Source organism: Variovorax sp. VRV01 (genome assembly GCF_014852545.1).
GTDB lineage: Bacteria > Pseudomonadota > Gammaproteobacteria > Burkholderiales > Burkholderiaceae_C > Variovorax > Variovorax beijingensis_A.
Genome location: NZ_JACVBS010000016.1, coordinates 55,457 through 109,252, shown reverse-complemented (window position 1 = coordinate 109,252; position 53,796 = coordinate 55,457). Strand labels below are relative to the sequence as shown.

Annotated in this window: 54 protein-coding genes (2 of these 54 only partly in view); 22 read left to right on the top strand and 32 right to left on the bottom strand. The window is 66.4% G+C overall.

The features are described 5' to 3' along the window. The 4 genes in view from IB278_RS24965 to IB278_RS24950 are tightly spaced (at most 19 nt apart) and all read right to left on the bottom strand, a layout consistent with a single transcriptional unit that may run on beyond the window. Positions 1-820, bottom strand: the 5' portion of a protein-coding gene (locus IB278_RS24965) for a DUF1932 domain-containing protein (protein ID WP_192326206.1). It extends 86 nt beyond the left edge of the window; only the first 820 of its 906 coding nucleotides appear in the window; it begins with the start codon at positions 818-820; its stop codon lies beyond the left edge, outside the window. A 19-nt stretch (positions 821-839) separates the two neighbouring features. Next, positions 840-1,859, bottom strand: coding sequence for a Bug family tripartite tricarboxylate transporter substrate binding protein (locus tag IB278_RS24960; protein ID WP_192326204.1), 1,020 nt, complete (start codon positions 1,857-1,859; stop codon positions 840-842). 13 nt (positions 1,860-1,872) lie between these two features. Further along, positions 1,873-2,580, bottom strand: coding sequence for a 4-carboxy-4-hydroxy-2-oxoadipate aldolase/oxaloacetate decarboxylase (gene ligK, locus IB278_RS24955; protein ID WP_192326202.1), 708 nt, complete (start codon positions 2,578-2,580; stop codon positions 1,873-1,875). Positions 2,581-2,584: 4 nt separating this feature from the next. Continuing rightward, entirely contained in the window at positions 2,585-3,613 is a 1,029-nt protein-coding gene (locus tag IB278_RS24950; protein WP_192326200.1) for an amidohydrolase family protein, read from the bottom strand. A gap of 164 nt (positions 3,614-3,777) precedes the next feature. Between IB278_RS24950 and IB278_RS24945 the strand changes: the two genes are divergently transcribed. After that, the gene (locus tag IB278_RS24945) at positions 3,778-5,082 is read left to right on the top strand and encodes a LysR family transcriptional regulator (protein ID WP_192326198.1); all 1,305 of its coding nucleotides are present in this window, start codon (positions 3,778-3,780) and stop codon (positions 5,080-5,082) included. A 21-nt stretch (positions 5,083-5,103) separates the two neighbouring features. Here IB278_RS24945 and IB278_RS24940 read toward each other — a convergent pair whose 3' ends face one another. The 5 genes from IB278_RS24940 to IB278_RS24920 all read right to left on the bottom strand — a co-directional run bounded on the left by IB278_RS24940 (position 5,104) and on the right by IB278_RS24920 (position 9,765). Further along, positions 5,104-5,976 (bottom strand): NAD(P)-dependent oxidoreductase, encoded by an 873-nt coding sequence (locus tag IB278_RS24940; protein WP_369651380.1) that lies wholly within the window; start codon positions 5,974-5,976, stop codon positions 5,104-5,106. Between the two features lie 246 nt (positions 5,977-6,222). Beyond that, complete coding sequence (locus IB278_RS24935; RefSeq protein WP_192326196.1) at positions 6,223-6,618, bottom strand: nuclear transport factor 2 family protein; 396 nt, start codon at positions 6,616-6,618, stop codon at positions 6,223-6,225. A 133-nt stretch (positions 6,619-6,751) separates the two neighbouring features. After that, positions 6,752-7,729, bottom strand: a complete 978-nt coding sequence (locus tag IB278_RS24930) for a Bug family tripartite tricarboxylate transporter substrate binding protein (RefSeq protein WP_192326194.1) — start codon at positions 7,727-7,729, stop codon at positions 6,752-6,754. A gap of 56 nt (positions 7,730-7,785) precedes the next feature. Continuing rightward, entirely contained in the window at positions 7,786-8,769 is a 984-nt protein-coding gene (locus IB278_RS24925) for a Bug family tripartite tricarboxylate transporter substrate binding protein (RefSeq protein ID WP_145746334.1), read from the bottom strand. Between the two features lie 42 nt (positions 8,770-8,811). Continuing rightward, positions 8,812-9,765 carry a 2-hydroxyacid dehydrogenase gene (locus tag IB278_RS24920; protein WP_192326192.1) on the bottom strand — a complete coding sequence of 318 codons (954 nt, stop codon included), beginning with the start codon at positions 9,763-9,765 and terminating at the stop codon, positions 8,812-8,814. Between the two features lie 112 nt (positions 9,766-9,877). On the opposite strand from IB278_RS24920, the gene IB278_RS24915 reads away from it, so the two are divergent. Then, the gene (locus IB278_RS24915; protein WP_192326190.1) at positions 9,878-11,026 is read left to right on the top strand and encodes a citrate/2-methylcitrate synthase; all 1,149 of its coding nucleotides are present in this window, start codon (positions 9,878-9,880) and stop codon (positions 11,024-11,026) included. 51 nt (positions 11,027-11,077) lie between these two features. Here IB278_RS24915 and map read toward each other — a convergent pair whose 3' ends face one another. Next, positions 11,078-11,869, bottom strand: a complete 792-nt coding sequence (gene map, locus IB278_RS24910) for a type I methionyl aminopeptidase (protein ID WP_192326188.1) — start codon at positions 11,867-11,869, stop codon at positions 11,078-11,080. Continuing rightward, positions 11,869-12,123, bottom strand: coding sequence for a ParD-like family protein (locus IB278_RS24905; protein ID WP_125965980.1), 255 nt, complete (start codon positions 12,121-12,123; stop codon positions 11,869-11,871). Before IB278_RS24905 ends, map begins: the two co-directional genes overlap by 1 nt. Before the next feature lie 70 nt (positions 12,124-12,193). On the opposite strand from IB278_RS24905, the gene IB278_RS34120 reads away from it, so the two are divergent. Beyond that, positions 12,194-12,319, top strand: a complete 126-nt coding sequence (locus IB278_RS34120) for a hypothetical protein (protein WP_263864266.1) — start codon at positions 12,194-12,196, stop codon at positions 12,317-12,319. Between the two features lie 65 nt (positions 12,320-12,384). Here the strand turns inward: IB278_RS34120 and IB278_RS24900 are convergent, their stop codons facing one another. Next, positions 12,385-13,854: an HD domain-containing phosphohydrolase gene (locus IB278_RS24900; protein WP_145746339.1), complete on the bottom strand. Its 1,470-nt coding sequence runs from the start codon at positions 13,852-13,854 to the stop codon at positions 12,385-12,387. A gap of 159 nt (positions 13,855-14,013) precedes the next feature. Between IB278_RS24900 and IB278_RS24895 the strand changes: the two genes are divergently transcribed. After that, the gene (locus tag IB278_RS24895; protein ID WP_192326185.1) at positions 14,014-14,592 is read left to right on the top strand and encodes a DUF308 domain-containing protein; all 579 of its coding nucleotides are present in this window, start codon (positions 14,014-14,016) and stop codon (positions 14,590-14,592) included. A gap of 50 nt (positions 14,593-14,642) precedes the next feature. Here the strand turns inward: IB278_RS24895 and IB278_RS24890 are convergent, their stop codons facing one another. Next, positions 14,643-15,062: a hypothetical protein gene (locus tag IB278_RS24890; RefSeq protein ID WP_192326183.1), complete on the bottom strand. Its 420-nt coding sequence runs from the start codon at positions 15,060-15,062 to the stop codon at positions 14,643-14,645. Positions 15,063-15,195: 133 nt separating this feature from the next. Here IB278_RS24890 and IB278_RS24885 point away from each other — a divergent pair, with 133 nt between their 5' ends. Then, positions 15,196-16,320: a class I SAM-dependent methyltransferase gene (locus IB278_RS24885; RefSeq protein WP_225613153.1), complete on the top strand. Its 1,125-nt coding sequence runs from the start codon at positions 15,196-15,198 to the stop codon at positions 16,318-16,320. Positions 16,321-16,457: 137 nt separating this feature from the next. Here IB278_RS24885 and IB278_RS24880 read toward each other — a convergent pair whose 3' ends face one another. Together IB278_RS24880 and IB278_RS24875 are read right to left on the bottom strand one after the other, a co-directional pair. After that, on the bottom strand, positions 16,458-17,270 hold the full coding sequence (locus IB278_RS24880; protein WP_192326182.1) for a class I SAM-dependent methyltransferase: 813 nt from the start codon (positions 17,268-17,270) through the stop codon (positions 16,458-16,460). Positions 17,271-17,410: 140 nt separating this feature from the next. Continuing rightward, positions 17,411-18,496: an alpha/beta fold hydrolase gene (locus IB278_RS24875; protein ID WP_192326313.1), complete on the bottom strand. Its 1,086-nt coding sequence runs from the start codon at positions 18,494-18,496 to the stop codon at positions 17,411-17,413. A gap of 79 nt (positions 18,497-18,575) precedes the next feature. On the opposite strand from IB278_RS24875, the gene IB278_RS24870 reads away from it, so the two are divergent. Together IB278_RS24870 and IB278_RS24865 are read left to right on the top strand one after the other, a co-directional pair. Then, positions 18,576-19,223 (top strand): glutathione S-transferase family protein, encoded by a 648-nt coding sequence (locus IB278_RS24870; RefSeq protein WP_192326181.1) that lies wholly within the window; start codon positions 18,576-18,578, stop codon positions 19,221-19,223. Positions 19,224-19,447: 224 nt separating this feature from the next. Continuing rightward, positions 19,448-19,978 (top strand): cytochrome c, encoded by a 531-nt coding sequence (locus IB278_RS24865; protein ID WP_225613152.1) that lies wholly within the window; start codon positions 19,448-19,450, stop codon positions 19,976-19,978. 42 nt (positions 19,979-20,020) lie between these two features. Here the strand turns inward: IB278_RS24865 and IB278_RS24860 are convergent, their stop codons facing one another. After that, a complete protein-coding gene (locus IB278_RS24860) occupies positions 20,021-20,911 on the bottom strand; it encodes an NmrA family NAD(P)-binding protein (RefSeq protein ID WP_192326179.1) in 891 nt (296 codons plus the stop codon). 110 nt (positions 20,912-21,021) lie between these two features. On the opposite strand from IB278_RS24860, the gene IB278_RS24855 reads away from it, so the two are divergent. Continuing rightward, positions 21,022-21,927 carry a LysR family transcriptional regulator gene (locus tag IB278_RS24855; RefSeq protein WP_192326177.1) on the top strand — a complete coding sequence of 302 codons (906 nt, stop codon included), beginning with the start codon at positions 21,022-21,024 and terminating at the stop codon, positions 21,925-21,927. A gap of 88 nt (positions 21,928-22,015) precedes the next feature. Here IB278_RS24855 and IB278_RS24850 read toward each other — a convergent pair whose 3' ends face one another. Beyond that, positions 22,016-22,762, bottom strand: a complete 747-nt coding sequence (locus IB278_RS24850; RefSeq protein WP_192326175.1) for an SDR family oxidoreductase — start codon at positions 22,760-22,762, stop codon at positions 22,016-22,018. 157 nt (positions 22,763-22,919) lie between these two features. Next, complete coding sequence (locus tag IB278_RS24845) at positions 22,920-23,825, bottom strand: helix-turn-helix domain-containing protein (protein WP_192326173.1); 906 nt, start codon at positions 23,823-23,825, stop codon at positions 22,920-22,922. A gap of 151 nt (positions 23,826-23,976) precedes the next feature. Between IB278_RS24845 and IB278_RS24840 the strand changes: the two genes are divergently transcribed. Next, positions 23,977-24,813, top strand: coding sequence for an oxidoreductase (locus IB278_RS24840; protein WP_192326171.1), 837 nt, complete (start codon positions 23,977-23,979; stop codon positions 24,811-24,813). 36 nt (positions 24,814-24,849) lie between these two features. On the opposite strand, the gene IB278_RS24835 is transcribed toward IB278_RS24840, so the two are convergent. Both IB278_RS24835 and IB278_RS24830 read right to left on the bottom strand, forming a co-directional pair. Continuing rightward, positions 24,850-25,815 carry an AraC family transcriptional regulator gene (locus tag IB278_RS24835; protein WP_145746361.1) on the bottom strand — a complete coding sequence of 322 codons (966 nt, stop codon included), beginning with the start codon at positions 25,813-25,815 and terminating at the stop codon, positions 24,850-24,852. A 75-nt stretch (positions 25,816-25,890) separates the two neighbouring features. Beyond that, positions 25,891-26,334 carry a DoxX family protein gene (locus IB278_RS24830; RefSeq protein WP_145746362.1) on the bottom strand — a complete coding sequence of 148 codons (444 nt, stop codon included), beginning with the start codon at positions 26,332-26,334 and terminating at the stop codon, positions 25,891-25,893. A 308-nt stretch (positions 26,335-26,642) separates the two neighbouring features. On the opposite strand from IB278_RS24830, the gene IB278_RS24825 reads away from it, so the two are divergent. The 4 genes from IB278_RS24825 to IB278_RS24810 are packed head-to-tail and all read left to right on the top strand — an operon-like array spanning position 26,643 to position 29,655. Next, a complete protein-coding gene (locus IB278_RS24825; protein ID WP_192326169.1) occupies positions 26,643-27,419 on the top strand; it encodes an SDR family NAD(P)-dependent oxidoreductase in 777 nt (258 codons plus the stop codon). Positions 27,420-27,440: 21 nt separating this feature from the next. Continuing rightward, the gene (locus tag IB278_RS24820; protein ID WP_192326166.1) at positions 27,441-27,875 is read left to right on the top strand and encodes an ester cyclase; all 435 of its coding nucleotides are present in this window, start codon (positions 27,441-27,443) and stop codon (positions 27,873-27,875) included. Between the two features lie 10 nt (positions 27,876-27,885). Then, positions 27,886-28,659: an SDR family oxidoreductase gene (locus IB278_RS24815; protein ID WP_192326164.1), complete on the top strand. Its 774-nt coding sequence runs from the start codon at positions 27,886-27,888 to the stop codon at positions 28,657-28,659. 39 nt (positions 28,660-28,698) lie between these two features. Further along, positions 28,699-29,655, top strand: a complete 957-nt coding sequence (locus IB278_RS24810; RefSeq protein WP_192326163.1) for a zinc-binding dehydrogenase — start codon at positions 28,699-28,701, stop codon at positions 29,653-29,655. A 51-nt stretch (positions 29,656-29,706) separates the two neighbouring features. Here the strand turns inward: IB278_RS24810 and IB278_RS24805 are convergent, their stop codons facing one another. Continuing rightward, on the bottom strand, positions 29,707-30,261 hold the full coding sequence (locus IB278_RS24805; protein WP_192326160.1) for a pirin family protein: 555 nt from the start codon (positions 30,259-30,261) through the stop codon (positions 29,707-29,709). Positions 30,262-30,362: 101 nt separating this feature from the next. Here IB278_RS24805 and IB278_RS24800 point away from each other — a divergent pair, with 101 nt between their 5' ends. Then, the gene (locus IB278_RS24800) at positions 30,363-31,274 is read left to right on the top strand and encodes a LysR family transcriptional regulator (RefSeq protein WP_145746368.1); all 912 of its coding nucleotides are present in this window, start codon (positions 30,363-30,365) and stop codon (positions 31,272-31,274) included. 33 nt (positions 31,275-31,307) lie between these two features. Here IB278_RS24800 and wrbA read toward each other — a convergent pair whose 3' ends face one another. Together wrbA and IB278_RS24790 are read right to left on the bottom strand one after the other, a co-directional pair. After that, positions 31,308-31,907 carry an NAD(P)H:quinone oxidoreductase gene (wrbA, locus tag IB278_RS24795; protein ID WP_192326158.1) on the bottom strand — a complete coding sequence of 200 codons (600 nt, stop codon included), beginning with the start codon at positions 31,905-31,907 and terminating at the stop codon, positions 31,308-31,310. Between the two features lie 160 nt (positions 31,908-32,067). Continuing rightward, on the bottom strand, positions 32,068-32,208 hold the full coding sequence (locus IB278_RS24790; protein ID WP_186454244.1) for a hypothetical protein: 141 nt from the start codon (positions 32,206-32,208) through the stop codon (positions 32,068-32,070). Between the two features lie 35 nt (positions 32,209-32,243). Here IB278_RS24790 and IB278_RS24785 point away from each other — a divergent pair, with 35 nt between their 5' ends. After that, complete coding sequence (locus tag IB278_RS24785) at positions 32,244-32,993, top strand: DUF4303 domain-containing protein (protein WP_225613151.1); 750 nt, start codon at positions 32,244-32,246, stop codon at positions 32,991-32,993. A gap of 140 nt (positions 32,994-33,133) precedes the next feature. On the opposite strand, the gene IB278_RS24780 is transcribed toward IB278_RS24785, so the two are convergent. Both IB278_RS24780 and IB278_RS24775 read right to left on the bottom strand, forming a co-directional pair. After that, positions 33,134-33,682 (bottom strand): DUF1003 domain-containing protein, encoded by a 549-nt coding sequence (locus IB278_RS24780; protein WP_145746370.1) that lies wholly within the window; start codon positions 33,680-33,682, stop codon positions 33,134-33,136. 345 nt (positions 33,683-34,027) lie between these two features. After that, positions 34,028-34,921: a LysR family transcriptional regulator gene (locus IB278_RS24775; RefSeq protein ID WP_192326156.1), complete on the bottom strand. Its 894-nt coding sequence runs from the start codon at positions 34,919-34,921 to the stop codon at positions 34,028-34,030. A gap of 100 nt (positions 34,922-35,021) precedes the next feature. Here IB278_RS24775 and IB278_RS24770 point away from each other — a divergent pair, with 100 nt between their 5' ends. From IB278_RS24770 to IB278_RS24760, 3 genes are read left to right on the top strand one after another with little or no spacing between them, the layout of a single operon-like run. After that, positions 35,022-36,176, top strand: a complete 1,155-nt coding sequence (locus tag IB278_RS24770; RefSeq protein WP_145746372.1) for a CaiB/BaiF CoA transferase family protein — start codon at positions 35,022-35,024, stop codon at positions 36,174-36,176. A 31-nt stretch (positions 36,177-36,207) separates the two neighbouring features. Continuing rightward, the gene (locus IB278_RS24765; RefSeq protein ID WP_145746373.1) at positions 36,208-37,182 is read left to right on the top strand and encodes a Bug family tripartite tricarboxylate transporter substrate binding protein; all 975 of its coding nucleotides are present in this window, start codon (positions 36,208-36,210) and stop codon (positions 37,180-37,182) included. A gap of 34 nt (positions 37,183-37,216) precedes the next feature. Beyond that, positions 37,217-39,031 carry an acyclic terpene utilization AtuA family protein gene (locus tag IB278_RS24760; RefSeq protein ID WP_145746507.1) on the top strand — a complete coding sequence of 605 codons (1,815 nt, stop codon included), beginning with the start codon at positions 37,217-37,219 and terminating at the stop codon, positions 39,029-39,031. Between the two features lie 188 nt (positions 39,032-39,219). Here IB278_RS24760 and IB278_RS34320 read toward each other — a convergent pair whose 3' ends face one another. Continuing rightward, positions 39,220-39,501, bottom strand: coding sequence for a winged helix-turn-helix transcriptional regulator (locus IB278_RS34320; RefSeq protein WP_374710878.1), 282 nt, complete (start codon positions 39,499-39,501; stop codon positions 39,220-39,222). Positions 39,502-39,559: 58 nt separating this feature from the next. Beyond that, positions 39,560-40,465 (bottom strand): LysR substrate-binding domain-containing protein, encoded by a 906-nt coding sequence (locus tag IB278_RS24750; RefSeq protein WP_145746375.1) that lies wholly within the window; start codon positions 40,463-40,465, stop codon positions 39,560-39,562. A gap of 107 nt (positions 40,466-40,572) precedes the next feature. Here IB278_RS24750 and IB278_RS24745 point away from each other — a divergent pair, with 107 nt between their 5' ends. Beyond that, positions 40,573-41,931 carry an FAD-binding oxidoreductase gene (locus IB278_RS24745; protein WP_225613149.1) on the top strand — a complete coding sequence of 453 codons (1,359 nt, stop codon included), beginning with the start codon at positions 40,573-40,575 and terminating at the stop codon, positions 41,929-41,931. Between the two features lie 24 nt (positions 41,932-41,955). Beyond that, a complete protein-coding gene (locus tag IB278_RS24740; RefSeq protein ID WP_145746377.1) occupies positions 41,956-43,164 on the top strand; it encodes a CynX/NimT family MFS transporter in 1,209 nt (402 codons plus the stop codon). A 109-nt stretch (positions 43,165-43,273) separates the two neighbouring features. Here IB278_RS24740 and IB278_RS24735 read toward each other — a convergent pair whose 3' ends face one another. Beyond that, entirely contained in the window at positions 43,274-44,254 is a 981-nt protein-coding gene (locus IB278_RS24735) for a tripartite tricarboxylate transporter substrate-binding protein (protein WP_145746378.1), read from the bottom strand. Positions 44,255-44,462: 208 nt separating this feature from the next. Here IB278_RS24735 and IB278_RS24730 point away from each other — a divergent pair, with 208 nt between their 5' ends. Both IB278_RS24730 and yccS read left to right on the top strand, forming a co-directional pair. Continuing rightward, a complete protein-coding gene (locus IB278_RS24730; protein WP_225613148.1) occupies positions 44,463-45,005 on the top strand; it encodes a MarR family winged helix-turn-helix transcriptional regulator in 543 nt (180 codons plus the stop codon). Between the two features lie 62 nt (positions 45,006-45,067). Further along, positions 45,068-47,281 (top strand): YccS family putative transporter, encoded by a 2,214-nt coding sequence (gene yccS, locus IB278_RS24725; RefSeq protein WP_225613147.1) that lies wholly within the window; start codon positions 45,068-45,070, stop codon positions 47,279-47,281. A gap of 13 nt (positions 47,282-47,294) precedes the next feature. Here the strand turns inward: yccS and IB278_RS24720 are convergent, their stop codons facing one another. From IB278_RS24720 to IB278_RS24705, 4 genes are all read right to left on the bottom strand, one after another. Beyond that, positions 47,295-48,197, bottom strand: coding sequence for an amidohydrolase family protein (locus tag IB278_RS24720; protein WP_145746380.1), 903 nt, complete (start codon positions 48,195-48,197; stop codon positions 47,295-47,297). Between the two features lie 678 nt (positions 48,198-48,875). After that, positions 48,876-49,712, bottom strand: a complete 837-nt coding sequence (locus tag IB278_RS24715; RefSeq protein WP_192326154.1) for a prolyl oligopeptidase family serine peptidase — start codon at positions 49,710-49,712, stop codon at positions 48,876-48,878. A gap of 98 nt (positions 49,713-49,810) precedes the next feature. After that, positions 49,811-52,978, bottom strand: a complete 3,168-nt coding sequence (locus IB278_RS24710; protein ID WP_192326152.1) for a CapA family protein — start codon at positions 52,976-52,978, stop codon at positions 49,811-49,813. Positions 52,979-53,160: 182 nt separating this feature from the next. Next, positions 53,161-53,796: the 3' portion of a GlxA family transcriptional regulator gene (locus IB278_RS24705; protein WP_145746383.1), read on the bottom strand. It continues 318 nt past the right edge of the window; only the last 636 of its 954 coding nucleotides appear in the window; its start codon lies beyond the right edge, outside the window; the stop codon is at positions 53,161-53,163.

Sequence of the window (53,796 nt, the reverse complement as noted above, 5' to 3'; positions counted from 1 at the left end):
CGGTGCGCGCCTGCTGCGCGACCCAGTCCTGCTTGGCTGCAATGGCGGCCGCCATCAAGGGCTCGAAGCCGGTTTCGCGAACGGTCTGCGCCGCTTCGCGCATTTCTTCGGCACGCCGCTTGCCATGCTGCACGACGCGGCTGAAGAAGTAGGCGCCCTGCCGCTCCCAGTCGATTTGCGGAAAGGTTTCCGCGAGCGTGGGCAGCACATGCGCCTCGACGCCGTAGCGCCGTGCCGTGGTGTAGCTTTCGATGACCAGCGCCTCCAGGCCCTTGATCATGATGCTGCGGCTCATCTTGATGGCCGAGGCTACGCCGAGCCGCTCGCTCACGGCGCGTGCGTCCATGCCCCATGCGCACAGCATGGCAGCCAGCGCCTCGGCCTGGGCGCCGCCCAGCAGCATCGGCACGCGGATGCCGTAGGGCGGCACCGAGGTCATCACGCCGGCTTCCACATAGCCGACGCCGGCGGCCTCGAGCACGGCGCCGGCCCGCTGCTTGGTGCCGGGCGAGGCCGAATTGAGATCGAGAAAGCGGCTGCCCGCGCGCGCATGGCGCGCGGCTTCCTCGGCCACCGCGAAGGTGCTGGACGCGGTGACGGCCGAGATCAGCAGATCGGCCGCGGCGCACAGCGCCTGCATGCCCGAGGCGACGCGCAGGCCGTCGGCTTCGGCGGCGGCCCGTGCCGCAGCGCCGCTGCCGGGGTCGGCGAATTTCAGGTCCCAGACCCAGACCGCCTTGACGCCCTCCTTGTGCAGCAGGCCGCGGCCGAAGATGCCGCCCACTTCGCCGCAGCCGACGATGCCCAGTGTGATGTCCATGTGCGTGTCTCCTTGCTGTTCAATCGACGGTGATGCGGGCCGACTTGATCACGCGCTCCCAGCGCACGATCTCGCTCGCGATCAGCTGGCCGAAGGCCTGCGGCGTCGCGGGCGTGGCCTCGGCGCCCTCGGCCGCCAGGCGCGCCTTGACTTCCGCTGCGTCGAGCGAGCGGTTGATCTGCTGGTTGATCATCGCAATGATCGGCGCGGGCGTTGCGGCCGGTGCGACCACGCCGTACCACTGGTCGGCTTCGAAATCCTGGGTGCCGGGCGCGCCGCTCTCGGCCACCGTGGGCACCTCGGGCAGCAGCGCGATGCGGCGCGGGCTCGAGACCGCGAGCGCACGCAGCTTGCCGGCCTTGATGTGCGGCAGCAGCGCGGGCGTGCCGGTGAAGAGTGCCTGCAGCTGGCCCGCCAGCAGGTCGTTCACGGCCGGCGCGGTGCCGCGGTAGGGAATGTGCAGCAGCGGGGCGCCGGTCTGCAGCTTGAGGTATTCCATCGCGATGTGCGCCGCGCTGCCGTTGCCGCCGGAGCCGTAGGCCAGCTGGCCGGTCCTGGCCTTGGCCAGCGCGATCAGCTCGGCCAGCGTGCGCGCCGGCACCGACGCATGGACCACGAGCACGTTCGGCACCCGCGCGACCCACGCCACGGGCGCAAAGCTGCGCAGCGGGTGGTAGCCGAGCTTCGGGTAAAGCGAGGGGTTGATGGCCAGGGTGCCGATGTGCCCCATCAGCAGCGTGTAGCCGTCCGCGGGCGCTTTCGCGACCTTCTCCGCGCCGACGGAACCGCCCGCGCCCGGCACGTTGTCGACCACCACGGCCTGGTTCCACGCGCGGCCGAGCGCCTGCCCGATGCCGCGCGCCAGCACGTCCGTGGAGCCGCCGGGCGTGAACGGAACGACGAGGTGCGGCGGGTGGTCCGGATAGCCCTCGGCGGCCGCGCCGCTGCGGCTCGCGAGCCAGAGCGCGCCGCCTGCGGACCAGACGCAGGCTTGGCGGCGGGTGATGCCGGCGGTCGCGGCGCCGAGGATGCGAGCCATGTCCATCCTGCCCTCAGTCGATGTAGCGCAGGCCGGCCTTGGCCAGCGGCTCGCGCATGGCGTACATGTCGAGCCCGAGCTCGCCGGCCGCGAAGCGCGCGCGCTTGGCCGTTTCGTTGGCCTCGCGCGCTTCGGCGGCGTCGGCCACCTGCTGTGCGCGCGCGGCCGGCACCACCACCACGCCGTCGATGTCGGCCACCACCACGTCGCCCGGATGCACCAGCGCGCCGGCGCACACCACGGGCACGTTGACCGAGCCGAGCGTGGCCTTGATCGTGCCCTTCGAATGGATGGCGCGGCTGAACACGGGAAAGCCCATCGCGTTGAGGTCGCGCACGTCGCGCACGCCGCCGTCGATCACCAGGCCGTTGCACCCGCGCGCCTTGAAGGAGGTGGCGAGCAGGTCGCCGAAGAAGCCGTCGGTGCTGTCGCTGGTGCAGGCAGCCACCACCACGTCGCCAGGCTGGATCTGCTCGGCCGCCACGTGGAGCATCCAGTTGTCGCCGGGCTGCAGCAGCACCGTGACGGCCGGGCCGCAGAAGTGCGCATCGGGATGGATCGGACGGATGCGCGGCTGCATCAGCCCAAGCCGGCCGAGCGCCTCGTGCACGGTGGACACGCCGAAGCGCGAGAGCTTCTCGACCGCGGCGGCGTCCGCGCGCGCCACCTTGCGATGGACTACGCCGATCTGCTGGAGAGTATTGGAGGAAGAAAAAGTCATGAGATCAGAGCCCCTTGGCGATGAGTGCGCGGTCCAGGCGCGGGTACACGCGGCGTGCATTGGCTTCGAACACCTTGTGGCGCGCCTCGGCGTCGAGCATGGGCGTGGCGTCGATGTAGCGGCGCGTGTCGTCGTAGAAGAAGCCGGTCTCGGGGTCGATGCCGCGCACCGCGCCGATCATTTCGCTCGCGAACAGGATGTTGTCGACCGGGATCACGCGCGTCAGCAGGTCGATGCCCGGCTGGTGGTACACGCAGGTGTCGAAGAAGATGTTGTTGAGCAGGTGGTCCTTGAGCAGCGGCTTCTTCATCTCCTGCGCGAGGCCGCGGAAGCGCCCCCAGTGGTAGGGCACTGCGCCGCCGCCATGCGGGATCACGAAGCGCAAACTCGGAAAGTCGGTGAACAGGTCTGACGTGAGGCACTGCATGAAAGCCGTGGTGTCGGCATTCAGGTAATGCGCGCCGGTGGTGTGGAAGCAGGCGTTGCAGCTCGTGCTCACATGCACCATGGCCGGAATGTCGTGCTCGACCATCTTCTCGTAGAGCGGGTACCAATGGCGGTCCGACAGGGGCGGCGAGGTCCAGTGCCCACCCGAGGGATCGGGATTGAGGTTGATGGCGACGAAGCCATACTCCCGCACGCAGCGTTCCAGCTCCGGAATGCAGCTGCGCGGGTCCACGCCCGGCGACTGCGGCAGCATGGCCGCGCCGATGAAATGGTGGGGGAACAGCTCGCTCACGCGAAAGCACAGCTCGTTGCAGATGGCGGCCCATGTCGACGAGGTCTCGAAGTCGCCGATGTGGTGGGCCATGAAGCTCGCGCGCGGGCTGAAGATCGTCAGGTCGCTGCCGCGCTCCTTCATGAGGCGCAGCTGGTTGCCCTCGATCGACTCGCGCAGCTCGTCGTCGCTGATCTTCAGGTCGGCGGCGCGGGGCTTCAGCGCGGGGTCCTTCAGGCCCGCGATCTGCTGGCTGCGCCAGTTCTCCAGCGCCTTGGGTGCCGTGGTGTAGTGGCCGTGGCAGTCGATGATCATAGGGCGGTTCCGTTGGTGGCTGGTGGTGACTTGCCGGCCTGCATGGCGAGTGCGCCGGCCCTTGCGTCAAGTGTGGTTCCGGAGGCCGCCGCGTGGCGTGAGTTCGGCTTGCCCTACCATCAGACTTTCTTATCGGCCAGGGCTCGCGCCCCGGCACCTCTGGAATGACGGGCCGACGCCAGCTGCAAGACAAAGTGATCGACCGCACGCACACGCATGCGCTGGGCCTCAACCTGCGGCACCTGCGCGCGTTCACGGCCGTGGCGGCGGCCGGCAGCATCGCCAGGGCCGCGGACGAGCAGTTGTTCCGCGTCGCCTCGGGCGTGACGCGCTCCATTTCCGAGCTCGAAGGCGCGCTCGGGCGTCCGCTGTTCGACCGCGGCCCGCGCGGCATGGCGCTGAACTCCTACGGCGACCTGGTGCTGCTGCGCGCTCGCCGCATCGAGCGCGAGTTCGAGGATGCGCGCGCCCAGCTCGTCGCGCGCGGCGGCATCGGCACCTCGGCCGACGTGCATTCGCCGTTCGCGTCGATCCTCAACGGCCGCCGCCTGGCGGTGATCGCGAGCCTTGTGGAGAAGCGCAACATGCCGGCGGTCGCGCGCGAGTTCGGCATCACGCAGCCGGCGATCAGCAGCGCGCTGAAGGACCTCGAAGGCGGGCTCGGCGTCGCGCTGCTCGAGCGCAGGACGCGCGGTCTCGTGCCCACGCCGGCCGGCGAGATCGTGGCCTTCCATTTCAAGCGCGTGCTCGCGGAGCTGCGCCACATCGGCCCCGACATCGCGGCCAGCGAAGGCATGCTGCAGGGCAGCGTGAACGTGGGAGCGCTGCCGCTCGGCCGCACGCAGATACTGCCGCAAGCGATCGCCTCGCTGCTGGCGCGCCATCCGGGGCTGCACGTCGCCACGGTCGAAAGCCCTTACGACGCACTGGCGGCATCGCTGCGCAGCGGCGACATCGACTTCATCCTCGGCGCGCTGCGCAGCGGCGCCGAGGCGCGCGACCTGCAGCAGGAAGCGCTGTTCGAAGACCGCATCTCGGTGATCGCGCGCGCCGGCCATCCGCTGGCGCGCGCCGCGCGCGTCGACTTCGATGCGCTGCGGCAGGCGACCTGGGCGCTCTCGCGGCAGGGCACGCCGTCGCGCGAGCTGCTCGAGCGCTTTTTCTCGGCCGCGCGCGAGGCGCCGCCGGTTCCCGCCGTGGAGACCGGCGACCTCGCCGTGCTGCGCGGCCTGCTGCTCGAAAGCGACATGCTGACCGCGATCTCGGCCCACCAGCTGCGCCACGAGATCCGCAACGCCAGCCTGGTGGTGCTCGACTTTCCGCTCGACGAGACGCGGCGCGAGATCGGCCTCACCCAGCGCCTTGGTGCGTTCCCCTCGCCCGGTGCGAGCGCACTGATGCAGGAGATCCGCGCGGTGGTCGCCCGCTCGCCGGACTTCCGCGCCAAGCCCGCGGACCGCCGCCGGTGAAATGCCGGCGGCCGCTGGCGCTCAGCGCCGGGCCAGCAGGTCAGCCAGTTCGGGCACCAGGGCCTCGGGCGCCAGGCCCTGCGCATGCTGCAGCGTCTGCAGCACCGCCGCCGCAATGTCGCGGTGCGCACCGGCATCGCCCGCCATGGTGTTGTAGTAGCCGAGGTCCTTGCTCGCATTGGCGATCGAAAAGCGCAGGCTCGATGTGTCCTTGGCCGTCAGGTAGGGCCGCAGCCGCTCCAGCGCCACGCCGCCGCCGCCGCCCTTGGCCAGGATCTCCACGAACATCTCGGGCGCCACGCCGTGCTGGCCGGCACAGGCGGCCGCCTCGGCGATCAGCGCCACCGTGCCCAGCGAGACGAAGTTGTGCAGCAGCTTCATGCCATGGCCCGCGCCCACCGGGCCCGCGTGCAGGATGTTCTCGGCAAAGCACGACAGCAGCGGACGGCATTCCTCGAGCAGAGCCGCATCGCCGCCGACCAGCAGGTTGAGCCGGCCTTCGGCCGCTTCCTTGGGCGTACGCGTCATCGGCGTGTCCAGGAAGCGGCTGCCCGCGGCCTGCACGGCCTGGGCCATGCGCAGCGTGGAGGCCGGAATCGCGGTGGAGCAGTCGATGACGATGCTGCCCGGGCGCAAACCCTGCAGCACGCCGCCTTCGCCCGTGAGCACGGCCTCGACCTGGGGCGAGCCCGTGAGCACGAGGATGACGATGTCGGACTGCGCAGCCAGGTCGGCCGCCCGCGTGAAGCTGCGCGCGCCGGTGGCCTTGAGCGCGTCCAGCGGCTGGTTGCCGGCGTGCTCGAGCACGGCCAGCGGGTAGCCGTGCTTGGCGATGTTGGTGGCAATGCCGTGGCCCATCATGCCGATGCCGATCATGCCGATGTTTTTTTTCAAGGGAATCTCCTGGTTGCGGTGTGTAGGGGATGCAGGGGCAACCGTCCGAGTCGAGGACTGGGTTCCGCTTCGGGTCAGGCTTCCGTCGGCAAGCACCGAGCGTGCGACGAAGTGGCTCGGATGGGCCTGCAGGCAGGCGCAGCGTACCAAACTCGGCGGAGTACTTCGTCCCGACAAGCGATGCCCATGCTCACCGAGCAGTTCGAGCAATCGCTCGCCTCTCTCCCGGCGCAGAAAACCACAGGATCAGGCCGCAGCCGGCGAACGGTTCTTGCGATAGGAGTTCTTCAGAAGAATCTTGCCGGCACGAAAAGCAAACAGATCGCAGCCTTGGACTTCGACGCGGGTTCCGTCGGTGCGTGTTCCCGTGAACGTCCACTCCGACACTCCGCGGTCCCCATGGACGAAATGGCGCGCGTTCCCCCAGTGGGCGTCGGGAAAGACCGCCCAGACTTCTGCAAAAGCAGCTCGCACCGCCGCGCCGCCGGCGTATCGGGTGCCGCAGGCCTCGGCGCCGGCGGAGGCTTCGAAGATGCAATCGGGTGTCATGAACGACATGAGTGCATCCACATCGTGCCGATTCCACGCATCGGCAAATGCCTGCAACACTTCCGCGGTCACTTCGGGATTCGGCGTTTGCATGATCGGGCACCTCCGGCCGGCGGGCGGCTTGGATGCCGAGATTAGTCCGATCGAATCCGGCCAGCAAGCTCATCGGGGACCGGTTGGCTGCACGCCGTTGGCATCGCGCATTGCACGCGATCCCGATCCGTCCTCACTCCGCCTGGATCCCCGCCTCCTTCACCACCCTGCCCCACTTGGCAAGGTCGGACCTGATCAGCGCGGCGTATTCCTGCGGCGTGCCGCCCTGTATCTCGATGCCGGCAGCCTCCAGCCTGGTCCGCACGTCCGGCAGCTTGAGCGCCGCGTTGATCTCGGCATTCAGCTTGGCGACGATGGCCTTGGGCGTGCCGGCCGGCGCCAGGAACCCGCCGTTCGTGTTGGCGTCGTAGCCCTTCAATCCCTGCTCGTCCGCAGTCGGCACGTCGGGCAGCGAGCTTGTCCGCTTGCGCGTCGACACCGCCACGGCGCGCACGTTGCCGGCCTTCACCTGCGGCTGGATGGCACTGAGGGTGTCGATGAAGAGCGCGGTGCGTCCGGCCAGCAGGTCCGGGTGCGCGGCGGACGAGCCCTTGTAGGGCACCAGAAGCATCGGCGCGCCGCTGGCCATGCGGAACATCTCGGCCGCCATTTCCTGCGCGCTGCCGCGGCCGGAGGTGGCAACCTTGGCCTCGTCCGGATGGGCCTTCATCCACGCCACCAATTCGGGCAGCGTCCTGGCCGGAAGCTGCGGATAGATGGCGAACACCAGTGGAACCTCGTGGCTGTAGACGATGGGTTCGAAGCTTTTTTCCGGATCCCAGCCGAGGTTCTTGAACAGGAACTTGTTGATGTTGTGGCTGCCGCCGACGATGCCGATCGTGTAGCCGTCGGGCGACGACTTGGCAAGAACGTCGGTGCCGAGATTGTTGGAAGCGCCGGGCCTGTTGTCGACGATCACCGGCTGCCCCATCGACACCGCAAGCTTGTCGCCGACGACGCGGGCGATGGTGTCGATCGCACCGCCGGGCGGCGCAGGCACGATGATCTTGATGGCGCGTGCCGGATAAGCCGCCTCGGCCGATGCGGCGAACGGCATCGCCGCCAGCGACGCCGAGACGGCAAGGATCTTGACCAGGGATGTGAGCTGCATGGATGTCTCCTCTTCGGGGTGGGTCTGTGTCTCTTTTGAAAGGCCGCGCGCCGCGCTCACTCGATCGTGATCTTGCGGCTTCGGATGATCTGGGCGTAGCGGCGCTTGTCGTCGTCGATCAGCCGCGCGAACTCCTGCGGCGATGTGGCGCGCGGCACGCCGCCCAGCCCCACGAAGCGCGCCTTGACCGATTCGTCGGCCAGCACGGCGCGCAGGTCGGCGGCGATCTTCTCCACCAGTTCGGGCGGCGTGCCCGCCGGTGCGAGCAGGCCGATCCAGGAGATCGCGTTGAAGCCGGGCGCCACGCTTTCGGCGAGCGTGGGCACGTCGGGAAACGCCGGCACGCGCTTGTCGCCGGTCACGGCCAGCGCACGCAGCTTGCCCGCCTTGATGTGGCCGGAGGCCTCCAGCACGGTCATGAACGACAGCTGCACATGGCCCGCAAGCAGGTCGGCGATGGCCGGACCGCCGCCGCGGTAGGGCACATGCACGATGAAGGCACCCGTCTGGTCCTTGAACATCTCGGCCGCCAGGTGCGGCGCGCCGCCGGCGCCCGAACTGCTGTAGCTCATCTGGCCCGGCCTGGACCTGGCCAGCGCCACGAAGTCGGCCGCCGTCTTCGCGGGGACCGCCGGATTGACCATCATCGCCAGCGGCAACTCGGCCACCAGGGAGACCGGCGCAAAGGCCTTGTCGGCGTCGTAGGGCAGCTTGGAATACAGCAAGGGATTGATCGCCTGCGTCCCGATGTTGCCCAGCAGCAGCGTGTAGCCGTCCGGCCTGGACTTGGCGACGAAGTCGGCGCCGATCTGCCCGGCGGCGCCGCCCTTGTTCTCCACGATCACAGGCTGGCCCCAGCGCCGGCCCAACTGCTCGGCGATGACGCGGCCGCCGGTGTCCGTCCCGCCGCCCGGCGGGAACGGCACCACCAGCGTGACGGGGCGCGAAGGAAAAGTCTGCGCGAAGCCCGGTGTTTGGATGGCGCAGAGGGCAAGGGCCAGGGGAACGGCAAGGTGTCGAATGAACAAGGGTGTCTCCATTTATAGGTTTGATGTGCGGCCGCTGGCCGCGCGCGCATGGACTCAGGTGGTCAGGCTCATGGCCGGGCGCTCGCCGGCCAGGGCCCGGGCGACGCTCGCCAGCACCATCTCGGCCATGGCGGTGCGGGTCTCCCAGGTGGCACTGGCACGGTGGGCCTGCAAGGTCGCGCGCTCGGACCGGCGCAGCGCCAGCGGCACGCGCGGCTCGTCGACGAACACGTCGAGCCCCGCACCCGCGATGCGGCCGTCAAGCAGCGCCTGCGTGAGATCGGCTTCGTTCACGAGCCGGCCGCGCGCCACGTTGACCAGGAAGCCGCGCGGCCCCAGCGCATCGAGCACGGCCGCATCGACGATGCCTTCGGCGCGGTCCGCGGCGGCGCACAGCACCAGCGCGTCCGACTCGCGCGCCAGGTCCACCAGGCGCGGTGTGAAGCCGTACGCGACGTCGTCCATGGCATGCAGGTCGGTGTAGCGGATGGGGCAACCGAAAGCCGCCGCCCGCACCGCGACGGCGCGGCCCACCCGGCCCATTCCGACGATGCCGATGCGCATGCCGCTGAACCTGCGGGCGAGCGGAATGGCACTGGGCTGCGGATGAAGTTCCCACTGGCCGTCCCGCACAAAGCGGTCGCCGGCACACAGGTTCCGGCAGGCCGCGATCAGCAGGCCGATGGCCAGGTCGGCCACGTCTTCGGTGAGCGCACCCAGCGTCGCGGTGACGGGCAGGCCGCGCTCCCGGCAGTACGCCAGGTCCACGGCGTCGGTGCCCACGCCATTGACGGCCACCACCTTCAGGCTGGGCAGCTGCTCCAGCATCGCGCGCGAGATGCCCGTGTGCCCGCCGGTGATCACGGCGTCGACCGACGCGCCATGCTGGCGCAGCCAGCCCTCCGGATCGGGCAGCTCGAAGTGCTTGTGCACGGTGTAGAGCGAGGCGAGCGTGTCGTTGATCGCGGGAATCAGGATCGGATTGAGTTGAAGGACTTGGGGTTTCATATCGCTGTTCGGGAACGCTCTTCACGGAGCTGGGCCTATGCTATGAATAGATTGATAGTACGGTCAATCTTGATACATATAATCAATAGAAATCGACTCTGACGACCTGCCCATGGCTTCCTGGATTTCAATGACCGAGGCGTGCAAGCTGCTGGGTGTGCAGCCCCAGACGATCTACGCGTACGTGAGCCGCGGCAAGCTCGAGGTCGTGCCCGACCCGGCCGACACGCGGCGCAGGCTCTACCGCGCCGAGGACGTGGCCGGCCTGGCCAGGCGCAAGCAGGCCGGCCGCAAGCACGAGACGCTGGCCGCCAACACGCTGTTCGGGTCGGAGCCCAGCATTCCCACGGCCCTGTGCGCGTTCTCCCGCGGGCGGCCGTACTACCGCGGCCGGGATGCCGTGCGCATGGCCCGCACCGCCACGCTCGAAGATGCGGCTCAGCTCCTGTGGGGCGCCGAACATGCCGTCGATTTCGCCTGCATGGCGTCCCTGCGTTCCGGCAAGCCGGGGCGAGGCGCGGCCTTCGCCGCCTTGGCCAGCCTGGCGGCCGCCGGCCATTCCACCGGGGGCCGCCTGACCCGGGTGCTGCATGCCGAGGGCCAGGACCTGGTGGGCCGGCTGGCCAACGCGTTCGGGGCTTCACCCGGCCACGAACCGCTGCATCTGCGCTTTGCGAAAGGATGGAAGCAACCTGCCAAGGTGGCCGATCTGCTGCGAACGGCCCTGGTGCTCCTGGCCGATCACGAGCTGACCAGTTCGGCCTTTGCCGCGCGCATTGCGGCTTCGACGGGCGCCTCGTTGCCCGCATGCCTGCTGGCCGGATTGACCACCCTCTCCGGCCCCTTGCATGGCGACGCCTCGGGCCGCGTCGGCGCATTGTTCAGCGAGGTGGAGCGGCTGGGGGACGACCAGGTGCTGGCCCACCACCTCTCGAACGGCCTGTCGCTGGCCGGATTCGGCCATCACCTCTACCCCGACGGCGATCCGCGCGCGGCCGCGCTGCTGGCCTTGTTCGAGCCTCCCAAGGTGATCGCACGCTTCATCGCAAAGGTGGCGAAGCTGACCGGCTTGCAGCCCAACATCGACGTCGCGCTGGCCGCCATGGCCGCCCACCATCGGCTGCCTGCCGATGCGGCCTTTGGCCTGTTCGCTACCGCGCGCAGCGTCGGGCTCCTGGCGCACAGCCTGGAGCAGCTGGGCACGGCGCAGGTGATCCGCCCGCGCGGGCGCTATGTGGGGCCGGCGCCAGAGCCCGTGTGAGCTGCCCGCATCGATGCAACCGTCCCGAGTCAAGCCTCGCCCGGCCAGGCGTCAAACCGGCGCGTAGCTCCCTGTGCCTCCCGGCCAGGCCGTCAGCACTTCATATCCCTCGGGCGTGACGGCCACCATGTGCTCCCACTGGGCGGACAGCGACCGGTCCCTGGTCACGACGGTCCACCCGTCGGGCAATTGCCTGGTTTCGCGCTTGCCTGCGTTGAGCATCGGCTCGATGGTGAAGACCATTCCCGGTTCCAGCTTGAGACCTTCACCGCGCTGCCCGTAGTGCAGCACGTTCGGTTCGTCGTGGTAGATCCGGCCGATGCCGTGGCCGCAGTATTCGCGCACCACGCTGAACTGCTCCTGGTGAGCGACCGACTGGATGGCATGGCCGATATCGCCCAGGGTCGCTCCGGGCCTGACCTGCCGGATTCCGGCCAGCATGGCCTCGTACGTCGTCTCCACCAGGCGCCGAGCCAGCACGCTGGGCGCGCCGACGAAGTACATGCGGCTGGTGTCGCCGAACCAGCCGTCCTTGATGACGGCGACGTCGATGTTGACGATGTCGCCCTTCTTCAGGATCTTGGCCGGAGAGGGAATGCCGTGGCAGACCACCTGGTTGACGGAGGTGAGGATGGTCTTGGGATATCCCTGATATCCCACGTTGGCGGGAATGGCGCCTTGCACATTCACGATATGGTCGTGGCAGATCCGGTCGAGCGTCTCCGTGCTCACCCCGGGCACCACGTGGGGCCCGACCATGTCCAGAACCTCCGCGGCAAGCCTGCCGGCGCGCCGTGCCATCGCGAGTTCCTCGGCGGACCTGATGGGAACGCCGTGCGCCACTAGTGCTTCCCAGTCGCGGATCCGCGGGGCTTGCCGGGCTGGCTGGTGACAGCCGCGGCAATGTCCAGGCCGCCCGCGAGTTCGGCCTGTATCAGCAGCTGGCAGATTTCCCGGTAGTCCAGTTCCGGATGCATCTCGGTCAGCATCCCGACCCGCATCCAGTGCTCTGCCTGTGCATTGATGGACCTGCTCAGGGCATTCCCCGCCACCCGCAGGTTCTCATGCATCAGGTCCGAAATCTTCACGATGCCCATTGCTTGCCCTCTATACGAAATATACCCGTATTGTATATGTTTCGTATGGTCTCGCAAATGATCCGGGCGAATGAACTCGACGACATCCGCGGGTGGCGAGCGCCTGTTCGACGGCGTCGAAGCCCTGCATGCCCTCGCGATGGTGAAAGCGGTCGTGGCGCCGGACGTGATCCACCTGCAATTTGCGAGAAAGTAAAGGCGTGCGGTGCAGTCCCTTGCTGCAGGCAGCGCTTGGACCTGGCACTGCCGTCCGGTCTCCCGCTACAGCAGGCCCTTGGCGGACGCTTTCAGCGTTGCGGCCGCGCGGGTCGAGCAGCCAAGCTTGCGGAACACACGTTCGACATGGGTCCGTACCGTGCTCGGGCTGATGCTCAGCGCGCGAGCGACCTGCTTCGTGTTGTCGCCCCGGCTGATGCAGCGCAGGACTTCGAGTTCGCGCTGGGAAAGCGACGGGTCGCCCGGCGCAGGTGCGGCGGGCTTCGCAGGCGTTCCCGACAGGGCACAGGCGAGCAGCGCGGTGACGACCTCCTGGTCGAAGCGGCCCGCCTCGACGTCCTCGTGCATGCGAGCGAGCGACTGTGCCTCGGTCAGTTCCGGCCGCCACGGACGGCGGGTGCGATGCGAAACCCACTGCTCGGCCGCCGCGACGATCTGTCCTTCGAGCGGCATCGACATGCCGGAGCGGCCGCGGAAGTAGCCGGAGCCATCGCGCCGCTCGAAGGCGAACGATGCGATCTCTGCCTCGGCCGCAAGGCCGTCGATCTGCCCGGCGGCGCGGGAAGTCCAGTACGGCACGAGCCGCAGGCGCTCCATCGACGAGGCCGGCAACGGTTCGGGCGCGTTCCAGATGGCGTTGGGAACCGCTGCGCGCCCGATGCCATGGATCAAGCCGGCCTTGTACATGCGTTGGCGCAACGGTTCGTTCATTCCCAGTTGCGTGCCGCAATCGCGCGCCAACTTCGCCACGCGGCGCGAGTACCCCGTCATCCAGGGAAGCTTGAGGTCGCTCACGTCGCCCACGAGTTCCAACCCGACGCGCCGAAGCATCGAAGCCGGCTGGTCGGCGACGCCGGTCCACGGCGCGACGGGAGAATCCAGCAGCTTCATCCACTCCCGGGCATGCGGTGAGCTCGCCTCGACGAGGAATTCCGGGTAGAGGCTGTTCGCGCGCCCCCGCGCCAGCGCGAGGGCTTCGTCGAGCCCATAGAGGCGGCTGAAGATCTCGAGATCGCTCGCCAGGGCCACGACGTAAGTCGCAAGGGGCACGTCCTTGCCCCGGAGGACGCCGGGAATGCCGCTGCCATCGTAGGCCTCGAAAATGGCGCGCAGCGCCGCTTCCACATCGGGACTCAGGCCGAGCATGCCCGCGATGTCGCCGGCGATCTCGCAATGAATATGGGCCATGGCAACCACTGGCCCAGGGATGGGCGCACGGTGCGGCCGATGCAGCCGCGGCTGCGGGGACGCCAGAAGGGCTCGCCGACCGAGCACGTCGTCCTCCAGGAAGTCCGCGAACTCCTGCGCATTGGCCGTGCAACCCGACCAGCGCAGCAGCGCAACGTGCCGCGCGACCTCGACCTGTGGCGCGTTGCAACCGGCTTCCCTCGAAATCATCCCCGCCAGCCAGGCTGTACGCAGGGAATGGTCGATCGGCTGGCCCATGCTCAGATCGCCGATGAAGGCCAGCGCGCGGGCCGCGTCAAAAACGGTGATGGTCGTGTCTTCAGGCATGGGATCCCTGTGGCGGGCGCACAGCATCGCACAGTCCTCGTCCGGCGCCTGTCGGTCATCCGACCGATACCGCAACCGGCGGCGCAGGACAAGAATCGTTGCATCCGCCTCGCTCGATGCGCGGAAAGCTCTCATCCCCACGGCCTTCGCCCCACATCCATGTCCGACATCATCCAGCCTCATCTTCAGCGGGCCGCCTGGCTGCGCAAGCTCTACTTCATCCGTGCGGCCTTCTCCTTCGCATGGGCCGCGCTGGCCTTCGCCACGGCCAGGCAATCGGCCGTCGCGACGGCCGCCTTGCTGATCGTCTACCCTGCATGGGACGCGCTGGCGAACCTGCTGGACGCCAGGATGGCGGGCGGCACCAAAGCCAATCCGACTCAAGTGTTGAACGCCTGGATCAGCACGATCGTCGCAGCTGCGGTCACGGGCTCGCTCGTGCTCGGGCACCAGATCGTCCTGGTCATCTTCGGGATCTGGGCCATTGCTTCAGGTCTCCTGCAGCTGGCGACGGCCATTCGCCGCCGCAAGAGCGATCGTGGGCAATGGGCCATGATGCTGAGCGGCGCGCAGTCTGCGCTTGCCGGCGGCTTCTTCATCGCACAGCAAGGCGCCGGTACACCGGTCGTCCGGACGCTCAGCGGCTATGCGACGGTTGGCGCCGTGTACTTCCTGATCTCCGGACTTGTGATCCTATTTCGCAAACCGGATGAGGGGCCCGTCAGCTCGCCCGGTTGATGGCCTTGTGGCTTGCCTGCACATACTTCAGGAGAATCCTCCACGCGCAGTCAAAGACCCAACCGCGTCAAGGCCCAGGCTACCGTGCCCAATTGCGCCACGTTGAGCATCATCCCGGCGACGTGGAGCCGGCGGAACCTGAAGATCGAAGTGTCGGCGACCGGGATCGTGTGCCGCAGCGTGTCCATGCGCGGGATGATGATCCAGCGGCGCAGCGCAAACGCCAAGGCTGCGATGAATGCCATGCCGAGGGCAAAGGCGGGCTTGCCGGCCCACGCGTAGCTGAGTGCTGCCGCGCTCGCGGTCAGCACCACGGCAACGTAGTAGACGTTGAAAAGACCTCGGATGAAGCGCGAATCCAGCGGCGTGTCGTGCTTGAGCACCAGCAGTGGCAGCGAGCCCATCATGAAGAATCCCATCCAGACGAGCAGGACGACGGTCGCTATGAGCGCAATGACCATGGGGAGCATCTGAACCCTCCTCGGTCTCGAAGCATACGCCGGCGGCAGGCCGCGCGATGGCGCTCCCTGACGCTTTTCGCCAATCGCGCGGAGCAGTGCTGCCATTGCCGCGGGCTCCCGCGCCGCCTAGATTGCAGCCCACATGACCTCTTCTCCCGAACCCATGGCAGGCGCAGCTAAAGGCGCGCCGCTCGCCGGTATGCGCGTGCTCGACCTGAAACATGCGCAAGGACGCAAACATCCGCCTGGCGCAGTGAGCGCGAGCCGTTGCAGCGCGGCGTCAAGTGGCGCAAGATGCCGCACGGCAGCCTCGACGCAGCTTGAGATTCGCCGCTCCGTCGTGGCGCTCGTCGCCGTTCGCCGCCATGCGGCTGGTTCGGGACGGCGAGGTCCCTTTCATTCGCTGGACAACGCCAACAGGTACTGGAGGATTTCTATGCCGAATCGGATCAACGAAGCCATCCAGACGCATTACGGCCGCCCGGATGTGGGAAGCGTCATCCTGGCGGCCCTGGAAAAGGCGGGCAAAGACCTGGACCGCCTCACGCCGGAAGACCTGGCACCTGTCGACGAGTTTCATATCCGGGGCCGGGCAGCGACGCTTGAGCTTGCCCGGGCCGCGGGTCTCGATGCGAGCAAGCGTGTGCTCGATGTCGGCAGCGGTGTTGGCGGCACTTCGCGCTGTCTTGCAAGGGAATTCGGTTGCCACGTCACTGGCATTGACCTCACGGACGAATACTGCCGTGCCGCTGCAATGCTCTCTGCCAAGGTCGGCCTCGCGGACCTGGTCGACTATCGCCAGGGTGATGCCACCAACCTGCCGTTCGACGACGGCGTGTTCGACGTCGTCTGGACGGAGCACGTGGCCATGAACATTCCAGACAAGATCCGGCTGTACGAGGAGATGCACCGGGTTCTGAAGCCGGGCGGCACGCTCGCCATCTACGACGTGTTGGCCGGCCCTTCTGGACCGGTCCTGTTTCCCGTCCCATGGGCACGCACGCCGGATACGAGCTTCCTCGTGCAGCCGGACGAGTTGCGCAGGCTTCTCGAGAACGCTGGATTCACGATTTCTGACTGGATGGACACGACCGAGGCCGCGCGCACGTGGTTTGTCTCCCTGGTCGAGAAGATCCGCAAGGAAGGCTTTCCGCCCCTTGGATTCCATCTGCTCCTGGGGGCCGATTTTCAGGCGATGGCACAAAACCAAGGGCGAAATCTCCAGGAAGGGCGGATTGTTCTTGGACAAGTTGTCGCAAGAAAATAGGCGGCGCCCAACAATGGGTGCAGCCGCCCGGCATCCGACATACCGTCATGGCCTGGCCGGACCACTGCGAGCTGATCGAGATCGTGCGGCCTGCGGTGCACGAGACGGTCAACGGCGCGTGAACACGGCCGCTGCGGCTACGCCGGTGCCGTGCCCTTGACGGCCCAGGCCAGCGCCGCGTAGGAGCGAGTGCCATCGGCTTCGCCGTCGAGATAGGCCGCCTCGACGGCATCGCGCAGCCGTGAGCGCGCGGCCGCGTCGAGCGTGGCGACGTACTCCGCGCCGGGACCGTCCTTGCCCTCGAAGGGTGCCCAGTAATCCGCGAACGAGGCGAACTCCATTCGGATGGCGAGCGTCGTTTCTTCCACGCCCTTGAACCCGGCGTCGCGCCAGGCCCGCGCCAGTTCGCCGGGCCGCGTCAGGGGCCGCGTGTAGTTGCGGGCGCGGCGCGCCCCGGCCTCCGGGTCGAGCACGGCGGCAGTGTCGAAGAACATGCGGTTGGCGATCCAGCCGCCGCGCGCGTCCCACACCGCCGCACCGACCACCGCGCCGGGCGTGGCGACGCGGCGCATCTCGGCAATGGCCCTGCCCGGCTCCGGCACGAAGTGCAGCACCAGCAGCGAGAGCACGCGGTCGAAGCTTTGCGCCGGGTACGGCAGCGCGCAGGCGTCGGCCACCTCGAAGACGATGCGCGCATCCTCGTTGTGGCGCCGGGCCTGTTCGACGTAGGGCAGCGCGATGTCCACGCCCCGCATTTCGCCGGCGCCGGTGCGTCGGGCCACGGCGAAAGTCAGGTGGCCGGTGCCGCAGCCGACATCGAGGATGCGGTCGCCGTCCGCGGTGCCGACGAAGTCGAGAAAAGGCAGCGCGAGGAGTCGGCTCCAGCGGCCCATCAGCCGTTCATAGCCATCGCCGTCGGCGGCGACGAAGGTCGAGGACGTGGTGCTCATGGCAATTCCTCCGCACGGCCGGGCGCATGGAAGAGTGCCGCGCAGGCAGATGCTATGCCTCGGCCGATGGCGGCGTCAACGCCGGCGCGCCTGCCGGTTTTCGGGCCGGCCGGAGTTCATGCTTCCTGGGAGCGCGTCGGCTACAACCCTTGTCGTGGCGCTTTTTGCAGCAGTTCCGCAAGCTGCGCCTTCCACCACGCTGCCTGGCCTGTGGTTCCGTGCCCGGTGGTCCGGTCGCTGGCTGGAATCAGGTAGTAGCGGCCATTTTTCACGCGCTTCATTTCACGTTCCATGATGCCGGTCTCGGGCGGGTTGCGCTCGTCGTCAGCCGCGTTGATGGCGAGCACGGCAGCCTGAATGCGCTCCAGCCCGGGGGACGGGTTGTAGTCGGCGGACGCCTCCCATTGGTAGAGGATGTCGTTTGCATCCGCGGTGAAGGGCGCACCCAGTCGCGCCTCCAGCAGCTTGTCGGCCTGGGCGCGCGTCGGCGCGGCCTTGTACATCGCCAGGTTGCCGCCGTTGGTGGCGGTGGCGAAGAACACGGAGGCCAGCTGGGCGCTGCGGGGCTGGGTGGCGTAGTTGCCGTTGTTCCACTCCGGATCCCTGCGGATGGACTCGGTCAGCAGCCGGCGCATCATCCAGTTGCGGCTGGACATCTCGGTGGGCTGGCACGCCATCGGCACCAGCGCGTCCATGGCGTCAGGGTGCTTCACGCCCCACATCCAGGCATGCATGCCTCCCATGGAATTGCCGATGATCGCGCGCAGGTGCTTGACGCCGAGGTGTTCGGTGACGAGCCGGTACTGCGCGTCCACCATGTCGTCGTAGTTGTAGCGGGGAAAGTTGGCGCGCAGGCCGTCGGAGGGGCGGGCCGACTTGCCTGTTCCCAGACCGTCGGGAATGATGATGTAGTAGCGGGTGGCATCCAGCGGCTGGCCCACGCCGAACAGCTCGCCGGCAAAAGCGGGCGTCAGCATGCTTGCCGCCGAGCCGGCCGTTCCATGCAGGATCAGCACCGGCTCGCCACCGGGCGCGCCAATGGTCACGTAGTTCAGGCGCAGTTCCGGCATGACCTGGCCGGTATGAAAGCGAAAGTCCTTGGCGATCCAGCTGCCCTCCTTGGGCGCCGGGTAATCGGCGGCCCGGCTCGTCAAGGCGAGCATCGCCAGGCTGGAGTACAAAGCGGCTCGCAGGGCGAACCGGTTGAAGCGTGGAACAGCGGGCATGCAGTCTCCTATGGTTTGAGCACAATTTACCGCGAATGCCACATCTGCCGCGCCATGAACTCTCTTCTGGACACTCACCATGACCATCACCATCACCGCCTTTGAACGCTCGCCCGACGGCGGCAAAGGCCTGGCGCGCGACACGCGCGTGCGCTGGGCATTGGAGGAAGCCGGCCTGCCCTACGAGGTGCGCCTGGTGTCCTTCCGCGCGATGAAGGAGGCCGCTCATCTGGCGCTGAATCCCTTCGGCCAGATCCCCACCTACGAGGAGGACGAGCTCGCGCTGTTCGAGACCGGCGCCATCGTGCTGCACATTGCCGAGCGCCGCCCGGGCCTGTTCCCGGCCGATGCCAACGCAAGGGCGCGCGCCATCGCGTGGATGTTTGCAGCGGTCAATACGATCGAGCCGCCCATCCTCGAACTCGTCACGGTCAAGCTGACGGAAGGCGACAAGCCCTGGAAGGCCGAGCGCATGCCCCTCGTGGAGGACCGGGTGCGCGCCCGACTGAACCAACTGGCCGCCCGCCTCGGCGAGGCCGACTGGCTGGACGGCGGCTTCAGTGCGGGCGACCTGCTGATGGTGTCGGTGCTGCTGCGGCTTCGGCCCTCCGGCCTGCTGGACGAGTTTCCCAGCCTGGCCGCCTATGTCGCGCGCGGTGAAGCGCGGCCGGCCTACCAGCGGGCGTTTGCCGCTCAGCTGGCGATCAACGCCGCTCCCGCTCCATAGCAGACATTCCCGGAGATCGCGTGGATGAGCGCTTCGCATGGGGGCAGCAGTTTTCGCCCCGCGGCCCACGCCACCGAACGTCTGTGTCTGTATTCGCCGTTGCGCTACCCATGACAAAGCGCCCAGGAAGAAATGGGACAAAGCGCCCATGCGCGGCTTGGCACGGATCGCTACCGTGGTGCCATGTCTACTTCGACATGAACGCCAAGCCCGGGAGCCAGCCAATGAAGAATCGCATGAACTCACATGCCGCTCTGACGGCTCACCTGCTTCGCCGCGTCGCGCGCACCAGCGCCGTGTTGACCGTCCTCCTGTCCTCCGCCCTGGCAGGGGCGCAAACAGGCAGCAGCCAGAAGGCGAACAAGGACGAGATTCAGCGCGGCCGCTACCTGGTGATGATCGCGGGCTGCAATGATTGCCACACGCCCGGCTACGCCGCGAAGAACGGTGAGGTCGATGAGAAGCTGTGGTTGACTGGCGACGCCCTGGGCTGGTCCGGCCCGTGGGGCACTACGTATGCGGTCAATCTGCGCTTGCTCATGGCTGACATGAGCAAGCAGCAGTGGGTGAAGCATGCGCGCACCATGACACCCCGCCCGCCCATGCCATGGTTCAACGTGCGCCCGATGACCGACGCGGACTTGAAGGCCATCTACGCCTACACCCGCTCGCTGGGTCGCGGCGGTGACCCGGCGCCCGCTTTTGTACCGCCGGGTACCAAGCCTGGCGGCCCGGTGGTGCAGTTCCCCGGCTGATCATCATGCAACGCGGTTCGCAGCGGCGGGCGAAGAATCCCCTCAGGCCTTCTCGAAAGCAGGCCTGAAAACCGTGGCCGCGAAATCCGCGAGCGTCGTCGGGGTGATCTCGGTCGGGCCTTTGTCGTACTCGCCATCGAGGCGTCCCGTGGAGAAGGCCGTGCTCATTTCTGCGAGCTGCGCGGCGGCGTCCGCAGAGAAGCCCTGCTGCATCAGCGCTGCCCTGCCCTCTTCGGGCTCGGACTGGACATACGCGAGATCCGGCTTGCCGATGGCCGCGCCGAGCAGCGCCGTGGCTTCTTTCATCGTGTAAAGGCCTGGCGCGCGCAGATGGAGCACGCGCTTGCCCTTGCCTGAAGGCGTACGCAGCTCGCGCGCCACGACTCGCGCGATGTCCCCGGTGGCCACCATCGGCAGCGGTGCATCGGGCGCAGTCATGTCCGCATACACACCGATGGTCCGAATCATCTCTATCGCGATCAGGAGGTTCTCGAAGAAGTAACCCGGCCGCAGGTGCAGCACGTCCACACCGGCGAGTTCATCCAGGCGCCGCTCCTGCCGATGCAGCCCCGCAATCGGGCCCGTCCCTGAGCCCAGGTGCGCGCCGACGCTGCTCAGATTCACAACGCGTGTCAGGCCAGCCGCAGCGATGGCGCGCGTGATTGCATGGCCCAGCCGATCCTGCTCGGCCGCCATGTCGTGCGCTGCGTAGTCGGTAGGGATCATCGTGTAGACGGCCGTCGCGCCGGCGAATGCCTGGGCCAGGAAGCCCGCATCGCCGATGTCGCCGGCCGCGATATCCGCACCCGCAGCCTTGACAGAAGCGAGCGATCGCGCATTGCGACCGACGACGCGTACCGGTGTCCCTTGTCCAAGCAGCAGTGCCGCGACCTTGGACGTGATGTTGCCGTTGGAGCCGAGGAGCACGTACATGGCAGTTCCCTTCATGGGTGATGTTGCGATGGGTGCCATGGTGCGCGTCGCGGTTGTTTTCAGAAAGCGCCTGCAAGAGAATTCATTGTCCAGTTCTGGAGAACAATTGCATGAAGGCTCCTGCCATCTCCTTTGCCCGCCTGGCGGCCTTCGTTGCAGTTGCCGAGGCTGGAAGCTTCACTGCGGCTGCCGAACGTCTGAACACGGCCAAGTCCGCAGTCAGCCAGGCGGTGGCGGTGCTCGAGCGGGAGTTGGGCACGCAGCTGCTGCAGCGATCCACGCGCAAGCTCGCGATCACCGAAGCTGGGGAAGCATTTCTCTCCGACTGCCGTCAGCTGCTGGCCGGCGCCGAGGCCGCAATGGAGCGGGCACGCACCGGGCACGCGCAACCTTCGGGGACCTTGCGGCTCACCAGCCCCCAGGGATCGGCCGGCATGGTGGCCCGCTGGATCGCGACTTACAGCGAACGCTATCCCGCCATGCGCGTGGACTATGTGCCCACGGACCGCAGGCTCGACCTGATCGCCGAGCACTTCGATCTCGCGATCCGCGTCGGACCGATGGCTGATTCCGGCCTTCGCGCGGTGGTGCTCGAGGAGCTCGGGCTCTGGACGGTCGCGGCGGCCAGCTACCTTGCCCGGCATGGCACGCCGCGCAAGCCCGCGGAGCTTGCGGGCCATGAGTGGATCGCGCTGTCGCTGCTGCCCGCGCCGTGGTCGATCGATTTCGAGCGCGGCGGCCGCAAGCTGCGTGTGAAGCTGCGCGGCTCGATATCAGCGGCGAGCACGGACGCCGTGCTGCAACTGGTGAGCCAAGGCGCAGGTATCTCCTTTTTCCCCAGTACGGCAGACCTGCGTGCTGAGGTGGAAGCCGGGCGCCTCGTTCGCCTCTTTCCCGGCTGGGCGTCGGGGCGCATGTTTCTCTACGCGGCGTATCCGGGCAACATCGCACCTCCCGCGAAGACGCGCGCGTTCATCGATCTTGCGAAGGAAGCGGTGCGGTCTGCGGGACCCTAGGGTGCGGCAAGGCATGCGCCGCCGAGTCGCTCACTCCGGCTCTCCTCCAGTCTTTGATGAGGAAGATCCTTCCGAGGAAAAAACGGCTTCACCAGGGCTGGTCGGTTGGCAGCACGAACAGTTCGGCCACATTGACGTGGGCCGGCGCTTGCAGCGCGAACATCACGGTGTCGGCGATGTTGTCGCAGCTCAGGAATGACATCTGGTCGCGCAGCCCCTCCATCTGATCGCGGTAGCCCTCGTCGGAGATGTGATTGAACAGCTCCGTGTCGACCGCGCCTGGCTGGATGCTGGTGACCCGGATGTTGTGCTTCTTGCCGACTTCCAGGCGCAGGCCTTCGGTGAATGCGGAGACAGCGTGCTTGGTCGCGCAATAGACGGCAAGGCCGGCAAATACCTTGCGGCCGGCAATCGACGACGTATTGACGATGTGGCCGGATCCCCGCTCGATCAGATGAGGTAGCGCTGCAGCCGTGCTGTTCATCAGGCCCTTCACGTTGACGTCCACCATGCGATGCCATTCGCCGACCTTCAAGGCTTCGACGTCCGAGATCGGCATGAGGCCGGCATTGTTGAAAACGATGTCCAGTCCGCCGTAGGCTTGCACCAGCTTTGCCACGCCCGCTTCCACGGATGCACGGTCGACGACATCCATCTCGATGGCGATGGCTTCGCCCCCGTTCGTCCTGATCTGGTCGGCCAGCTTGTCGAGGCGGACGACGCGGCGAGCGGCGAGTCCGACCTTCGCTCCCGCTGCCGCCAGCTTGAGCGCCGCAGCGGCGCCAATGCCGCTCGATGCACCAGTGACCAAAGCGATTTTTCCATTGAGTTCCATGACAGCTCCTTACGGTAGTTAAGTTGAAGGCGCGGCGGCTGCAGACTCGGGTTGTCTGTGCAGCTGCCACGGTTGTCATGGTGCCGAGCGGGGTCCGAGCGGTCGCTCGTCGATTTGCTGCCGATATCGAAGATTTGCTGCGAAGGCCAGGTGCCGGTCAGCGCCCATGCCGGTAGTCGCTTGGGAGCACGCCTACCTCCTTGCGAAACACCTGCGCAAAGTGGCTGGGGCTCGCGTACCCAACCTCCAACCCGATCTCCACAATGGGCGTCTGTGTCTCCCTCAGAAGACGCCGTGCACGCTCCATGCGCAGCCGTGTCAGGTATTGAGAGGGGGAGAAGCCGGTGCTCTTCTTGAAAGATCGCGAAAAATGGGACTCGCTGAGCTGCACCGCCTTTGCAAGGTGCTTGAGATCGAGTTCCTGGTCGATGCGCTCCTGCATCGCTGCGAGCACCCGGTGGATCTTGAAAGCCGGCAGTCCCCCGTGCGGGGTTGCCGGATGCTGCGTGTCGCTTGCGTAGGTTCTCACCAGATGAACGGCAAGGCTGCTCGCGAGGCCTTGCACAAGCATCGTGCTCGGCGTACGGCGCTCCAGCAGCTCGCAGCAAAGGATGCCCAGCTGGTTGGCGATGACCTCGTCCGCGGCGCCGGAGACCTCTCTGAGCGGGACAAGTGGGCTCTCCGGTCCATGGACATCGGTGGCCGCCCTTTTCATCAACGGAAGCCCCAGATAGACGTGCATCACCCGAAACGGCTCGCTTGTCAGCGTGCGCCACCGCAGCTCGCATGGGCGCGGCGATGTCTGCAGAAAGAACTCTCCTGCGCGCACCTTGTTGGCCATCCATTCGCCTTCAAGCTGCCGCTCCTCCACCAGCGCCGAACCGGAGACGACCCATACGATGAGCGGCTCCGGAACAGCCGGAATGAGCAAGCTTTCCTGGACCGGCCGCCTCGTGAAAATCTGGACCAGAAGGTCTCGCCACGGCTTGCCCTTGCTTGTCGCAACGAGGTCCCCGGGCACACGCTCGTCGAGCGCTTCGGCGGTACTGAGTTGAAGGTCCATGGTTCAGCGTATCAATACTCCAAGATTCTCCAGTCTGTCGGTTTGTGCAAGCCCTCGCCAGAAACAGGCATGTGACGCGGGGCCCTGGTTCCTACGATCACTCCATGTTCAACCGGCGTGTGAATCACGCAGCAACTTGGAGAGTAATCAAATGAGCAAGGTCTGGTTCATCACGGGTGCTGGCCGCGGAATTGGTGCACAAATCGCCACGGCGGTACTGGCAGCTGGCGACAAGGTCGTGGCAACTGGCCGGAACCCCGCGCAGCTTGAAGAGCTGTACGGCGAATTCGGCAGCCGCGCCATGTGCCTTCCACTCGATGCCACGCGCGAACAAGATGCCATTGCAGCCACCCAGGCGGCCGTTTCCCGCTTCGGCAGCATTGACGTGCTCGTGAACAACGCGGGCTACGGCCAGCTTGGTTTGTTCGAAGAAGTCTCCGGCGAGGACGTCGAGCGCCAGTTTCACACGAACGTCTTCGGCATGATGCACGTGACCCGTGCCGTGTTGCCGGCAATGCGCAAGCAGCGCCGGGGCCACATCCTGAACCTGGCGTCGGTGGGAGGCTTCATGGGCTTCGACGGGGCTTCCATCTACTGTGCCGCCAAGTTTGCCGTGGAAGGCTTTTCCGAATCTCTCGCTCTCGAAGTTGCACCCTTCGGAATCAAGGTCACCATCGTCGAGCCGGGATTCTTCCGTACCGACTTCCTGGACAAGAAGTCGGTCCAGTACGGCTCTCGCAGGATTGCCGACTATGCGGAGTTCTCGAGCAACTCGCGTTCCGCCTACGAAAGCTACAACCACAAGCAGCCCGGTGATCCGGCAAAGCTGGGCCGCGCCATCGTGGAACTGGCTGAAATGCCGCAGCCTCCGCTTCACTTTCTAGCCGGCACCGACGCCGTCGACTTTGCGGCGAAGACTTTCGAACGCCGGCGTGCCGAGATCGACACCTACGCCGGGCTGTCGGTCACGACGGACGGGGATTTCTGATGCCACGGGTGCCGGCGGGCGGCGCCCTACCCCTTGCTAGCCGGCCATCATCTCGAAGCGGGAGACATCCTTGGATGGAGGTACGCCGAACAGCCGGCTGTATTCGCGGCTGAACTGGGAGGCGCTCTCGTAGCCCACCGAATAGCCCGCCTTCGAGACCTCCATACCCTCGCTCAGCAGCAAGCGCCGGGCCTCCTGCAGGCGAAGTTGCTTCTGGTATTGCAGTGGGCTCATGGCGGTAACGGCCCGGAAGTGATGGTGCAAGGAAGACGTGCTCATGCAGCATTCGCGCGCCAGCTCGTCCAGCTTCAGGGGCTCTGCAAAGTTCGACTTGAGCCGGGAGACCGCTCGCATCACGCGGTTTGCATGGCTGTCGGCCCTTGCCACCTGGGCAAGCCGCTCCCCTTGCTCACTGCGCAAAAGCCTGTAGACAAGCTCGCGGGTAGCCAGCGGTGCGAGGGCCGCTGCATCTTCAGGCGAGTCCAGCAAATGCATGAGCCTGATTGCGGCGTCCAGCATGCCGTTCGAAACGCTGCTCAGGAACAGGCCGCGTTGCGTGGCCGCGCGCCGTGCCGGGGGAGGCCCTGCCTGGAGAACCAGCTCGGAGATCTCCGCAGGGTCCAGATCCAACCTGAAGCACAAGTACGGCTCGCTGGATTTCGCATGAGTGACCTGCGCGCTGATGGGCAGGTCGGTGGAAAAGACCAGGAACCGCGAGGCGTCGTAGTCATAAACCTCATCCCTCAGCATGACCCGCTTCGCGCCTTGCGCAATGATGCAGACGGCCGGTTGATGAAGGGCGTGGACCAGTTCGTCGCTGGGTGCCGAAAGCTTGATGGCCGAGACGCGCGGAATCGATGTCGGGCAAATGCCCTCCCTTGGGGCATGCCGCGCGACGAGCGAAGCCAACTCCCGAACCCGTGCGGCGTCGGGCGGCGAAAAATGGGGCACGGCCGAAGAACCGGGGACTGCGGCTGTGGAATTCAGGTTCAAGGAATCCATGCGGGGCATTGCATCGGTCGATTGAAGACCCGAAATCCTAACAACCAGAGAGGCCCCCAGCCGCATGCCGACGCTTCATCGAACAGCGCCCAGCGCGACCGGGAGCTCGGCGTGACGCTCATCCAGACTGAAGCTGCCGGCGCCGAAGGCAACCACCTGCAGCAGGCCGCCGGCCATTGCCAGGTTCTTCAGGAAATGGAACAACTGGTTCTGGTCGCCCAGCGCGTTGTGGAAGATCACCGCGGAAACCACCGAGAACAGCGCCAGCGCGGCAGCCACCCAGCGGGTGCGGTACCCCGCCACGAGCAGCAGGGCGCCACCGAGCTCCATGGCAAGAGCGCCGGCGTACGCCAGCTCCGGCAGCGGAATGCCCACCGATGCGATATAGCCGATGGTGCCGCCCGGGGCCATGAGCTTGCCCACGCCGCTGATCAGGAAGATGGCAGCCATGAGCAGTCGCCCGATAAATGGCGCCGCGGAGGTCGACGAGAGGATGGAAGAGGTGTTTGCGGATTGCATGACGAGGTACTCCTAAAAGTTTGAGACAGGGTGGAAAGAACGGTGGGCAAGCCGGGTAAGCCCGTGCGCATCCAACCGCTGGGACGAACTTTAGGAACTTCCTGTGTAGCTGAAAAGCCAATATTTTTAGATGCAATCCATCTGATTCAACGATAGGGCACCGGCGCCCGAAAAACTCCTTTCATCGTTGCCTGTATATCGGCCTGGCCGATGCTTTCCATCTAAACAAATAGGCTATCGCAATCGATGGCGTTTCCCTACTCTTCAGGTCATGCAGCAATGAGCTGAACAACACCAAGGAGTAGCAATTGGAACTTAAGGACTTTGACAACAAAGTGGTGCTGGTCACCGGCGCAGGCTCCGGGATAGGCCGCGAGGCCGCCCGGGCGTTTGCCGGACGCGGTGCAATCGTTGTCGCTGCGGACCTGAACGAAGGTGGACTGGCCGAAACCACGCGCCTGATTGCCGGTCCCGGCGGGCGAGCGCTTGCCGTCACAACAGACGTTTCCGACGAGTCGCAGGTGCGCAACCTGATGGCACGTTTGAAGAAGGATTTCGGCCGATTGGACGTTGCCTTCAACAACGCGGGAATCACCGGCCAGGCGCATCGCATTGAGGACTACCCGACAGACGACTTCGACCGCGTGATTGCGGTGAACCTCAGGAGCGTTTTCCTCGGCATGAAGCACCAGATCCCACTCTTGCGCCGTGCCGGGCGGGGCGCCATCGTGAATACGGCCTCCGTGGCGGCCTTGACCGGGCCGGGGGGCATGAGCGCGTACGCGGCATCGAAGCACGGGGTACACGGGCTGACCCGCGTTGCAGCAATGGAGAACGCCGCCCACGGCCTGCGCATCAACGCATTGGCGCCAGGCTGGACCGAAACCCCCATGGTCGCCACGGCGAGCGCACAGAACCCCGGCTTCGCCCAACTGGCCACTTCGGCCATTCCGGCGAAACGAGGTGCCCAGCCGTCCGAGATTGCTGCGGCTGCGGTATGGCTCGCTTCTGAAGCGTCCTCCTACGTCATGGGTCAGATGCTTGTCGTGGACGGCGGGATGACCATCGGCGGATTCGAACTCTGAAACACATCACGAAAGAACATCATGGCTGACATCAACATCGATATTGGCGAAGCAGCAAAGGCCGTCATTCGCCGCAATACGGACGAAGTTCAAGGCCAGGGCAACTGGGCCCTGTTCGATGAGCTTTTCTCCGACGCGTTTCTGGACCACACCCCGCAGCCGAATTGCACCCCGGACAAGGCCGGCGCGCTAGGCCTCTACAAGAAACTCCGGGAAGCTTTTCCTGATTTCCACGCCGTCATCCATTGGCAGCGTGCGGACGGCGACGTGGTGACTACCTACAAGACGTACCACGGCACACACCGTGGTGACTTCCTGGGGGTTCACGCGACCGGCAAAGCCATCCAGTTCGAGACCGTCGACGCCATGCGCGTGCAAGACGGAAAGATTACCGAGCACTGGGGCGTTGCGAACCTGTACTCGGTCCTGGAACAGCTGAATGCACTTTCTCAGTAAGGAGATTCACATGAACACGAACATCCTGCAGAACAAAGTCCTCGTGGTAACGGGTGCCGCAAGCGGCATCGGGCGGGCCATTGCGGTCAATGCCGCCAGGCATGGCGCCAAAGCGGTCATCGTCTCGGACATCAGCCGCGAACCACGCGAAGGCGGCACCCCGACCACCGACGAGATCGAAGCCTTGGGTGTTGCCACCGCTTTCGTCAAGGCGGACGTGAGCAAGAAGGAAGAAGTCGACGCGCTGGTAGACGCATCGGCCCCGTTCGGCGGCGTGGATGTGATGGTCGCCAATGCGGGGATCACGCTTCGCTCGGATGGTTTCGACGTCTCTTCGGACGACTTGCGCAAGCTGATGGCCGTCAACCTGGACGGTACGCTGTTCAGCGCCCAGGCCGCGGCCCGCCAGATGAAGGCCAATGGCAAGCAGGGAAGCATCATTCTCATGGCCAGCATGGGTGGGCTGGCGGGGGCCGGCATCACGGTGGCGTACTCGACAAGCAAGGGCGGCGTCGTCCTGATGGCCAAATCGCTTGCCGACGCGCTCGGGCCCGACGGTATCCGCGTGAACGCGGTAGCGCCAGGAACCATCGACACCCATCTTCTGCGAACCAGTCCGGGCATTGCTGAAGCGGCCGAGGGCTTTCGCCAGCGCACACCGCTGCGGCGGCTGGGCCAGCCTTCGGAGATCGGCGATGCGGTGGCTTTCCTCGGCTCCGATCTATCCAGCTACATCACCGGGACCGCCTTGCTGGTCGATGGGGGCTTGCTGGCCGTCATCTGAAATACAAGCATTTTTTCTTCTCGAACTCTGAAACCCATCATGAACACCACCATTCGCTTTCATTCCTACGGAGGCCCCGAAGTTCTCCAGGCCGAGAACCAGGCCGATGTCGGGGCGCCGTCCGAAGGACAGGTGCGCCTGCGCCACCTGGCCATTGGCGTGAACTTCATCGATACGATGTTCCGCCGGGGCATCGTCCCCGTTCCGCTGCCTGCAGTTCCTGGCGTCGAGGGCGTCGGCATCGTCGAGGCTCTCGGAGCAGGCGTCGGCGCCCTGAAGGTAGGCCAGCGCGTTGCCTACTATCTCGCTCCGGGCAGCTACACCCAGGTGCGCCTGATCGACGCAAGTGCATTGGTGCCGGTGCCCGACGATCTCGGCGCGGGGCAGATTGCGGCCGTCCTGACCAAGGGCTTGACCGCCTGGGCCGGGCTGAACGGCTACCACCAGATGCAGCCCGGCGAGACGATCCTCGTCCAGGGCGCCTCGAGCAGCGTTGGCAGCCTGCTCGCGCGCTGGGCAAAAGCGCGCGGCGCCACAGTCATCGGCACCGCGGGAAGCCCCGAGAAACGCCGGGCGCTGGAAGGCACCATCGACCATGTGCTGCCATCGGATGCGCAAGACCTGGCGCAACGGGTGCGGGAGATCGCGCCCGGCGGCGTCGACGTGGTGTATGAGTTCGTCGGAAAGTCGACGTTCGATGCAACGCTTGCTTCGGTAAAGGATGGCGGCGTGGTCGTTTCCATCGGCGCCGCATCTGGCGCTCCGGCCTTCGACAAGGAAGCGGCCGCAAAGCGAGAGCTCAAGATGGTCGGCGGTCCGATGGCGCCTTATCTGACAGGCCGGGTGTCGCAGGCCGTGAATGATGTTTTCGAAGCTTTCAGGACGGGCGTATTGGGAGAAGTTCCGTTCACGGAGTATGCCCTGCGCAATGCATCCGAGGCGCATGCAGCCATTGCGGCGCGCACCAAGAATGGAGCGCTCGTGCTGGTGCCTTGAGACGGGCGCCAGCCCATGAAGAAGAGATGCCCAGGCAGGCATCTCTTTTTTTTAGTGCAGCAGTTGTCCGAGCCAGAACGCCAGCACCGCTGCGGCCATGGTCACCACGAGACACGGAAGGATGAACAGGCCGGCTCCCAACTCTTCGTGGTGCGCTTCGATGTACTTCCAGATCTTCATTAAAAAGCTCCTGACAAGATGGTCACCCGCCGCCGGCGGTATACGCCCTTCGTGCCGAAGACGGCGGTCGCTCGACGGGCTGGCGTCGTGCCATACCCCGCCTCCCGCACGCATCCGCTCGATGCTTCCGCCGGACAAGGTTCCGGCCGCACCCGTGGTGTCCTCGTAGCGCAGATCGCCGGAGAGCAGCACGGCGGGAGTCGCGATGCCCGAATGCGGATGCAACGGAAACAGCGATCCCCGCTTCGGCGCCATGTCGAAATGGTCGACAAACACAAGAGGCTTGGTCAGCTCTCCAATGTCGGAAGGGCTGACGAGGCGTGCCACGGGTCCATGCGTGCGCCCGCTGGTGCGAGCCACCACGCCGCGGTTGCGGCTTGCAGGCGAGCGCTGCAGCTCGGGCGGAACGGAAGTCGTCGAGGTCATTGGGATTTCCTTGGATTCATAGAACGAACCAAAGGTTAAAGGCTGGACTTCTCTCTGCGAAGCCTATATCTTTCGATGTGAACCATCTATAGAGGAGATACATGCTCGACGGCGTCTCAATGGACCAGCTGCGCACTTTCATCGCCGCGGCGGACGAAGGCAGCTTCTCGGCCGCAGGTCGCCGCTTGCGGCGCGCCCAGTCCGTCGTGAGCCAGACCCTGGCAAACCTCGAAGGCCAGATCGATGTTCAGCTGTTCGACCGGAGCGCCCGGTATCCACAACTGACCGAAGCCGGCATTGCCCTTCTGGCAGAGGCACGCCGGGTGGTGTCTGGCATGGACGGATTCAAGGCAAAGGCTCGCACCATGGCCGAGGGGCTGGAGCCGGAGCTTTCAGTGGTCGTCGACGTCATGTATCCGATGGAGTCGCTGACGACGGCGGTGGGCCTCTTTCATGCGGCTTTCCCGCACACCCCGCTCAGGCTGTACGTGGAGGCGCTTGGCGCTGTTGTTCAGCCAGTGCTGAATGGCAGTTGCCGCATCGGCATCATGGGTTCGATGCCAACGGTACCCGAAGGCCTGGATACCGAGAAACTGCTGGACGTCCCCATGATCACTGTTGTGGCGCCGTTCCACCCGTTGGCCAAGAGCAAGGGGGTCATCTCTTCGGCCGAACTGTCGCAGCATGTGCAGCTGGTGCTCACTGATCGCACGGCCATGACGGAAGGAAAGAGCTTTGGGGTGTTTTCCGCGCTCACCTGGAAGCTGGCCGATCTGGGTGCGAAGCATGCTTTTCTGCGTGCCGGGTTCGGCTGGGGGCACATGCCCGCCGCGATGGTGCGCGCCGACCTGGAAGCTGACGCCCTGGTGCCGATCACGCTGGAGATGTTCCACCCGAAAACGCCGCCCATCGCCATGCTCGCGGCCTACAGAAAGGACATGCCTCCAGGGCCAGCTGGGCGATGGTTCCTGGAGCAGCTGAGAGATGCCGGCCAGCTGGGCCGCCGCAGCTGATCCCGCTCGGCCAGCGACGCGCCTCCTCCGGTCTCAGCCGTGCAGCCTGGCCGCCGTACGTGCCACCAACTCGCCCTGGTGCTGGGCACCAGCCAGGTCGATGGCCGTAGGCTGCCGCGAGCCGTCGCCACCCGCGACGGTGGTCGCCCCATAAGGCGCGCCGCCAACGATCTCGTCGACGCTCATCTGGCCCGCATGGCTATAGGGCAGGCCGACGATAGTCATGCCGAAGTGCAGCAGGTTGGTGATGATCGAGAACAGCGTTGTCTCCTGGCCGCCATGCTGCGTGGCGCTCGACGTGAATGCCGCACCTACCTTCCCGTTCAACGCGCCGCGCGCCCAGAGCCCGCCCGCCTGGTCCAGGAATGCTGCCATTTGCGAGGACATACGTCCGAACCGGGTACCCGTGCCAATCACGATAGCGTCGTAGTTTTCGAGCTCGGCCACCGTTGCCACGGGCGCGGTCTGGTCCAGCTTGAAATGAGCGTTTCGCGCGATCGCTTCCGGCACGGTTTCCGGAACGCGCTTGACGTCGACTTGCGCACCGGTGCTGCGGGCACCTTCGGCAATGGCTTGCGCGAGCGTCTCGACGTGTCCGTAGGACGAGTAATAAAGAACAAGAACCTTGGTCATTTGATGAAGCTCCTTTGGGTTTTTGGCAACTCGGCGAGTTGCAGTGCACAAAGAATAGCTTCGCTGGAGCCATCAAAATAGCCTCTAAATTTCGATGGAAAGCATCGGCAGATCAGATAGATGATGACGTTTGGATCTGGTTAGACCACCTGAAAGCAGGCTACGCACGACCGGTCGTTTCAGCGCCTGCGCCCACGTCCGGCGGTTCGGCCGCCTGCCACACCGCGTCGATACGGATCGCCGCTCCGGCAAAATTCGGCTGAAAGAAGCCGCTTGAAAAGCCATCGACAAAAAGGCTCATGGCGGCATTGCGCCCCCTGAAGGAGTTCCCCGCCCATGACCTGGTCACTGTTCTACCGCTTCGACAACGACGTGCCCACGGACTTTCACGAACTGCGCCAATTCGGCAGTTCGCTGTGGAGTGCAAACGGAAAGGTGATAACCATGGGGCACTCCATGGTCACCGAGTTCGCAAGTCCCCAAGCCGCAAAGGATGCCCTCGTGCAGCGCGGCAAAGAAATCGAGGCGCAGGGCTACAAACGGGTGCGCCAAGGCATACACGATCCCGCTCGCATCGACTTTCCTTTGCTCACCACTGAGATCCGCGAAGGTGCTCGCCGCGCCTTCCAGGCCATCCGCGCGGCCCATCCTGACGAGACCATCCGCCTTTTCGCGCTTGGCAGCGATGACGGTGCAATGACCATCGTCCACGCTGCCGGCAATCTCGCCTTGAGCGCTCTGGGTGACATGGACGATGAAAGCGAGGTCTGGCACTTCGCCGAGTGGCCCTACGAGGAGGGCGGTGAGTTCCTCGATATCGCTTACCGCATGATCCTGGCATGCCACCGCAGCGACTTGCCTTGCGACGTTGAGTTCGACGTCCTGCACGCAGGCCTCTTCGAGGCTTGCATTGCCGCGATGGAACAGCTCGACCGTGAAGGTTTCTTCGGCACCGGCGAGGCGCGTGAAGAGGTTGTGCTGCTGTGCCAAAGCGAAGGCACCGAGGACATGGAAGGCTCGATCGGCCGACTCAATACTTCTCGCGTGGTGAGTCGACTCGAACGCTGGATCAAGCTCTGCGAATGAGCTTCGGCCCGACCGGATTCCGGTTCGCCCGATGGGGCTGCCATGTGATCCTCCCATTCAATCCGGTGCCCCCCGCATTCGGAACGGGTTCGCACCGAGGCTGCGCCTGTGCCTTGCGCTGCGGCTTGGTGGAGAAGGACTCAGGTCGGGCGTTCCGACAATCCTTCGATCCGCCGGGTCAGGGCGCGCACCGCGTCGGTCAGCGCCAGCAGTTCGCGTTCCTTCAGGAGGTCGATCTTCTCGTGCAGCAGTTCGATCTCCAACTCCGCCTTGACATTGATCTCGTAGTCGGTTTCGGCGTGGCGCCGGTCCTGCTCGGACTGCCGGTTCTGGCTCATCATGATTGCCGGCGCGGTGTAGGCCGCCTGGAACGACAGGAGCAGGTTCAGGAGGATGAACGGATACGGGTCCCAAGCGCCCTTCCCGGTCATCGCGTTGCCGACGATCCACAGCACGATGGCCGTGCTCTGGAAGATGATGAAGCGCCACGACCCGACGGTTGCGGCCACCGCGTCGGCCAGGCGTTGACCGCGGGTCGGCTCGGGTGGCAAGAGATGCTCGGGAGCCGTCGGCGGTTTGGCCGATTTGGCTTGCCGGTGGGCGCGCCGGCGCATGCGAAGCGATTCCAGCCGAAGCCGATCTTCGGCTGCCAGGGTCGTCGCAATCTGGGTGGGGTGTTTGTCGTTCATAGGGGCTCCGATGCTGAGGTCAAGGGCGATGTCGATGGCCCGCGTCCGCCAAACGCCGCAAGCCCGGTTGCATCATGGGGCAGACAGCATGCGGATGCTTGACGACACCAAGAAGCGTTGCACCTGTGCCCACGCCAGCGCGTTCCCAGCCGCAGCTGGGTGCGTCGGCGCGCGGCTTGCGGGCGCATCAAACCGTCGATCGAAATCGACTGGACGTTGACTTCTTGACCCGCCGAGTTCCACCGGCAGCTGTGCGGCGCCAATTCGGTCGGTCATTTCAGTGCACGCCTCCTCCGCCTGCGATGCGGTTGCAGATGCTTTGCCTTCTCCGCCTGCTCGCCTGATCTAGGGCCTCTGCTGGATCAAGGTTCTCATGAACGCCAGGCTGGCCGGGGCCAGGGTGCGGCCGATCCGGGTGACGATACCCACCGACCGGAAGGTCGCCGGCTGTCCGAGCGGGATGGCCGCCAGATCGCGCATATCGGCCAATCCGAGCGAAAGCCGCGGCAGCGCAGCGATGCCGAGACCTTCCTTCACCAACGCGCAGCACGCGGCCACACTCGGCGCGTCAAATGCCGCGCGCACCGCGAGCCTTTTCCGGACGAAGACACTGTCGATGATCGGGCGAATGCTGCTGCCAGATTGGATGCCTATGTAAGGCCTTTCGGCCAGGATGGACCACGGCGCATTGGCGCGGGCTGCGACCGGGTCGTCTTCACGGCACACCAGCATCATCGGATCGTCCTGCAGCGGCTGGTAGCGCAGCCGCTGATCCGGCGCCGGCTTCGCGCACAGGCCGAAATCGGCCCTGCCCTCTTCCACCGCGGCCAGCAACGCCTCGGCCGCCAGTTCCTGCAGCTTGAACTCCACCTGCGGGTGCTGCTGCCTGAAGGTGGCGATGGCCGAGGGCAAGAGCGCAACGCTCATGGACGGCAGCGCGGCCACGTTGACTTGCCCGCGGTACCCCTTCATGAAGTGCCCGAGTTCACTCAGCGCGCTGTCGAAGTCACCCAGCACGCGGCGGGCAATGTGCAGCAACTCCTGCCCGGCCGGGGTGATCGTCACGCGCCGGGTGTCACGGTCGAACAGCCGTGTGCCAAGCGCCTCTTCCGCCAGCCGCAGCGTGCGGCTGAGTGCAGGCTGGGAAACGCCCAGCTTGCGCGCCGCCGCCCGGAAGCTCCCCGCCTCGTCGACTTCGACGATGACTTCCAGTTGGCGAAGACTCAGGTTCAGGCGCATGCACGGTCCCAGTGATCCAATTAAGTTATCACAGAAAACCTCTCTTGAGCATTCCCATATCAGTGCCGGCTGCCTAGACTGGCCCCACAAGGAGACAGAAATGAACACTGCGGCAGCGGCCCCCCTTGCGGGCGTGCGTGTGGTCGAACTCGGCCAAGTGCTGGCGGGCCCGTTTGCCGGCGCCATCCTGGCGGACCTGGGCGCGGAGGTCGTGAAGGTCGAGCGTGTCGAAGGTGGCGACGATGCACGCCGCATGGGCCCGGCCTATCGCCACGGCGACGCACTGATCTTCCACATCTTCAATCGCGGCAAGCGCTCCGTTGCACTGGACCTGCGGTCGAAGGCGGGTCGCGCCAGCCTCGAACAACTGCTCGCGCAGACCGATGTCTGCATCCACAACCTGCGGCCGGACGTGCCCAAGGCGCTGGGCATCGACGGCCCGTCGCTGTGCGCGCGCCATCCGCGCTTGATCTACGGCGAAATTTCCGCCTTCGGCCACCGGGGGCCCATGGCAATGCACCCTGGCTACGAACCCTTGATCCAGGCGTTCAGCGGTCTCTCGAGCACCAATGGCGGACCGGATGATCCGCCGCTTCGCTCCGGCGCCTCGGTGTGCGACCAGGGCAGCGGCATGTGGCTCGTGATCGGCGTGCTGGCCATGCTGCACCGGCGTGCGCAGACCGGACGCGGCGGCATGCTGCAGACGTCGCTGCTCGAAACGGCCCTGGTCTGGAACGGGCAGAAGAGCGATGCCTACCTGAACGAAGGACGCCTGCCCGAGCGCCACCGGTCGGGCCATCCCGGCTTCGTCCCCTACGAGGCCTTCGACACGGCCGACGGGCCGCTGCTCATCTGCTGTGGCAACGACCGGCTCTTCGCCAAGCTGGCCGAGGTCCTGGACCAGCGTCAATGGCTGGACGACGAGCGATTCGCAACGAACAGGGCGCGCCTGGCGCACAAGGCGGAAATGCTGGCGGAACTGGCGCCCCTGCTGAAGATGCGTCCGCTTGCGGAATGGGTCGAGCGCCTCGAGGCCGCGGGCGTGCCCTGCGCGCCCATCAACAGCGTTCCGCAAGCGCTGGACGATCCGCAGGTGCAAGCGCTGGACCTGTTGGCACACGTGCCCGGCGAGGACTTCCGCCTCACGGCATCTCCGCTGTCCTTCGATGGGCAGCGTCCCGCCATCACCGCATCCGCGCCGCGCCTGGGCGAGCACAACGCCCACTACGGCCTGCCGGAATTCGTACCTGTCTGATCGCCGGCCCCATCGAACAAAAGGAGACCACATGATTCATCCCCGCCACCGAATCGGGCTGCTGCTTGCAGCGGCCACCTGCGCCCTGGGCCTGCCAGCCGCGCAGGCGGACACCTTTCCGAGCAAGCCGATCACGCTGGTGGTGCCTTTCGCAGCCGGCAGCGGCACCGACCAGATGGCCCGCGTGTTCGCCCAGGCGATGGGTGACGAAGTCAAGGTGCCCATCGTGGTGGACAACCGCGCCGGTGCCAGCGGCTTCCTTGCGGCCCAGTACGTGGCCAAGGCGCCGCCGGACGGCTACACGGTGCTGATCACGACCAACACCACCCAGTCGGCCAATGAGCACCTCTTCAAGAAGCTGCCCTACGACCCGGTGAAGGACTTTGCGCCGGTGAGCCTGCTGTCCAAGGGCTACATGCTGCTGCTGGTGCGCCCGGATTCGCCGTACAAGTCGGTGGGCGACCTCATCGCCGCCGCCAGGAAGTCGCCGGGCAAGCTGAACTTCGGCAGCGGCTCGTCGTCCAGCCGCGTGGCCAGCGAGCTGCTCAAGCAAATGGCGGGCGTGGACATGGTCAACGTGCCGTACAAGAGCAACCCGATGGCCATCACCGACCTCATGGGCGGGCAGGTGGACTTCATGTTCGCCGATGCCCCCACGGCGCTGCCCCAGGTGGAAGGCGGCAAGCTGCGTGCGCTGGCCGTGAGCGGCCCCAGGCGCATTGCCGCTGCCCCCAACATCCCGACGGTGGACGAAGCCGGCGTGAAAGGCTACGACATGTCGTATTGGACGGCGGTCTACCTGCCGGCCCGCACCCCGCAGGCCATCGTGCAGAAATTCAATGGCTGGCTGGCGAAGGCTTCGGCCACGCCGCTTGCCAAAGAGTTTCTGGTCAAGACCAGCGGGGAGGAGGCCTTGAGCACGCCCGAGCAGCTGGCGCAGTTCCAGGCGAACGAGTCCGGCAAATGGGGTCGCGTCATCAAGGCCGCAGGCATTCAGCCCGAATGAACCAAACCGCATCCGCCAACCGTTGGAGAGTCAGATCGTGAACAAGACCATCCGCATCGGGGGCGCCTCCGGCTTCTGGGGCGACAGCAGCGTGGGCGCCACGCAACTCGTGCAAAGCGGCCAGATCGACTACCTGGTGTTCGACTATCTGGCCGAACTCACCATGTCCATTCTGGCCGCCGCGCGCATCAAGAAGCCAGAGCTCGGCTATGCCACGGACTTCGTGTCCGTTGCCATGAAAAGCGTTCTCAAGGACGTGGTGGCCAGGAACATCCGCGTGGTCAGCAACGCCGGTGGCGTGAATCCGCAGGGCTGCGCGGATGCTGTGGCCACACTGGCCAAGGAGCTCGGGGTTGATGTGCGAATCGCCGTGGTCACCGGCGATGACGTGATGCCTTTGCTGCCCGAGCTGCGCAACGCCCAGCCACCCGTCGCCGAGCTGCAAAGCGGCGCGCCGCTACCCGCCCAGGTCGTCACCGCCAATGCCTATCTGGGCGCCGTTCCCATCAAGGCAGCGCTGGATGCTGGCGCGCAAATCGTCATCACCGGCCGCTGTGTCGATTCGGCCGTGACACTGGGCGTGCTGATGCACGAGTTCGCCTGGACGCCGCACCAATACGACGAACTCGCCGGCGCCAGCTTGGCCGGCCACATCATCGAATGCGGCTGCCAGGGCACCGGCGGGCTTCACACCGATTGGCAGTCGGTGCCCGACTGGGCCCACATCGGCTACCCCATCGTCGAATGTTCGGCGGACGGAAGCTTCAGCGTCACCAAGCCCAAGGGCACCGGGGGACTGATTGCGCCGCAATGCGTGGCCGAGCAATTGCTGTACGAAGTTCACGACCCGGCCAGCTACTTGCTGCCCGACGTGGTGTGCGACTTCACGCAGGTGCAGATCACTCGGACAGGCCCGGAGCATGTGCGGGTGACGGGTGCGCGCGGCCGCCCACCCACCGACAGCTACAAGGTCTGCGCCACCTGTCTGGACGGCTACAAGACCTCGGCGCAACTGACCATCGTCGGCTTCGACGCCGTGGCCAAGGCGCGGCGCACGGGCGAGGCAATCCTCACGCGTGTGGATGAGCTGCTGAAAGCACAAGGACTACCGCCCTTCAGCGCGACCCACCTCGAGGTGCTCGGCGCCGAGTCCTGCTACGGCCCACTCGCCAACCCCGCGGTGGCGCAGACCCGTGAAGCGATCTTGCGCCTGACGGCGCGCCACACCGACAAGGCGGCCCTGCAACTTCTCGCATCCGAGGTGGCGTCCGCCGGCACGTCCTGGGCGCCCGGGACGACGGGCATCGGTGGGCGGCCGGGTGTTTCACCATTGATCCGGCAATACGCCTTCCTGCTGGACAAGCGCAAATTGAAGCCCGCCGTGGTTCTGAACGGCACAGCGATTTCAATACCCGAGGACTCATCAGAGCGCGACATTCCATCGCGGGTAGCTGGCGAACCAGTCGCACAAGCGGTCGTGGAGCCGGCTGCGCTTGCCGCCAGCGAGACGGTCGAAGTTCCGCTGATCGCGGTCGCCTGGGCGCGGTCGGGAGACAAGGGAGACATCTCCAACATCGGCGTGATCGCGCGCAAGCCCGACTGGCTGCCCGTGCTGCGTCAGCAACTGAGCGAAGCGCGCGTGGCCGAGCACCTGTCGCACTTGATCGAGGGAAAGGTCGTGCGCTACGAGCTGCCAGGCATCGCGGCCTTCAACTTTGTCTGCGAGCAGGCGCTGGCGGGCGGCGGCATGGCGTCGCTGCGCAACGACCCGCTGGGCAAGGGCATGGGGCAGATCCTTCTGGCGATGCCGGTGAGGGTGCCCAAAGCGTGGTTCGCGGAAGCATCGTAGAAGCCTCCGTAAGACGCCTATGGCATCTACGACATACACCTCGTTCAAGACTAGCAACACAGTTTTCGGTTTTGATCTTGTAGCCTCTTCGCGCTTTTCGCGCCGCCGGCAGGCCGATTAGGCTCAACCGGGCTGCCTCGTGCTGCTTTGCGAGGCGCAAAGCGCGCGCCGCAGTCACTGTCGCAGTCTCACGCCTCCAGCCGCAGATCGAAGGCTTTCCGTGCCTCCTCGACCTGCGTGATATTGGCCAATGTCCAGCCATGCAGCGCCTTGAACGGCCGCTCCAGCGTGCGGCCGAGCGGCGTGACTGCGTACTCCACGGCTACGGGCGACACCGGAATCGCGCGGCGCAGGATAAGCCCGTTGCGTTCGAACCGCCGCAGGCACTGGGTGAGCGCTTTCTGCCGTTTCGGGCAGCAGTTTCTGGGAGTCGGCTGTGCTCCTGCACTCCCCCTGCATCTCTTAGCGATGCGCTTCGCACGGCCGGATTGCCGCAGTAGTGTTCGACGGCGGCGGAGAGTGCCGCAACTATATGACGGACCTTATCCAGGCCAGGAATGCTTCGATCGCCCCGGCCCGCGGACTGTGAGGCGTCGAGACGACATAGAAGCCATACCCTGGCAGCGCCAATGGATGCGCCTTCACGAGCGTCCCGCTCTCCAATTCCCGGCTGATGACGATGTCGCTGCAGATCGCCACCCCTTGCCCGGCGACGACCGCATCGATCGCATGAATCTCTTCGCGAAAGCTCAGATCCCAAACCTTGTCGGTGGCCAAGGCGGGATCGATCGAACGCGCCATCGCCAGCCATTGCCGCCAATTGGGAGCCTCGGGATCGCGGCTCATCCAATCGAAGTGGATCAACGGCAAACGCAGAAGATCAGCCACGCGTTGGATGGGGCCGCCTTGGTCTGCCAACAAGCCCGGACTGCAGACTGGAAAGAACCTGTCGCGACAAATCTCATGCACGGTGAATTCGAGTGGCGGCCGGCGTGCGTAGCGGATCGCGACGTCGGCAGCGCCGGAGCGCAAATCCAGCACGGCGTCCGTTCCGATGATCTCGAGCGGCACAATAGGGTTGGCCTCTCGCCACTTCGGCAGGCGCGGAACGAGCCATCGACTGGCGAAGGCACTCGGGCTGGTGACCCGTAAAGGCTTTTGCACCTCGGCCTCGGAAAGCGAGGCGATCGCGCCGGCAAGGACATCGAACCCATTGCGCAAGGCAGGGTACAAGCTGGCGCCAGCGCTCGTCAGCACCAGAGGTCGTGGGCGCCGCTGAAACAGCTGCCGGCCGCACGCCTCTTCCAACAAGCGGATCTGGTGGCTGATCGCCGTCGGCGTCACGCTGAGCTCCACAGCGGCCGCCTTGAAACTGCCATGGCGTGCAGCCGCCTCGAAGGCGTGCAGCGAGCGCAGAGGCGGCAGCTTTCTCATGCGGCCACTTTAGATGAATTTTCCTCACCTCGCAGCTGAGATCTTAGAGTTTGCGGCAGGCCCCGCCCCATGAAATCATCGCTTGCAAGAACGCGGAGGTCATGTCGATGGAACAGAAACTGCAAATGATGGATCGGTTCCGGCACAGCCTGAAGGGTGAACTGATCCAGCCCGGCGATCCCACTTACGACGAAGCACGCAAGGTCTGGAATGCGGTGGTCGACAAGCGACCGAGCGCGATCGTCTATTGCACCACCGCCGCCGATGTGATCCAAGCCGTGAGCATCGCCAGGGCCGCCAACTGTCCCGTTGCCATCCGAAGCGGCGGCCACAACATCGCCGGTCTCTCCATGTGCGACGACGGAATCGTCATCGACCTTTCCCGCATGAAGGCGATCGAGATCGACCCGGTGCGGCGCGTGGCACGGGCCGAGGCAGGTCTCAGTCTCGGCGAGTTCGACGCGGCGACGCAGGCGCATGGCCTGGCCACGACGATGGGTGTCAACAGCGACACCGGCATTGCCGGGCTGACGCTGGGCGGCGGCTTCGGAAAGCTCGGCCGCAAATATGGCCTGACTTGCGACAATCTCCTTGCTGCCGACATCGTGACCGCCGATGGCCGGCTGCTGCACGCCAGCGCGTCCGAGCATCCCGACCTGTTCTGGGGTTTGCGCGGCGGAGGCGGCAATTTCGGCATCGTCACGGCCTTCGAATACCAGCTTCACCGGATCGGCTCCGCTCTGCTGGTCGGCTCCGCTCTCCACCGCTACGAGCACGCGCGCGGCGCGCTCAAGTTCTATCACGAGTTTTCTCGCCGGGCCGGCGATGACCTCAGCGTCGACGCAGCCCTCGTCACGCTTCCCACCGGCGAGCGGGCCTTCAGCATGACGGCCTGCCACTTCGGCGACGCGAGCGGCGCCAAGGACGCGCTCGATCCGCTCGTGAAGTTCGGCTCGCCCATCGACAGCAGCATCGCGACCTGCCCATACCTCCAGGTTCAGTCCGCCGGCGACAGCCTCTTTCCACGCGGGCGCCGCTATTACTGGAAAGCGCAGTTCCTGCGCGAGATCGGGGACGGCGCCATCGACGCGCTGCTGGAGATCTATCCCAAGGCGCCGTCCCCTTCCGCACTGCTGGTGTTCCAGCAAGTCGGCGGTGCGATCGCGCGCGTCCCGCCCTCCCATTCCGCCTATGCGAACCGCGATGCCTTGTATGACTGCTTTCCGCTCGCGATCTGGGACAACCCGGCGGATGACGACGCCAATATCCGCTGGGCGCGCGAACTCTGGAGCGCTGTTCGGCCCTATTCGACCGGCGGCGTCTACGCCAACAATCTGGGCGACGAAGGCGAGGATCGGGTCCGCGCCGCCTATGGCGACAACCATGCGCGGCTCGTCGCGTTGAAGAACAAATACGATCCGACCAATTTCTTCCGCCTCAATCAAAACATCGGGCCAACGGCCTGATTCGCGGCGCGGAGGGCAGGCGCGATGCGCAGTCGCTGGACCATTCTTGCGATTCTGTTCATCACGCGCGCGACGATGGCTTTCCAATTCCAGAGCGTGGCCTCGGTTTCCTCGCAATACAGCCAGAGCTTCGGTGCGAGCCTGTCGGACATCGGCGTCCTGATCGGGGTGTACTTCGCGCCCGGCGCCGCACTCGCCCTGCCCGGTGGCGCGATCGGGCGCCGTCTGGGTGACAAGCCGACGGTCCTCGCCGGGCTCGCGATGATGCTCGCCGGTGAACTTTTAATGGCCATCTCGACCGCCTGGAGCGCCCAGATAGCGGGCAGGCTCTTGGCAGGCATCGGCGGCGTTCTCATCAACGTGCTGATGACGCAGATGCTCACCGACTGGTTCACAGGCCGCGAAATCGCCACTGCGATGGCGATCTTCGTCAACTCCTGGCCGGTGGGCATTGCGCTGTCCTTGATGCTGCTTCCGGCGGTGGCAACGACGTTAGGGCTCATCGCAGTCGACCTGACGATCGCTGCGCTGGTCGTCGTCAGCCTCGGGCTCATTGCCTTCGCTTATCGCCCACCGGAGGCAGGACCTGTTGCCATGATCGGCGACCGCGGCAGGTTGAGCCTCGCAGCAATCCGAGCGGCATCCGCCGCCGGCTTGATCTGGTGCTTCTACAACGTCGGGTTCGCGATGATCTTCAGCTTCGGGCCGTCGATGCTCGTCGCGCGAGGCTGGACCGCCGCCGCTGCGGGATCGGCGATCAGCCTCGTGATGTGGTTCGCCGCGCTGTCGGTCCCTCTCGGCGGGCTGCTGGCTGATCGAAGCCAACGCAGCGGGGCCGTTCTCGTCGGAGGTTGCGTCGCGTTTGCACTGCTTGCGCTCGCACTGTCGCGAGCTGGTCCGGTGCTGCCGATCGTCATTGCACTGGGGCTCGTTTCCGGTTTGCCGGCCGGCCCGATCATGAGCTTGCCTGCGCGCGTGCTCGAGCACAAGACTCGCCCGATCGGAATGGGCATCTTCTACACCCTGTATTACGTCGGCATGCTGGTTGCGCCGGCGATCGGTGGAAGGCTCTCGACGATGGTGGGAGCGGCAAGCGCCGCGATCGACCTAGGCGCCCTCGCACTTCTGCTTTGCCCGGTCATCTTGTGGCTGTTCCGCATGATCGCCGCCGGTCCCGGCCATCGCCCTGGTTCGAGTGCGGATGTCTTCACTGGTCAAGGGCGAACAAACTAGTCGACACCTGAAGCGTTCCCTACCCGCAGAGCCGGCGCGAGCCACAGTTTCGCCAGCGACCCGTTGATCGCGGGCGAATCGGCGCCTATCGACGGCACCTATGGACCGTTCAGGGCTGGAAGCCCGAGCGGCGCACCACCGGCTCCCATTGCTGGCGGAAGGCCTTGAGCATCTGCACGGTCTCGGCCTGCGTGCTCACGACGGGCGTGATGTAGGCGGCGTTGGCGGCCTTCTGCAGCGCCGGTTCCTCCATGACCTCGCGGATCCTGGTGGCCAGCAGCTGCACCTTGGCCGGCGGCATCGAGGCCGGGGCAAAGAAGGTGTTCCAGCCGTCGGCGTCGATCTTCATGCCGGCCTCGCGGAAGGTGGGGATGGTCGGCGCGAAGCTCACGCGCTTCTTGCCCGACACGGCCAGGATGCGGATCTTGCCGGCCACGTGCTGGCCGTAGAGCGAGTCGAGCGTGTCGATGGCGATCGGCAGGCTGCCGCCGCTCAGGTCGGCCGACAGCGGCGCCGAGCCGCCGTAGCCCTTGATCTGCGGCTGCACGCTCAGCGCGTCGCCCACCATCAGGCCGAAGAAGTGCGGCAGGCTGCCGGTGGCCGGCACGCCGAAGACGGCCTCCTCCGGATGCGCCCAGAGCCGGCCGACCAGGAACATCGCGCGGTCGAGCTGCAGCTTGTTGCCCACGGCCAGCGCGAAGTCGTAGCTGCTGACCTGCGACACGGGCACGAAGTCTTTCTCGGCGTCGTAGCCCGCATCCTTGAAGACCAGCGGCGCCACCACCATCACCGCGGGGTTGCCGAGCATCAGCACGTTCTGCGACGCGGGCGCGCGCCTGAGCTCCTTGGCCGCGAGCCGGCCGCCTTCGCCGGGGCGGTTCTCCACCGTGACGGCCACGCCGAGCTTCGGGCCCAGCCGCTCGGCGACCAGGCGCGCGATGCGGTCGGTGCTGCCGCCGGCGGTGTAGCCGACCACGAGCGTGAGCGCGCCATCGAGCGCGGGCGCCTGGGCGTGGGCCAGGGGAGCGGCACCGGCGGCGAGCGCCAGGCACCATGCCGAGAGCTTGCGCCGGGAAAGGAATGCGGTCATCGGATCTTCTTCCTGCTTGCAGTGGTGGCGACCGGGCGCGCGCAGGACTTCACGGCGACAATCGCCGGTCCACACTCGTTTCTTCCCGTGTCATTTGTTACATGGTTATACGCACGCAACAAACAGTTGATCTAATCCATCATTTCCGCGCGAGGCGCGCGAACGACACCGCCTTGACGGCCCCGACCTGATGCACGACACGCAAGGCATGCCAGCCCTCCCCGACGCCAGCGCCCTGCGCGCGCCCCGCTCCCTGGACGAGCTGCTGCTGTACCGGCTGTCGCGCGCGGTGCGCAACGCGAGCGGCATGGCCACGCGCCTGGTCGAGGGCGGCTTCGGCATCACGCGGCGCGAGTGGGGAATGATCGGCATGCTCGCGCAGCACGGCGAGATGAGCTCCTCGGCGCTGGCCGCGCACCTGCAGCTGGACCGCGTGCGCACCTCGCGCGGCCTGCGCAGCCTGGTCGAGAAGAAGCTGGTGTCGCGCCGACAGGACGAGGAAGACCGGCGCGGCGTGCATGTGCGGCTGAGCCCCTCGGGCCGGCAGCTCTTCGAGCGGGTGTTTCCGCGCATCGCGGCCCTCAACACCGATCTGCTCGCCGGCATCGAGCCCGCGCAGCTCGACATCTTCCTGCAGTGCCTGCAGCATCTCGAACAGCGCGCCGGCGCGCTGAGCGCACAGGGCGTGGTAGCAGAGAAGGCCGACCGGCGCGCGGGCGGCACGCGGCACCGCTGGCCGGAGGCGGGCTGAATCCTGCGGAGGCGGCCGCAGAACAGGCCGCGCGCTGGCACGCATCGTGCAAAACGATGGCAATGTCTTCTCTCTCCCTCGATCTTTTCCACCAGCGGCTTCGCCGGATGGCCGGCCACGCCCAGCCGCTGCGGGTGTTGCTCACGCTCGGCAGCCTGATGGCCATCGGCAGCCTCAGCGGGCATGCGGAAGCCATGATGCCGCTGTTCCTGGGTGCCATTGCCAGCGCACTGGCCGAAACCGACGACAGCGGCCGGGGCCGGTTGCGCGCGCAGGCCGTCACGCTGGCATGCTTCGCGGCGGCGGCGCTTGCGGTGGTTTCGTGGATCGACCACCCCCTGCTCTTCGTCCCGGGGCTGGCGCTGGCCGCGTTCTCGCTGACGATGCTGGGCGCGATCGAGCCTCGGTACAAGGCCGTCGGCTTTGCGACGCTCGCGCTGGCGATCTACGCCATGCTGGGCATCGACGGCAGCGCGGCCGCCCCTGGCGGCACCGGCCGGCTCGGCGAGGCGCTGTGGCTGCTGGCGGGCGCGGCCTGGTATGGCGTGTTCTCGGTGGCGTGGTGCACGCTCTTTCCGGCGCAGCCGGTGCAGGCGCAGCTGGCGGGGCTGTTCCGCGTGCTGGGCGACTACGTGTGCTTCAAGGCCTCGCTCTTCGAGCCGCTGCGCGGCATCGATATGGAGCGCAAGCGGCTGTCGCTCGCGCAGCTCAACACGCAAGTGGTGGGTGAACTCAACGCCGCCAAGGAAGGCATCTTCCGGCGCATCGGCAGCACGCGCGCGCCCACGGGCCGCATCGTGCGCTACCGCGGCCTCTACCTGATCGCGCAGGACGTGCACGAGCGCGCGACCTCCTCGCACGAGGACTACAACGCGCTGGCCGATGCCTTCTTCCACAGTGACCTGCTCTATCGCTGCCAGCGCGTGCTGGCCCTGCAGGGCGAGGCCTGCCGGCGGCTCGCCCTGTCCATCGAGCGGCGCGAGCCTTTTGCCGCCGATCCCGCCACCGGCCACGCGCTCGCGGAACTGCAAAGCGCCATCGATCACGAGCGCGCGCAGCTGCGCGAACCGCGCCGGGTAGCGCTGCTCGCGTCCGTCGAGGCCATGGCGTGGAACCTGGCACAGCTCGAGCGGCAGCTCGCCGGCGCCACCGAGCCATCGGCCCGGGCCGGGCGCGCCGACATGGGGTTGTTCGACCGCTCGCCACGCTCCGGACGCGAGATGGCGGAACGCGTGCGGCGCCAGTTGACGCCGCGCTCGGCGCTGTTCCGCCATGCGCTGCGGCTGGCGGTGGCGCTGGTGGCCGGCTACGGCGTCATGCTGCTGATCCACCCGGTGCGCGGCTACTGGATCCTGCTGACCACGCTGTTCGTCTGCCAGCAGGCCTGGGGCGACACGGTGTCGCGCGTCGGCCAGCGCATCGCCGGGACGGCGCTCGGCGTGGTGGCCGGCTGGGCGCTGCTGGTGCTCTTTCCGCAGCCCTGGGCGCAGTCGCTCCTCGCGGTGGCCGCGGGTGTGTTCTTCTTCGCCACGCGCGCGACCCGCTACCTGCTGGCGACGGCCGCCGTCACGGTGCTGGTGCTGATGTGCTTCAACCAGGTGGGCGACAGCGACGCGCTGATGGTGCCGCGCCTGATCGACACCGCCATCGGCAGCCTGATCGCCGCGCTCGCGATGCTGCTGGTGCTGCCGCACTGGCAGGCGCGGCGCTTCAGCGATCTGGCGGCCGCGGCGCTGCGCAACCATGCGCACTACCTGCGGCAGATCGCGGGCCAGTACCGCTCGGGCGCGCGCGACGACCTGGCCTACCGGCTAGCCCGGCGCAACGCCCACAACGCCGATGCGACGCTGTCCACCGCCGTGTTCGAGATGTTCCGCGAACCCGGCTTCGTGCGGCCGCGCGCGGGCACGGCGCTGCGCTTCCTGATCCAGTCGCACACGCTGCTGAGCTACCTCTCGGCGCTCGGCGCGCACCGCGTGGCGCTGCCTGCGCCGCAGCAGCTGGAAGCGCTGCGCGCGGAAGCCGAAGGCGCCGCGGCGGCGCTCGATGCGCTGGCGTCGTACATGGAAGGCGGCTCGCCGGATACCGGCGAAGCGAGCGCCGAGCCCGTGGATCCTGCGCCGCCGGAAACAGTGCCCCAGGAAAGCGATGCCAGCGGTCACGCGGCGAAGCTTTTCCGCACCGAGCTGGCGCTGGTCCGGCAGCAGATCGAGGCGCTGCGCGAACAGGCCGGCCGATGGCTGCAGCCGCAGCCGGACGACGCGCCCCGCAACTGAGCGACCGAACCGCTCAGCGCAGGTCGAACAGCGCGGCCGCGTTGCCCCAGGCGATGCGCCGCGCCACATCGGGGGGCAGGTCGCCGAGCCAGGTGCGGTAGCCGCGCATGATCTCGTCGTAGGCGCTCCAGCGCTGGTTCACCCAGGTGTCGGAGCCGATCATGAAGCGCCCCGGGTACTTGAGGATCAGCGCACGCCACTCGGGGCACAGCCTGCCGCCCTCGCAGGTCAGCCCGGGCCGGTACGAGAGTTCGCCCATCAGCAGCGGATAGCGTTCCAGCAGTGCCTGCACCCGCTCGATGGGCGCGCCGCCGATGCCGGTGTGGGCCCAGATCAGGCGAAGGTCCCGGCCCTTCGACGGCGCGTTGGCCATCAGGAGGTCGACCGCCACGTCGTCGACATGCGCGAGCACCGCGAGCTTCTGGCGCTCCGCCAGCGCGATCAGCTTCTTCGCCACCGGGCCATTCGCATTGGCGCTGTCGTACAGGTGGAACTCGCCGAGCCCGCGGTAGGGTCCGCTCGCGGTGCCACGCGCCAGCTCGGCCTGCACCATGTCGTGGATGGTCTCGTCGCGGAACCAGTTGCTGTAGTCGTCGCGGTTGCGGTACAGCCGCACGAAAGGCACCACGGTCACGCCTGCGTCGCGGGTTTCGCGCGCGGCAGCCAGCGTTTGCGTGCCTGCGTTGGGCCGCGAATTGGCAATGATGGCCGTCACATTGTTGCGCTGCATGCGCGCGATCGCCTCGGGGGGCGGATAGGGGCCGGTGTTGCCGTCCCAGGCTTCCTGGTTGTAGTGCAGGTGCGTGTCGAACAGCGGGCCGGCGTAGGGCGACGGGTTCTCCGCAGCCTGGGCGTGGGGCGCCACGGCGAAGCAGGTGGCCAGGACAAGGGCCGCGACGGACGTAGCGGTTTTCATGTGTTTCGTAAGGGTGGAACTCCGCCCATTTTGAACCTGCCGAACGGAGCGGCGAGACGATGCCGAAAAGCCCGAACCCGGTTCGCTTCCGAGATTGGCTGATTTCAAGGTCGATCCAGAAAGGCTCCAGGCCCACTTTCTGGACCGTCTAGCAATCGAGCGAAACGGCTGATCAGCCATCGCTGACTCTGCAAGCACCTTGACGCCTTCGAGGACGACTGGGAGAACGCACGTACGTTCTAAAGTTCGTGTTTCGAGAGACGGGCAACCGCTGATTGATTCGACCAACCTGACAGTCGGTGTCCCGAAAAATCGAGGCCTGAAGCAGCCATTCGTGGTCAGTCTCACCGTGGACTCAGCGCTGGTGATGCAGTTTTGAGCGCGACATCCGATTGGTCGAAGGGAAGCGGAGTAAAAAAGAGCCGGTTGGGCGCTACTTCTTCAAAGCATGTTCACTCGAATTCATCCAATATGTGGGCCATGAGTTCAATGCGGCAAGCACATTGCTTTAAGGCTTTGGGATTACAAAATGCGGGCCGGCTTCAAGTAACTCGCGACTCGCGCGCCGACTGGGCTTTTATCTGAACGATCAAGCAGAATTCATTGCTGCGCCCCGCGTTGCTCCCGCAGAGTGGCATTGGTGCAGGGCCCCTTGAGCTCCGGCCGCCTTCGTTCGCTCTAGTCGCCTCGCGCGCAAGCCGCAGCCTGGCGAAACCCTGCCTCCTCGCGCATGTCGTGATATTCCGGCGGCCTGCCCTCGGCTTGTCGCACTTCAGCCTGGTGCCCGGCTCGCTGCAGCGCATTGGCGAACTCAGCCTGCAGCACGAAGGGCGTGACGGTGTCACGCGGGTCGCCAAGCACATATACCGTTCGACGCGGGTCGTGCACCACGCCGGCCACATGCGCAAGGGGGTCGTACATCGCACGCGCGAGAACCTGTCCCCGCTCGACCGAGGGTGCTGGACCGCCCTGGATGCGGTTGATGCGCCAGCGCTCCAGGTAGTCGAAGGCCGCAGAGGTGATGACGGCGCACCGCAGGTCGGTCCGGCCCATCGTGAGCATGGCGGCCGCCGCTGTCGCCCCCCCGCTATGGCCCCACAGCACCAGGCGCCCGATACCATGGCGGCGTCGCAGCAGATCCAGCCCCGCGTACAGAGGTTCAAACTCCTCGGTCATCCGGCGGCGCAGCCGGTGGTCACCCGAAGACCCATACGTGCCAGGACGGGCCAACATCACCACGGGCACAGCGGCTTGGCGCGACAGCCGCTGCATGGCCGCTATCTGCGCCTGCGCCGTGTTTGCCGGAATCTGGTCGGGTGGCACGCGCAGCAGCTTGTCGCGATCGCCCGTGAGGTACACGATGGCTGTGCCCGCGCCCTGCAGGCCCGCCGATGCAAAGTAGCGAAGACACACATTGCCGCTGGCAAGCGGCAACCACAGATAACTCTCCTCGTCCGGGCACGCGTCGCGGCTCGCTCTCTGGCTCCAGGGCAATGGCGCATCGGGTGCCAGCAAAGCCCATGCGGGGCCGGGGGCCAACCAGGTTGAAAGAGCGGCGCATGCCAGGCGCAGCAGGACGGGAAGAAGAGATGAGGGTTGACCCATAGCAAAACTCACCGTGGCGTCGTCTGGCACAGCGCCTGAAGTCTCGGAAAGACTTCGCCAAAGTCCGAGTCGCGGCGCGAACCCTTAATCAATAGCGCATCGCCGTCTTGCAGATGCGCATGCAGCCATCGCGCCATCGCGTCAGCGGTTTCGAAATGCGGTCCCAGGCGTTCAGGCGGTAGCTCGTCGCGCATGTGCAACATTTCTTCGCCATGGGTCAGTACCAGCTCGACGCCGTTCTGCAGAAGAGGCTTGGCCAGGCTGCGATGGAGCTCCGCAGCCATGTCGCCCAAATGCACGATGCGTCCCAGCGCGGCCCACTTGCGGCTGCTGCGCTTGAGCGCCAGCACGCCGAACGCGTGGACCATGGAAGCGACCTCTGCGTTCCAGCTGTCATCAAGTACGTCGGCACGCCGACCGTCCCAGGCCAGGCTGTGCCATTGCAGCCGGCCCTGCGAGGAGGCCATGGCACCCAGGCGCGCCATGCCGGCTTCCACGTCACGGCCCATCGCATGCAGCACCGATGCCACGGCCAGGGCGTTGGACACCATGCCCTCGCCAGGTATGGGCACATAGAAGCGGAAGATCCCGGCGCCAATCCGAATGGTGGCCCAGGAGCCATCGGGGCTGGCCTCCACATCTGTCAACCGCACCTCGCAGTCGACGCCGCGTCCGTAGACGATGCTGCGACTCGCGTGTCGCCGCGCCTGAGCCCGGACTTTCTCCAGGTGCGGCAGGTGATCACCGAATACCGCGACTGCCGCACCCTCGAGACCGTCGAACACGCGTGTTTTCCACTTCACCACGTCCTCGGTCGAGCGCACAAGCCGTTGGGTCTGCGAATGGGCGATGGCCGTGATCAGCGCGATCGTTGGGCGCACTTGGCGCGTGACGGGGCCGCGGTTCATCCAAAGTGCGCTCTGCGCCACCTCGACGACGGCGGCCTCATGGTCTGGCGCAAGGCTGGCCAAGGTGGTGGGAGCGCCCACGCGCGAGTTGTAGTTGTCGATGCTGCCCAGCACACGTTCAGGGCCCCCGAGGGCCTGCACCAACATGCCCAGCGTGCTGGACTTACCCACCGTGCCTGTGACGGCAACGACCTCGCCGCGGTAGCGCGCGCGGGCCGCGAACCCCAGCTCCATCACCGCGCGGATCGGGTCATCGACCAGCAGCAGCGGCAGGTCCGGCGACAGCCCTGGCACGGGCCGCGACACGATGGCGCCGGCAATGCGTTCTTGCAGGCCGGGCAGCAACAGGTGTCTGTCCTGCGAACGGGCGGGCGGGTTGGTGTGCTGCTCATGGCGCATGCGCTGCGCCGTGGTGTTGGCCACGAAAAGCACCGGCTGCTGCCGGAGCGCCACATGGTTGGCACCCGAGACCACCGATCGCACAAACCAGCCTCGCGGCGGTTCGACAAGCCATCGTCCGCCCGTGATGGCGGCGAGTTGGGCCGCGTCCCAAGTCTGCCCGGGCACGCTGCGCAGCAGCGCCTCGTCGAACGCCGTGCGGTATACCTGCGGTGCAGAAATCTCTGCGGGCGGAAGATGCGCTGGCGGCGCGGCATCGGGCCGGCCGGGGATCGCCACATCGATGAAATGGTCCAGGTCGTGTACGTACATCCGCTCAAGCCCCTGCACGAGGGCCGCCTGCAGCTGCAGGCGGCCGTTGAACAGCTCGCTCAACGGTGGCGGGCGAAGCGGACACAGGTCCACATAGATCTGCCCCGGCTGCCAGCGACTTGTCGGCCAGAGCCAGTCACAGGGATCGTGGTCCATGCCCAGGCCCCAGTGCTCGCGCTTGTGCGGCCCCATCGGCACCGCGCGCAAGTCCAGCCGCAAGTCATGCTCCACCGGCGCATCGCAGCACCAGTAGCTGCGCAGCCAAAGGCTTTGTCGCTTGGTGAGCGGCGTTTTGGACTCCACACTCAGGCCCAGCAGGCGCAGCGGGCCAAACTGCAGTGGCCGGGTCAGGCGCGCTTCGGTGGGTACCTCCTGCACTGATGCATCGTCCGGCATCGGCTGCGGTGCGCGGATGGCGCGCAGGTCGTAGCCCGCGGGAGGCGGCAATGAGCGCCTGGCGCGCGCCGGGCGCGCGGGCGGCGCCAGTTCAAGTGAAGCGGTGCCGTCCTCGCGCAGCAGCAATGAGGTGCCCATGGCGTCGCACAACCTGGCGTAGCGTTCCGCCGCCGCGCTGCGGGCCTCGCCGGCCAACTCGGTGCTTTGGCCGAAGCCAACCTTCACCGGCACGAAGACGACGCGCTCAACACCGCCGGCGCCGATCTCGAGCTCGAACACGCCGCCGACGCCGCCGTCGTTGCGCTTGGCGTCGAAAAGCAGATCGCCAGCATCGAAGATGATCGGGCGGCCCTGATGCGTGCCGATGCCTTGCAATCTGTGCGCAGAGGCGCCCAGTACCGCGTCGGCACCGATTTCGATCAGTGTCTTTCCCAGCGCGACCTGCGCGGCCGCAGGTTCGTCTCGACGGTTGTCGCCCCAATGCACCGCCACCAGCACTACGTCTGCTTGTTCACGGGCCTCAGCGATGCGGGGCCCGAGCATGGCCCGCCAAGCTTCAGGATCGGCCAGAGGCAGGTGCGCGCAGCCCGGCGAAGTGGGTCCGGCCGCAAAGCGCCGCTGCGTGCTGTCGACAGAGAACACCGCCACCGTGAACGGCCCGGCCGACGCCAAGGCCGGACGCAGCGCCTCGTCCGCATTGCGACCACTGCCGCATTGAGCGATGCCCGTGCGCTCAAGCCACTGCAGCTGTTCCAGCACGGCTTGCGGGCCATAGTCCCCGGAATGATTGTTGGCAGTGCTGACCATGCGCACACCCGCTGCGGTAAGCACCTCCAGCATGGCCGGCCGGGCGCGAAAGTAATACGGCCCCCCTTCGCCCTTGGCTACGGCGCGGTGACCGCCGGTCGCCACCACGCATTCCAGATTCACAATGCTGAGGTCGGCCTGTGATATCGCACGCACTGAAGTCAGCGCTCGCGACATGCCCAGACGCGCTGCGATGTAGTGCTGACGGCGACCCAGATTCACGTCGCCACCCCATAGCACCACCGGCCCTTTGCGAGGGGAAACGGGTGTGCATGCGAAAAAATCTGGCACTGCAGCAACACTGCCGGTAGCCAAAGGCGCCGACGCCGGGTGTGCAGTTAAGAAATGGTTCATGCCGGCGAGCTCGGAAAACGAGCCGGAAGGTCACACCCTGAGAATTTATCAGTCCACACACCGATGTTCCATGAGGTTTCGTAAGCCTGATCTGGATCCGCAGCCACACGCTGCATTTCCGATCCTAGCGGGGATCAAGTGCAGCGCATCCGCGGCAGGCATGACGGCGCCGCACTCCGCCTTCATTTCGCGAATCGCCTTCGATACTCCACGAGGCTCACGCCAAGGCGCCGGCCGAATGCGCGCCTGAAGCCGTCCACGTTGGCATAGCCCACCTCGTCGGCCAGGCGCTTGGCCGGCAGCTGCGACTCCTCGGCCAGGCGGCGGGCGGCATCGATGCGGGCGTTCTCGACGAACTCGGCCGGCGTGGTGCCGGTCTCGCTTCGAAAGATCCGCGCGAAGCTGCGTTCGCTCATGCCCGCCAGCGCGGCCAGCGCCGGCACCGACAGGTCGTCCTTCAGGTGCGAAAGCACATGGTCCTGCACCTGCCGCACGCTCGAGCGCTCGGAGGTCTGGGCCGCCAGGTGGGCGCTGAACTGGCTCTGGCCGCCCGGGCGCTTGAGGAACATCACCAGCTCGCGCGCCACGCGCAGCGCGAGTTCGCGGCCGTGGTCCTCCTCCACCATGGCGAGCGCCAGGTCCATGCCCGCGGTCACCCCGGCCGAGGTGAAGAGCTTGCCGTCCTTCACGTAAATCGCGTCCGGCTCGACGGTGGCCAGCGGATAGGCGGTGGCCAGCCGCGCGGTGGAGTTCCAGTGCGTGGCCACGCGCTTGCCGTCCAGCAGCCCCGCGGCCGCGAGCACGAAGGCGCCGCTGCA

What these genes read in the sequence shown, in the direction of transcription:
- IB278_RS24960 (WP_192326204.1), bottom strand. Translation starts at nt 1,859, where the DNA reads ATGGCTCGCATCCTCGGCGCCGCGACCGCCGGCATCACCCGCCGCCAA.
- ligK (WP_192326202.1), bottom strand. Translation starts at nt 2,580, where the DNA reads ATGACTTTTTCTTCCTCCAATACTCTCCAGCAGATCGGCGTAGTCCAT.
- IB278_RS24950 (WP_192326200.1), bottom strand. Translation starts at nt 3,613, where the DNA reads ATGATCATCGACTGCCACGGCCACTACACCACGGCACCCAAGGCGCTG.
- IB278_RS24945 (WP_192326198.1), top strand. Translation starts at nt 3,778, where the DNA reads ATGACGGGCCGACGCCAGCTGCAAGACAAAGTGATCGACCGCACGCAC.
- IB278_RS24935 (WP_192326196.1), bottom strand. Translation starts at nt 6,618, where the DNA reads ATGCAAACGCCGAATCCCGAAGTGACCGCGGAAGTGTTGCAGGCATTT.
- IB278_RS24930 (WP_192326194.1), bottom strand. Translation starts at nt 7,729, where the DNA reads ATGCAGCTCACATCCCTGGTCAAGATCCTTGCCGTCTCGGCGTCGCTG.
- IB278_RS24925 (WP_145746334.1), bottom strand. Translation starts at nt 8,769, where the DNA reads ATGGAGACACCCTTGTTCATTCGACACCTTGCCGTTCCCCTGGCCCTT.
- IB278_RS24920 (WP_192326192.1), bottom strand. Translation starts at nt 9,765, where the DNA reads ATGAAACCCCAAGTCCTTCAACTCAATCCGATCCTGATTCCCGCGATC.
- IB278_RS24915 (WP_192326190.1), top strand. Translation starts at nt 9,878, where the DNA reads ATGGCTTCCTGGATTTCAATGACCGAGGCGTGCAAGCTGCTGGGTGTG.
- IB278_RS24905 (WP_125965980.1), bottom strand. Translation starts at nt 12,123, where the DNA reads ATGGGCATCGTGAAGATTTCGGACCTGATGCATGAGAACCTGCGGGTG.
- IB278_RS34120 (WP_263864266.1), top strand. Translation starts at nt 12,194, where the DNA reads ATGAACTCGACGACATCCGCGGGTGGCGAGCGCCTGTTCGACGGCGTC.
- IB278_RS24900 (WP_145746339.1), bottom strand. Translation starts at nt 13,854, where the DNA reads ATGCCTGAAGACACGACCATCACCGTTTTTGACGCGGCCCGCGCGCTG.
- IB278_RS24895 (WP_192326185.1), top strand. Translation starts at nt 14,014, where the DNA reads ATGTCCGACATCATCCAGCCTCATCTTCAGCGGGCCGCCTGGCTGCGC.
- IB278_RS24890 (WP_192326183.1), bottom strand. Translation starts at nt 15,062, where the DNA reads ATGCTCCCCATGGTCATTGCGCTCATAGCGACCGTCGTCCTGCTCGTC.
- IB278_RS24885 (WP_225613153.1), top strand. Translation starts at nt 15,196, where the DNA reads ATGACCTCTTCTCCCGAACCCATGGCAGGCGCAGCTAAAGGCGCGCCG.
- IB278_RS24880 (WP_192326182.1), bottom strand. Translation starts at nt 17,270, where the DNA reads ATGAGCACCACGTCCTCGACCTTCGTCGCCGCCGACGGCGATGGCTAT.
- IB278_RS24875 (WP_192326313.1), bottom strand. Translation starts at nt 18,496, where the DNA reads ATGCCCGCTGTTCCACGCTTCAACCGGTTCGCCCTGCGAGCCGCTTTG.
- IB278_RS24870 (WP_192326181.1), top strand. Translation starts at nt 18,576, where the DNA reads ATGACCATCACCATCACCGCCTTTGAACGCTCGCCCGACGGCGGCAAA.
- IB278_RS24865 (WP_225613152.1), top strand. Translation starts at nt 19,448, where the DNA reads ATGAAGAATCGCATGAACTCACATGCCGCTCTGACGGCTCACCTGCTT.
- IB278_RS24860 (WP_192326179.1), bottom strand. Translation starts at nt 20,911, where the DNA reads ATGTACGTGCTCCTCGGCTCCAACGGCAACATCACGTCCAAGGTCGCG.
- IB278_RS24855 (WP_192326177.1), top strand. Translation starts at nt 21,022, where the DNA reads ATGAAGGCTCCTGCCATCTCCTTTGCCCGCCTGGCGGCCTTCGTTGCA.
- IB278_RS24850 (WP_192326175.1), bottom strand. Translation starts at nt 22,762, where the DNA reads ATGGAACTCAATGGAAAAATCGCTTTGGTCACTGGTGCATCGAGCGGC.
- IB278_RS24845 (WP_192326173.1), bottom strand. Translation starts at nt 23,825, where the DNA reads ATGGACCTTCAACTCAGTACCGCCGAAGCGCTCGACGAGCGTGTGCCC.
- IB278_RS24840 (WP_192326171.1), top strand. Translation starts at nt 23,977, where the DNA reads ATGAGCAAGGTCTGGTTCATCACGGGTGCTGGCCGCGGAATTGGTGCA.
- IB278_RS24835 (WP_145746361.1), bottom strand. Translation starts at nt 25,815, where the DNA reads ATGGATTCCTTGAACCTGAATTCCACAGCCGCAGTCCCCGGTTCTTCG.
- IB278_RS24830 (WP_145746362.1), bottom strand. Translation starts at nt 26,334, where the DNA reads ATGCAATCCGCAAACACCTCTTCCATCCTCTCGTCGACCTCCGCGGCG.
- IB278_RS24820 (WP_192326166.1), top strand. Translation starts at nt 27,441, where the DNA reads ATGGCTGACATCAACATCGATATTGGCGAAGCAGCAAAGGCCGTCATT.
- IB278_RS24815 (WP_192326164.1), top strand. Translation starts at nt 27,886, where the DNA reads ATGAACACGAACATCCTGCAGAACAAAGTCCTCGTGGTAACGGGTGCC.
- IB278_RS24810 (WP_192326163.1), top strand. Translation starts at nt 28,699, where the DNA reads ATGAACACCACCATTCGCTTTCATTCCTACGGAGGCCCCGAAGTTCTC.
- IB278_RS24805 (WP_192326160.1), bottom strand. Translation starts at nt 30,261, where the DNA reads ATGACCTCGACGACTTCCGTTCCGCCCGAGCTGCAGCGCTCGCCTGCA.
- IB278_RS24800 (WP_145746368.1), top strand. Translation starts at nt 30,363, where the DNA reads ATGCTCGACGGCGTCTCAATGGACCAGCTGCGCACTTTCATCGCCGCG.
- wrbA (WP_192326158.1), bottom strand. Translation starts at nt 31,907, where the DNA reads ATGACCAAGGTTCTTGTTCTTTATTACTCGTCCTACGGACACGTCGAG.
- IB278_RS24790 (WP_186454244.1), bottom strand. Translation starts at nt 32,208, where the DNA reads ATGAGCCTTTTTGTCGATGGCTTTTCAAGCGGCTTCTTTCAGCCGAAT.
- IB278_RS24785 (WP_225613151.1), top strand. Translation starts at nt 32,244, where the DNA reads ATGACCTGGTCACTGTTCTACCGCTTCGACAACGACGTGCCCACGGAC.
- IB278_RS24780 (WP_145746370.1), bottom strand. Translation starts at nt 33,682, where the DNA reads ATGAACGACAAACACCCCACCCAGATTGCGACGACCCTGGCAGCCGAA.
- IB278_RS24775 (WP_192326156.1), bottom strand. Translation starts at nt 34,921, where the DNA reads ATGCGCCTGAACCTGAGTCTTCGCCAACTGGAAGTCATCGTCGAAGTC.
- IB278_RS24770 (WP_145746372.1), top strand. Translation starts at nt 35,022, where the DNA reads ATGAACACTGCGGCAGCGGCCCCCCTTGCGGGCGTGCGTGTGGTCGAA.
- IB278_RS24765 (WP_145746373.1), top strand. Translation starts at nt 36,208, where the DNA reads ATGATTCATCCCCGCCACCGAATCGGGCTGCTGCTTGCAGCGGCCACC.
- IB278_RS24750 (WP_145746375.1), bottom strand. Translation starts at nt 40,465, where the DNA reads ATGAGAAAGCTGCCGCCTCTGCGCTCGCTGCACGCCTTCGAGGCGGCT.
- IB278_RS24745 (WP_225613149.1), top strand. Translation starts at nt 40,573, where the DNA reads ATGGAACAGAAACTGCAAATGATGGATCGGTTCCGGCACAGCCTGAAG.
- IB278_RS24740 (WP_145746377.1), top strand. Translation starts at nt 41,956, where the DNA reads ATGCGCAGTCGCTGGACCATTCTTGCGATTCTGTTCATCACGCGCGCG.
- IB278_RS24735 (WP_145746378.1), bottom strand. Translation starts at nt 44,254, where the DNA reads ATGACCGCATTCCTTTCCCGGCGCAAGCTCTCGGCATGGTGCCTGGCG.
- IB278_RS24730 (WP_225613148.1), top strand. Translation starts at nt 44,463, where the DNA reads ATGCCAGCCCTCCCCGACGCCAGCGCCCTGCGCGCGCCCCGCTCCCTG.
- yccS (WP_225613147.1), top strand. Translation starts at nt 45,068, where the DNA reads ATGTCTTCTCTCTCCCTCGATCTTTTCCACCAGCGGCTTCGCCGGATG.
- IB278_RS24720 (WP_145746380.1), bottom strand. Translation starts at nt 48,197, where the DNA reads ATGAAAACCGCTACGTCCGTCGCGGCCCTTGTCCTGGCCACCTGCTTC.
- IB278_RS24710 (WP_192326152.1), bottom strand. Translation starts at nt 52,978, where the DNA reads ATGAACCATTTCTTAACTGCACACCCGGCGTCGGCGCCTTTGGCTACC.